This is a genomic window from Streptomyces sp. NPDC052910 (genome assembly GCF_055585605.1).
Genome location: NZ_JBVJJR010000003.1, coordinates 1,131,693 through 1,189,363, shown reverse-complemented (window position 1 = coordinate 1,189,363; position 57,671 = coordinate 1,131,693). Strand labels below are relative to the sequence as shown.

Genomic DNA, 57,671 nt, shown 5'->3' with positions numbered 1-57,671 from the left:
CGCAGCGGTGGACGACCGGAGCGCCACCGGGCGGCCGCGGGCGCAGGGGCGCCTGCGGGGCCAGCTCGACAAGCAGGTCGTAGGCGGCGGGCAGGGTGTGGCCGAGCATCCGGTGCACCGGGCGCTGTCCGCTCAGGGTGAGCAGCAACTGTTCGGCGAACCAGTAGCGCGGGATGCCCGCGCGGAGCCGGCGGACGGCCGGGCCGGCGCCGGGACGCCGGGCATCCGTCCGTCGTGGTGGTGCGGTGCGCCGGGCGGTGTCCCGGCCCGGTCCTGTGGTGCTCTGCAACGCTGGTCGCCCCCTTCGGTCGGGGATCTTCTACCGGCGTTCCGAGGGGCCCGACAAGGGCCTCCGGTCACCGGAGGCGATTCACCTATCCGGGTGGCGGTTCCGCGGTTTCCGCAGGTCGCGGCGGTTCGGCGGGTCCGGCCCGGCCTCCGCTCGGCGGGCTCCCGGCACTTCGAAGGGGGACGCGCCCCCGTATGCTGGCAGCACTCATCCACAGGTACTCCGGAAAGCGGCGGACATGCGCGTCTACGTCCCTCTGACCCTCCCCGGTCTCGCCGAGGCGCACCGGGCGGGCGAGCTCGGCCCGGCCCCGTTCGACGCCTACGCCGTCACCCCCGCGCTGCGCGAGTGGTACGTCTCCGACGACATGGAAGAGCTCGAGTACGCGGCGCTCGGACGTGCCGCGCAGGCCTCGCTGCGGCGCATCGCCACGGACCCCGACGCCCCGCGCCGCCGGGTGGTCGTCGCGGTCGACGTACCGGACCGCGAGGCGGTCGTGGACCCGGACCGGGGGCTCGACGAGTCGGCCATCGGCGAGGTGCGGCTGACCCGGCCGGTGCCGCTGGCGAAGGCCGCCGCCGTGCACGTGGACGCGGACGACGCCGAGGCGGACGTGGCGGCCGCGGCGGCGGCGCTGGGCGCGGCCGACCAGGGCGACGACGACGCCCGGTTCACGGTGGACGGCGCGGAGGACCACGACCTGATGTGGTTCGGGGTGCAGGAGATCCCCAACCTGATCTGAGGGGTCCACGAGGCCCAAGGGCGGACCGGGGCGTTGTCAGTGGGGGCCGGTACGGTCGTCCCATGACACAGCACGGCGCTCACATCGTCTGGGACTGGAACGGCACGCTGCTGCACGACGTCGACGCGGTGATGGCCGCGACGAACGCCTCGTTCGCCGAGGTGGGCCTGGCCCCGATCACCCTGGAGCGGTACAGGGACCTGTACTGCGTGCCCGTGCCGCGGTTCTACGAGCGGCTGATGGGCCGGCTGCCCAGCGACGCCGAGTGGCAGGTGATGGACGCCGCGTTCCACCGGCACTACGCCAAGTACGCCGTGGACGCCGAGCTGGCGGCGGGCGCCCGGCAACTGCTCGCGGACCGGCAGGCGGCGGGCCGCACCCAGTCGCTCTGTTCCCTGGCGGCGCACGAGGAGCTGATACCCCTGGTGCGGACGTACGGCATCGAGCGGCACTTCGTCCGCGTCGACGGCCGGACCGGCCGCAGCGACCGGGGCAAGGCCGAGCAGATGGCCCGGCACGTGGCGGCACTGGAGGGCACGGTGCCCGAGCGGGTGGTCGTCGTGGGGGACGCGGTGGACGACGCCCTCGCTGCCGCCCATGTGGGCGCGAAGGCGGTGCTGTACACCGGGGGCTCGCACAGCAGGGCGAGCCTGTCCGCCGCCGGGGTGCCGGTGGTCGACACCCTGACGGAGGCGGTCGAGCTCGCGGAGCGTCTGGTGGGGTGAGGGGCCGGGGGCCGGGCGCCGCCCGGTTCCGGCCCCGCGGTACGACGAATGCCGAGGTGAACGGGGGGAAGGCGGCGAGGGGAGCGCCGACGAGGGGTGTGGGGACGTGGCCGGGGACGGGTCGCTGTCCAGACCGTCAAAGACAGGGGCCGTCTTTTGTACACAATCGGCTCATGACGCGGTCCCCCGGAAGAGCGATAGCCTTACCGGGTGATCAGCGCGATATCCCGCAGGGGCGACGACGCCTCTGTGCGCCGCCCGGAGCGCCACGGCGCCCGGGCCACCGCTGGTCCCCGGAACCGGGCCCGTCCGACGCTTCTGACGTTTCTGACAGAGTTGTCCGAGAACGGCCCGGTCACCCCTCATCCCGGCATACCGTCGAAGTCGACCGGAGAACCGGCGTCGCGGCGTGATGCCTTCACCACCTATGTCACGCAACGGCGCGCGACAGGAGCCAGAGGACATGCAGACCAAGCTGGACGAAGCCAAGGCCGAGCTGCTCGCGCGGGCGGCCCGCGTCGCCGAGAACACCCCGGCCGGGGCGCAGCACCCGACCGGGCCGAACGGTGAGGGCGGGCTCGACCAGGACACCCTGACCGCGTACCTCCAGCGCTACTACCTGCACACGGCGCCGGAGGACCTGACGGGCCGCGACCCGGTCGACGTCTTCGGCGCGGCGCTGTCGCACTACCGGCTCGCCGAGAACCGGCCGCAGGGCACCGCGAACGTGCGGGTGCACACGCCGACGGTCGAGGAGAACGGCTGGACGTGCAGCCACTCGGTGGTCGAGGTGGTCACCGACGACATGCCGTTCCTGGTCGACTCGGTCACCAACGAGCTCTCCCGGCAGAACCGCGGCATCCACGTCGTCATCCACCCGCAGATGATCGTCCGCCGGGATCTGACCGGCCGTCTGCTGGAGGTCCTCGGCTCCAACTGCGACGCGCACGGCAGCGGCAAGGACGCCGAGCTGCCGCACGACGCGCTCGTCGAGTCCTGGATCCACGTCGAGATCGACCGCGAGACCGACCGTGACGACCTCAAGCAGATCGGCACCGACCTGCTGCGCGTCCTCTCCGACGTCCGCGAGGCCGTGGAGGACTGGGAGAAGATGCGGGACGCCGCGCTGCGGCTGGCCGACGGCATGCAGGACGAGCCGGCCCCCGCCGACCTGCCGGTCACCGAGGTCGACGAGGCCCGCGAGCTGCTGCGGTGGCTCTCCGCGGACCACTTCACGTTCCTCGGCTACCGCGAGTACGAGCTGACCAGGGTGCCCGCCGACGGCGGCGAGGAGGACGCGCTGACCGCCGTCCCCGGCACCGGCCTCGGCATCCTCCGCTCCGACCCCGCGCACACCGTCGACGGGCACCACGAGGGCCCGCACGCGCCGCTGTCCCGGCCCGCCTCCGCGTCGTTCAGCCGGCTGCCGGCCGACGCCCGGGCCAAGGCCCGTGAGCACCGGCTCCTCGTGCTGACCAAGGCCAACAGCCGCGCCACCGTGCACCGCCCCTCGTACCTCGACTACGTGGGCGTCAAGAAGTTCGACGCCGAGGGCAACGTCGTCGGCGAGCGCCGCTTCCTGGGGCTGTTCTCCTCGGCCGCCTACACCGAGTCGGTGCGCCGGGTCCCGGTGATCCGCCGCAAGGTGGCCCAGGTGCTGGCCGACGCCGGCTTCTCGCCCCACAGCCACGACGGGCGCGACCTGCTCCAGATCCTGGAGACCTACCCGCGCGACGAGCTGTTCCAGACCCCGGCCGACCAGTTGCGCTCCATCGCCACCAGCGTGCTCTACCTCCAGGAGCGCCGCCGGCTGCGGCTCTTCCTGCGCCGCGACGAGTACGGGCGCTACTACTCGGCCCTGGTCTACCTGCCGCGCGACCGCTACACCACCGGCGTCCGGCTGCGGCTCATCGACATCCTCAAGGAAGAGCTCAACGGCACCAGCGTCGACTTCACGGCCTGGAACACCGAGTCGGTCCTGTCCCGGCTGCACTTCGTGGTCCGCGTCGAGCCCGGCTCCACGCTGCCGGAGCTGAGCGACGCCGACGAGGAGCGCATCGAGGCGCGTCTGGTGGAGGCCGCCCGCTCCTGGGCCGACGGCTTCGCCGAGACCCTCACCGCCGAGGTCGGCGAGGAGCGCGCCGCCGAGCTGCTGCGCCGCTACGCCCACGCCTTCTCCGAGGGCTACAAGGCCGACCACAGCCCGCGCGCCGCCGTCGCCGACCTCCAGCATCTGGAGAAGGTCATCGCGGGCGACCGCGACTTCGCGTTCAGCCTCTACGAGCCGGTCGGCGCGGCTCCCAACGAGCGCCGCTTCAAGATCTACCGCACCGGTGACCCGGTCTCGCTCTCCGCCGTGCTGCCGGTCCTCAGCCGGCTGGGCGTCGAGGTCGTCGACGAGCGCCCGTACGAGCTGCGCTGCTCGGACCGGACGGCCGCGTGGATCTACGACTTCGGGCTGCGGATGCCCGAGCACGTGGAGGGCGACGACGCCCGCGGCCGTTTCCAGGAGGCGTTCGCCGCGGTCTGGACGGGCAAGGCGGAGAACGACAACTTCAACAAGCTCGTGCTGCGCGCCGGTCTCGACTGGCGGCAGGCGATGGTGCTGCGGGCCTACGCCAAGTACCTCCGGCAGGCCGGTACGCCGTTCAGCCAGTCGTACATGGAGGACACCCTCAGCAACAACGTCCACACCACGCGCCTGCTGATCAACCTGTTCGAGGCCCGGATGTCGCCGGCGCTCCAGCGCGCCGGGCGCGAGCTGATCGACGGGCTGCTGGAGGAGCTGGACGGCGCGCTCGACCAGGTCGCGAGCCTCGACGAGGACCGCATCCTGCGGGCGTTCCTCACGGTCATCAAGGCCACGCTGCGGACCAACCACTTCCAGCGCGTCAGCGCCGGAAGCGAAGGAGGGGGTCGGCGGGACGCCGACGGCGAGCCGCACGACTACCTGTCGATCAAGCTGGACCCGCAGGCCATCCCCGACCTGCCGGCGCCGCGCCCGGCCTTCGAGATCTGGGTCTACTCGCCGCGCGTCGAGGGTGTGCACCTGCGCTTCGGCAAGGTCGCCCGCGGTGGTCTGCGCTGGTCCGACCGGCGGGAGGACTTCCGCACCGAGGTGCTGGGCCTGGTCAAGGCGCAGATGGTGAAGAACACCGTCATCGTGCCGGTGGGCGCCAAGGGCGGCTTCGTCGGCAAGCGGCTGCCGGACCCGTCGGTGGACCGTGACGCGTGGCTGGCCGAGGGCATCGCCTCGTACAAGACGTTCATCTCCGGCCTCCTCGACATCACCGACAACATGGTCGGCGGCGAGGTCGTGCCGCCGAAGGACGTCGTGCGCCACGACGAGGACGACACCTATCTGGTGGTCGCGGCCGACAAGGGCACCGCGACGTTCTCCGACATCGCCAACGAGGTCGCGCAGTCGTACGGCTTCTGGCTCGGCGACGCCTTCGCCTCCGGCGGCTCCGCGGGCTACGACCACAAGGGCATGGGCATCACCGCCCGCGGCGCCTGGGAGTCGGTCAAGCGCCACTTCCGCGAGCTGGGGCACAACACCCAGACCGAGGACTTCACGGTCGTCGGCGTCGGTGACATGTCCGGTGACGTGTTCGGCAACGGCATGCTGCTCTCCGAGCACATCCGCCTGGTGGCCGCCTTTGACCACCGGCACATCTTCCTGGACCCGACCCCGGACGCCGCCACCTCGTACGCCGAGCGCCGGCGCCTGTTCGAGCTGCCGCGCTCCTCGTGGGCCGACTACGACACCTCGCTGCTGTCCAAGGGCGGCGGCGTGCACCCCCGGTCGGCCAAGTCGATCCCGATCAACGCGCACGTCCGCGAGGCCCTCGGCATCGAGCCGGGCGTCACCAAGATGACCCCCGCCGAGCTGATGAAGGCCATCCTGCGGGCCCCGGTCGACCTGCTGTGGAACGGCGGCATCGGCACCTACGTCAAGGCGTCCACCGAGTCCCACACGGACGTCGGGGACAAGGCGAACGACGCGATCCGCGTCGACGGCGGCGACCTGCGGGTCAAGGTCGTCGGCGAGGGCGGCAACCTGGGCCTGACCCAGCTCGGCCGGATCGAGTTCGCGCTCACGGGCGGCCGGGTCAACACCGACGCCATCGACAACAGCGCGGGCGTGGACACCTCGGACCACGAGGTGAACATCAAGATCCTGCTGAACGCGCTGGTCACCGACGGCGACATGACCGTCAAGCAGCGCAACAAGCTGCTGGCGGAGATGACCGACGAGGTCGGCGACCTCGTCCTGCGCAACAACTACGCGCAGAACGTCGCCCTGGCCAACGCCGTGGCCCAGGCGCCCAGCCTGCTCCACGCCCACCAGCGGATCATGCGCCGCCTCAGCCGGGACGGTCACCTGGACCGTGCGCTGGAGTTCCTGCCGACCGACCGGCAGATCCGCGAGCGGCTCTCCGCCGGGCGCGGCCTGTCGCAGCCGGAGCTGGCGGTCCTGCTCGCCTACATCAAGATCACGACGGCCGAGGAGCTGCTGGCCACCGACCTGCCGGACGACCCGTACCTCCAGCGCCTGCTCTACGCCTACTTCCCGGCCGCCCTGCGGCAGTCGTTCGGCGAGCAGATCGACAGCCACGCCCTGCGGCGCGAGATCGTGACGACCGTCCTCGTCAACGACACGGTCAACACCGGCGGTTCGACCTTCCTGCACCGCCTGCGGGAGGAGACCGGGGCCTCGCTGGAGGAGATCGTCCGGGCGCAGACCGCGGCCCGCGAGATCTTCGGTCTGAGCGGGGTGTGGGACGCCGTCGAGGCGCTGGACAACAAGGTCGCGGCGGACGTGCAGACCCGGGTGCGGCTGCACTCGCGGCGGCTGGTCGAGCGCGGCACCCGCTGGCTGCTCAACAACCGTCCGCAGCCGCTGCGGCTCGCCGAGACCATCGAGTTCTTCCGCGACGGCGTGGCGACGGTCTGGGGCGAGCTGCCCAAGCTGCTGCGCGGCGCGGACCTCGACTGGTGGCAGTCCATCCACGACGAGCTGACGGAGGCCGGCATCCCCGGCGAGCTGGCCGTCCGGGTCGCGGGCTTCTCGTCCGTCTTCCCGGCGCTGGACATCGTCGCCATCGCGGAGCGCACGGGCAAGGAGCCGCTGTTCGTGGCGGAGGTCTACTACGACCTCGGCGACCGGCTGCACATCACCCAGCTCATGGACAAGATCATCGAGCTGCCGCGCGCCGACCGCTGGCAGTCCATGGCCCGCGCCTCCATCCGTGAGGACCTGTACGCGTGCCACGCCGCGCTGACCGCCGACATCCTGGCGGTGGGCAACGGCTCCTCCACGCCGGAGCAGCGCTTCACGGCGTGGGAGGAGAAGAACGCGCCGATCCTGAGCCGTGCGCGGACCACGCTGGACGAGATCCGCGGCTCGGACTCGTTCGACCTGGCCAACCTGTCGGTGGCCATGCGGACGATGCGTACGCTGCTGCGGACGCATAGCTGACACGTCGTAGCGGAGGGGCGGCCCCGGGGTTCCACGACCCCGGGGCCGCCCCTTTTCGTCCTTCTTCACCCCCGTGTTCCTGCCGGTTCCGCCGGCGTTGGCGGCCCGGCCGCCCGGTCCTGCTGTCCTGGGGCCCGGTGGTTCCTACGGTGGAGGTGCGGTGGTCTCGGGTCGGTACGCGGCCGGGTCGGGTTCGGCGGGCGCGTCATGAGGGGGCGCGGCATGCGGGCGGCCGTGGCGGGGCAGCGACCGGAAGACCCAGGCCCGGTACGCCCAGAAGCGGAACAGCGTGGCGGTCCCGATGCCGAGGAACTTGAAGAGGTTGCTCTGGAACGGCGAGCCCCAGCCGAAACCGTAGGTGGCGACGTAGAGGACGCCGTTCTCGATGATCAGGCCGATGGCGCTGAAGACCGCGAAGAGCAGCACCTCCCGGCTGCGGTGGCTCTTGTCGCGGTCGCGGTAGGTGAAGTACCGCAGGCCCAGGTAGTTGAAGGCGATGGCGACGACGGTGGCGACCACGCTGCACCGGACGACGGGGAGCCTGGTGATACCCCGGCACAGGTTGAAGACGCCGAAGTTGACGAAGATCCCCAGCACTCCGACGGTGCCGAACTTCGCGAACTCGTGTCCGAGCGCCAGCAGCCTCGCCGCACCGGGCAGGCGTCTCCCTCTTGCCGTCGTCTGTCGCAAGGGCATCTCCCGATACGGTCGCCACGCATAGCGGACATTGCACGCAGACAGCCGATTGTAGTGTAATTTCCGGCGAAACCGGACGCAGTGCGACGATGCGATGACGATGCGCGAGGACATGGCATGACAGAGGCGGTACTGCTCGTCGGTGGCAAGGGCACTCGGCTCCAGCCGCTCACACTGAACACACCCAAGCCGATGGTCCCGGCCGCCGGAGTCCCGTTCCTCGCCCACCAGCTCGCCCGGGCCCGGGCGGCCGGGGTCGAACACGTCGTACTGGCGACGTCGTACCTGGCCGAGGTGTTCGAGCCGTACTTCGGCGACGGCTCCGCCTACGGCCTCCGGCTCACCTACGTCACCGAGGACGAGCCGCTCGGCACGGGCGGGGCGATCCGGGGCGCCGCCGAGGCGCTCACCGCCCGGCCGGGCGAGCCGGTGCTGGTCTTCAACGGCGACATCCTCACCGGCCTCGACATTCCCGCCCTGCTCAGGCGTCACGAGCGGACCCAGGCCGACGTCACCCTGCACCTCACCCGGGTGGCCGACCCCCGGGCGTACGGCCTGGTGCCCACCGACCCCGACGGCCGTGTCCTGGCCTTCACCGAGAAACCCCGGCACCCCGAGGAGATCGTCACCGACCAGATCAACGCCGGCTGCTACGTCTTCCGGCGGGAGGTCATCGACGCCATCCCCGCGGGCCGCCCGGTCTCCGTCGAGCGCGAGACCTTTCCCGGGCTGCTGGACGGCGGCGCGCTGCTGCACGGCGTCGTCGACGCGTCGTACTGGCTGGACCTCGGCCGGCCCGCCTCGTTCATCCAGGCCTCCGCCGACCTGGTGCGCGGCATCGTCCGGTCCCCGGCGGTGCCGGGCGAACCGGGCGAGCACCTGGTGCTGCCCGGCGCCCACGTCGAGCCCGGCGCGCGGCTCGCCGGGGGGACGGTCGTCGGCGCGGGGGCGCGGATCGAGGCGGGTGCCGAGATCACCGGGTCCGTGGTGCTGGACGGAGCCCGGGTCGAGGCGGGCGCGCGGGTCCGGGCGTCCATGATCGGCACCGCCGCGCGGGTGGGGCCGCGCACGGTGCTGGACGGCGCCGTCATCGGAGATCACGCTGAGGTCGGAGCGGACAACGAACTGCGCGAAGGGGCCCGCGTCTGGTGTGGCACCGCCATCCCCGACGCGGCCATCCGCTTCGGTGCCGCCTGACCGGGGACCCGTCGCCCGGACCTCGCCGCCCGGCCCGGGGACCCGTCGCCCGCACTCCCGCCACCGCCCCCTACCGACGAGGACAGCCCATGAGCGTTCCGCACACCCCCGCCGTCCTGACCCCGCTGCCCGCCGAGTGGGCCCGCACGGTGACCACCGTGGTGATGCCCACCTACAACGAGGCGGAGAACCTGCCGATGATGGCGGAGGCGCTGATGGCGCTGCCGCTGGAGGGGCTGCGGCTGCTGGTCGTCGACGACGACAGCCCGGACGGCACCGGGAGGGTCGCCGACCAACTGGCCGAGAAGTACCACGAGCCCGGCCGGCCCCGCGTCTCCGTGCTGCACCGCACCGTCAAGGAGGGCCTCGGGCGGGCGTACGCGGCGGGCATGGCGCGGGCGGTCGAGGACGGCGCGGCGTACGTCCTGCAGATGGACGCCGACGGCAGTCACCCGGCCGGCAAGATCGCCGAAATGCTGGGCGTCGCCCTGTCGACCGGCGCGGACGTCGTCGTCGGCAGCCGGTACGTGCCCGGCGGCACGCTCTCCGCCGCCTGGGGGGCCCACCGCAGACTCCTGTCACGCTGGGCCAACGCCTACGCCGGCACCATCCTCGGCACCCGGCTGCGCGACATCACCGGCGGCTTCAACCTCTGGAGCGCGGCGGCGCTGCGCTCACTCGACCTCGACACCGTGGACAGCGCGGGCTACAGCTTCCAGGTCGAGACCAAGTACCGGGCGCTGCGGGCCGGATTCACGGTGGTGGAGGTGCCGATCCACTTCGAGGACCGGACGGTGGGGGAGTCCAAGATGAGCCTGACCGTGCAGCTCGAATCCGTCGCGATGCCCTGGCGGCTGCGGGCCAAGGAGCTGCGGGCGAGCGGTGGGCGGGACCGCTGAACCGCGCGCCGTGACCACCCGGACGGAGGCCCCGCCGGCCGCCGGCGCCCCGGCGGACCTCCCGTACCGCGCCCTGCTGCTCGCCGCGCTGCTCCCGGCCGCCCTGCTGCTGGCCGCCGCCGTACGGCTGCCGTGGGCCGGTGACCTGGGGATGCACGCGGCGGTGGTCGAACGGCTGCGCGCGGACCTGCCGCATCCGGGCCACCCGCTGGTGGACGCGGACGTGCCCAGTCCCTACTACTCGCCCTGGATGGTCCTGCTGGCCCTGCTCGCCTCGGCGACCGGCGCGTCCGCCCTGGCCGTGCTGCACCTGGCCGCGCTCGCCGGACTCGTCGCGCTCGGGACCGGGGTGCGCGCGTTCGTCCGCACGCTGACCGGCCGGCGCGCGGCCGTGCCGCTGGCGCTGCTGTGCGTCCTCTTCCTGTACGGCACCCGGCTGTTCGCCTGGAGCGGGGTGCCGGGCCTCACCTCGCTGGCCCTGACCGTCGCCTATCCGAGCACGTTGGCGCTGGGGCTGGCGCTGCATCTGTGGGCTTTGTCGCGCCGGGCGGTCATGGAGCGGTGGGGGGTGGTCCGCTTTCTGTGGCTGGGGTTGCTGTTCGCCCTGGTGCTGTTGGTGCACCAATTCACGGGAGCCGTCGCGGCGTTGGGGGTGGTGTCGGTGCTCCTGGGGGCGCGCCCTCTGCCGCCGCGCGCTGTGTGGTTCCGGGTGGCTGCCGGCGCGGTGCTCGCCGGGGCGGTGCTCGCCGGCTGGCCGTACTACCCCTTCACCGCGCTCTTCGGCGCCGACGGCCTGGAGGCCATCCACCGGCCGCTGTACCAGCACCTGACGACGAAGTTCTGCCTGGTGGCGCTGGGGGTCGTGGCCCTCGGCGCACGGTGGCGGCGCGACCGCCGCGACCCGTTGGTCCTGCTGTTCTCGCTGGGCGCGGCCGTCTTCGCGGCGGGCGGGCTGAGCGGCCACTGGTCCTGGGGGCGGATCCTGCCCGCCGTGCTGCTCCCCGCGCAGTTGGCCCTCGCGGTCGAGGCGGCGGGCGCCGGGCGCGACCGGGCGGCCGCGCGGGTGCTCGTCGGGGCGACGGCCGCCGCCCTGGTGGCGGGGGCGTGGACGCAGGTCGGGGCCGTCGCCTACGTCCTGCCGGCCCGGGCCGCCCGCGCCGTGCGGGCCCACGTTCCGTCCATCGCCCCCTGGCCGTCGTTCACCTGGGTGGCCGGGCGGGTGCCGGCCGGGCAGACGGTCATGACCGACGACTACCACGCGCTGCGGATGCTGCCCGCGTACGGGCCGTACACCGTCGCCCCCGCCTACCCGGACGTGTTCCTCAGCGATGAACGGGAGCGCAGGGCGGTGACACGGCGTTATTACGCGCCCTCCGCCACCCGCGCGCAACGGCTGGGCGCCCTCCGGGAGTACGCGGCGCGATGGGTGTTGCAGAAGGACGGCGGGCCCGGCCTGCCGTCCGACGACCCGGCCCTGCGGCGTGTCGCCCGGGGCCCCGGAGGACTGATGTTGCTGGAGGTCGAACGATGAGTGCGCCGGACGACGGGCCTCCGTCCCGGGACGCCTTCGCGCGCTGGATCGCCGGCCGGGCCTCCTGGCCCGTGCTGTCGGCGGCGCTGCTGGTCTATGTGCTGAGCGCCGGCCGGATGCTGGGCGTCCGCCGGGCGGGCATGGACAACGCGGTCGTCGTCCGGGCCGCCCGCGCCCTGCTGGAGGGCGGCTCGCCGTACGCGGACAAACGGTTCCTCTATCTGCCGGGAGCCGTGTTCGCGGCGCTGCCGCAGGCACCGTTCGACAATGCCACGCTGTCCCGCGCGGTGCCGTTCGCCACCGCCGCGCTGGTGCTCGCCGGCGTGGCGCTCGCCCTGCGGATCTTCGACGTCCGGGCGGACAGCCGGCTCGCCGCCGCCCTGACCGCCGGCCTCGGCCTCTTCCTCCCCTTCCAGAGCATCGTCCACCTGGGCAACTGGACGGCGGCCTCGGCCGTGGCCTTCCCGGCCGCGCTGCTGCTGGCCCTGCGCGGCCGCTGGACCGCCGCCGGCGTCACCGTCGGCCTGGCCGTCGCGCTCAAACCGATGCTCGTCCCGCTGCTGCTGCTCTTCGTGCTCGCCCGGCGCCGACGGGCGCTGGCCTGGGCGGTGGCCCTGCCCGCGGCGATCTCCCTGGTGGCGGCGCTCGCCATGCCCCGCCCGGGCCTCTTCCTCACCAAGACGCTGCCGTTCCTGCTGCACGGCCAGGACGACTACGCCGCGCCCTTCGACGCCTCGTGGACCGCCGTCCTGCCCCGCCTGGGCGTTCCGCACCACCTCGCGTTCGCCCTCGCCGTCTGCGCCGCCCTGACGGTGCTCGCCGTGGCCCGGCTGCGCTGGCTGCGCGGGGGCGACGAGGCGCTGCGGCTCGTCGAGTGCGGGTCGCTGCTGATGCTCGCCGCGTTCGTGGTGTCCCGGCCGTCCTTCCTGCACTACGCCCTGGTCATCGTGCCCGCGCTGGTCGCGTCGGTGGTGGTGCGGGGAGCCGCGGCGCGCTCGGTGTGGTTCTGGATGGCCCTGCTGCCGCAGCTCGCCGGGGTGTCCTGGCCCGAGCTGGGGAGCGCGCGACGGCACGCCTTCAAGGACATCGTGATGTTCACCGGGATGGCGGCGGTGCTGGTGGCGGCGGCCTGGCGGAGCCGCCCGCGGGCCGCCCGAACGGTGACTGTCAGTGGTGTCACCTACTCTCTGAGTAGTGATCCGGCTCTCCGGGATCCGTCCGAGATGAGGTGACTTGTGTCCGCCGTGCCCCAGCGTCCCGTCCCCGACGTCAGCGTCGTCGTCATCGTCCACAACGACGAGGGCCGGCTGCCGCGCGCCGTGCGATCCGTCCTCGGCCAGTCACTGCGCAACCTCGAAGTGATCGTCGTGGACGACTGCTCCACCGACGGCACCCCCGAGGAGATCCGCCGGCTGGCCGCCGCCGACCCGCGGGTGCGCGGTCTCCGGCTGCCCGTCAACAGCGGGGGCTGCGGTGCCCCGCGCAACGCGGGTGCCGACGCCGCCCGCGCGCCCTTCCTGATGTTCCTCGACAGCGACGACGAACTGCCGTACCACGCCTGCAAATCCCTGCTCCTGACCGCCGAGCGGACCGGCGTCGACCTGGTGGTCGGCGAGGTCACCCGGCTCTACGAGGCCACCGGCACCACCGGCCTCTGGTACCCCCGGCTGTTCGCCGAACCCCGCGTCGTGGAGGGCATCGGGTCGGCCCCCGAGTTCTTCCTCGACCACCTCTCCACCAACAAGCTCTACCGCGCGGATTTCCTCGCCCGCCACGGGCTGCGCTTCCCCGAGGACATCCACTTCGAGGACCAGTACTTCAGCGCCCGCGCCTACACGCTCGCCGAACGCTTCGCCGTCGTCCCCTGGTCCGTCTACACCTGGCGGCTGGCCGCCGACCCGGCCGCCCTCTCCATCTCCTCCAGCCGCCACCGCATCCAAAACGTCGTGGACCGCCTCACCGCCTCGCGCAGAACCGACGCCTTCCTGAAGGAGGCGGGCCGCACGGAGCTCAAGCCGGCCAAGGACGAGGCGTTCCTCCGCCACGCCCTGCGGCTCTACCTCGGCGACCTCCCGTTCCGGGACCGGCGCTGGACCGAGCGGTTCGCGGAGGTCGTCACGCCCTTCCTGGCGGGCGTCGACCCGCGGGCGGTCGAGGCGTTGCCCCGTGAGCAGCGGATCTGCCAGTACCTGCTGGGCGCCGGGCGCCTCGCCGAGGCCGCCGAGTGCGCGCGCACCCTCGACCGGCCCCGGATCGCCCCGCGCCGCGTCGTCCGGCACGCGGGCCGGACGTACTGGGGCGGCACCGCGCCGGCGGACGCCGAGGGGGCCGCCGCGCTCGACATCACCGACTGGCACCTGGACACCCAGCCCTTCACCACCGGCCCGCTCCGGCACGAGGTGACCCGCGTCCAACCGCACGGCACCCGGCTGCGGATCACCCTGCGCACCTACGACCCGGGCGGGCTCCTCGCCGGCCCCGCCGACGTCACCGCCGAACTCCGCGTCGCCGCCCGGGCGGCACCGCTCGTGGTCCCCTTCGGCTACGGCCCGGTGCCGGAGGACCCCGGCGTCCGCACCGCCGAGCTCGTCCTCGATCTCGCCCGGGTGCCGCTGGGCCCCAAGGGTTTCACCGGCCGGCGTCACCCGGTGGTGACCCTCGGCCGCCTGGGGCTGCGCCGCACCGATCCCGTCCTCGCCCCCACCGGGCGCCCCGGACTGCGGGCCCGCGTCGGCGGGCACGACGTGCGGGTGGGCTGCGAGGACGGGGGGCTGGGGCGGCTGGAGATCCGGTGGGAGCGCACAGGGGTGCGCGCCCGCGCCGAGTCCCTCGCGCCACGCCTGGAGCCGGTCAGGGCCCGCTGCGCGCGGCCGGTCCGCCGCGCCAACGGACCCGGCGCCAAGGCCCTGGTCTCCCACGAGCTCCACCGGCTCCCCGTCGACGAGCAACTCGTCGTCTTCGAGGCCCTGGAGGGCCGCGGTTACGCCGACAGTCCCCGCTACATCCACGAGGAGCTGCTCCGCCGCGACCTCCCGCTGTACGCCGTCTGGTCCTACACCGGCAGCAAGGCCGGTTATCCGAAGGGCCTGCCGCTGGTGCGGCGCGGCAGTTGGGAGTACGTACGGACGGTCGCCCGCGCCCGCTACTGGATCGATTCGCACGGCTTCCCCTCCCACATCCCCAAACACCCCGGCACCCGCTACCTCCAGACCTGGCACGGCCAGGCGCTCAAGCACATGGGGTACGACGCCCCCGAGCTGCGGCTCGCCGGGCCCGCCCGGCGCGCGCGGCACCAGGCCATGGTCGACCGCTGGGACGCCCTCATCGCCCCCAGCGAGGAGTTCGAACGGACCTTCGTCCGGGGGAACGCGTACGGCGGCGAGCTGCTGCGCACCGGCCTCCCGCGCAATGACGTCCTCGTCCGGTGGAACGAGCCCGCCCAGCGTGAGCGCGCCGCCGCCGCCCGAGAACGTCTCGAGATCCCCGACGGCAGGAAGGTGCTGCTCTACGCGCCGACGTTCCGTGACGGCGCCCGGGCCAGCGGCGCGTCGATCCGGGTGGACCTGGAGGAACTGGTGCGCCGGGTGGGCGACGAGTGGACGGTGGTGGTCCGCCCGCACTACTACGAGCGGTTCGCCGTCACCCGGGAAGTGGGCCACGCGGTGCGCGACGGCCGGGAGTTCGCCGACCTGAACGACCTGTTGCTGGCCTCGGACGCGCTGCTCACCGACTACTCCTCCGTGATGTTCGACTACGTCAACCTGGGCCGGCCGGTGCTGCTCTACGCCGACGACTACCCGGCCTACCGGTCCGCCCTGCGCGGCACCTACTACGAGCTGGCGGACATCGCCCCCGGCCCGGTCCTCACCGGCATGGAGGAACTCGCCGCCGCACTGCGGGACCTGCCGGCGGTGCGGGAGGAATGGGCGGGAGCGTACGAGCGGTTCAGGGCACGGTTCAACCCGTACGAGACCGGCCGGGCCGCCAAGGCCGTGGTCGACCTCTTCTTCACCGGGGGCGCACGGTGAACGGGCCGTCGGGCGGCCGGGGTTCCGCCGCCTCCCGGCGCAACCTGTTCCTGGTCGGCGTGGACGTGGACTCGATGGGCGGCTCCCAGCGGGTGCTGCACACCCTCGCCCAGGGGTTCGCGGACCGCGGGCACCGTGTGGAGCTGGTCGGCATCCGGCCCAGCCCCGAGCCGCACACGTACCACGCGCGCCCGGCGTACCGGCGGGCCACGCTGTACCGGTCGCCGGCGGCTCCCGCCCGGACCGCCGTCACCGCGGCCGAGCGGCTGCGGCCGTCGCGGCTGCGGGCCCTGCGCGCCGCGCGGCGGGACGGGGAGCGGGCCAGGGAGCGGCTCGCCCGGCGGTTCGCGGCGGTGCGGCACGGCTACGTCGTCATCGGGTCGCCGTGGGCGGCGGACTGGCTGCGGACGGTGGACCGGCGGCACCTGAAGGCCATCGGCCAGTACCACGAGTCCTTCGCGCAGGCCGCGGCGTCCGCCAACCTCCGGCTGATCCTGCGGCACTATCCGGCTCTGGAGAAGGCCGTGTTCCTGAGCGAGCCGGACGCCGAGGAGTTCCGCCGGCGCCGGCTGCCCAACGCGGCGGTGGTGCCCAACCCGCTCCCCTTCGCCCCGGGCCCGCCGGCGCCGCTGGACACCCGGCGCGTCGGCGCGGTCGGCCGGCTGGAGCCGGTCAAGCGGCTGGACCGCCTCGTCGACGCGTTCGCCGCGGCCTGCGCCGGGCGGCCCGACTGGGAGCTGCACTTCTTCGGCGACGGACCGGAGGAGGCGGCGTTGCGCGAACGGGCCGTGCGGCTCGGGATCGCGGACCGGGTCCGCTTCCGGGGCACCGTCCGGGACATGGCCGCCGCCTACCGGGAGCTGTCCGTGGTGGCCCTCACCAGCGAGTGCGAGGGCCGGCCCATGGCCCTCGCGGAGGCGTCCGCCTGTGGGGTGCCGTGTGTCAGCTTCGATCTCTCCGGTGGCGTCCGGGAGTTGGTGGACCACGGGCGGACAGGGGTGCTGGTGCCGCGCGGGGACGGGGACGCCTTCGCCGCCGCGCTGGGGGAGCTGGTGCGGGACGCGGCGCTGCGGGAGCGGTACGGGCGGGCCGCGCGGGAGCACGTGGCGCCGCTGGAGCTGGGGCGGGTGCTGGACCGGTGGGAGGAGCTGTTCGAGGAGGTCGACCGGTGAGGACGGGCTGCGGGGGCGGTGCCCGGTGGCGTCGGAGGAGTGCAGTGGCGAGGGACCGGAGCGGGGCCTGGCGGTGGCGGAGGACGACGGCCGGGTGCCCGGGTGGCTCCCGGTGGGGTCGGAGGGGGAGGCCTGGGCGTTCGGCGGGTGCCCGGCGGTGGCGGAGGGCGAGCCTGGTGGGGGCGGGGCCCGGGTGGGGTGTGGTGGGGCGTTTCCGGTCGTTCAGGAGGGTGCGGGCGTGGGGGTCAGCGGCGGCGCAGCCGACGGGCGGCGATGAGCAGTGCACAGCGCGGGCCGGCGGCGATCCGCAGGGCGAGGGAGCCGTTCGCCGTCGCGTACGGGCGCACCAGCAGCAGCCCGTGGCGGGCGCTCGGCAGGGCGCGGCGGCCCAGGGTGCCGCCCGCCGCGCGGACGGCGGTGCGGATGACGCCGCCGCGCGCGCAGTGCAGCCGGACGCGCAGGTCCCAGGTGCGCGGCCGGTGGCCGTGCCCTGGGGCCGACGGGGGGAGACCGATCAGCAGCCGGGCGGTCCAGCCGGTGCCGTCCGCGGTCAGGGAGGCCTGGGCTTCGAGGGCCGTGCCGCCGCCGCGCGGCAGGAGTTCGACGTCCACGGTGTGCGGGCGGGCCGCGGCGAGCCGTCCGTAGAGTTCGTGGACGCGGAGCCGGAGTTCGGCCCGGGGCGGGCCGGGGAGCAGGCGGAGTGTGGCGTCGACGGTCACCGGCAGCCGGTGGGCCGGGGTGGCGCCGGGGCCGACGAGGCCGTCGAGGGTGGCCGCGGGCAGATCGTCCGCCCAGACGGGACCGGCGCCGGCCCGGGCGTAGGGCGGCAGCAGCCGGGCGGGGCGGGCGGCGAGCTGGGCGAGGCGGTCCAGGTCGCGGGGGTCCGCGGCGGCCAGTACGACCCGGGCGATCCACCGGGCGGGGGCGCGGGCCGCGGCCAGCTCCGCCTCGGCATAACCGGTCAGGCACTCGCGCGTGGCGCGCCACCAGGCGTGCCGGTAGCCGTCGCTGCGGGCGGGCAGCTCCCGGACGTACATGCGCAGGTCGTGGTCGAGGAACTTCACCCGGGCGGCGTGCGCGAGCGGGTCGCGGCCGGCCGCCCGGTAGATCTCCACTCCGCGCCGGTGGGCGCGCAGCCGGGCGTGCCAGTTGCCGATCCGGTCCCGGTCAAGGGAAATCGACGGCCGGCGGGCGTCGCGCCGCACGTGCCAGACGTAGACGGTGTCGGGGACGGTCGCGATGCGGGGGGCGGCGGCGAGGAGGCGCGCGCTGAAGACGAAGTCCTCGTAGGGATAGGCCCCTTCGGGGAACGTCACGCCGTGTGCGCTGAGGAAGCGGCGGTCGTAGAGCTTGTTGACGCAGAGGGTGTCGTGGAGGAGCGCGGGGTGCTGTTCGGGGGAGTGGTGCAGGGCGGCGGTGCGGTAGAGGCCGGGCTGCCAGCGGGTGTCGAGGCGCTGGGGGAGTTCCCGGCGCACGCACAGTCCCGCGGCGACGGGGGCCTCGTGGCGCAGGGCGGCGGCCAGGAGCGTCGCGACGGCGCCGGCCGGGAGGACGTCGTCGCTGTCGAGGAACATCACGTAGGGCGCCCCCGCGGCCCGGACGCCGTCGTTGCGCGGCGTGCCGCAGCCTCCGCTGTTGACGGTGCGGTGGATGACCCGGAGCCGGGGGTGGCGGGCGGCCAGCCGGTCGAGGATGGCGCCGGTGCCGTCCGTGGAGGCGTCGTCGACGGCGATGACCTCGGCGACGGCGGGGCCCTGCGCGAGGGCCGACCGGACGGCGGTGGCGATGTGGGCGGCGTCGTCGTAACCGATGACGACGACGCTGACGAGGCCGGTGGGCAGGGTGCCGGGAGCGTGTGGCAGGGCAGGGGTTCCGCTCTCGTTCACTGTCACGAAAGACATTTTTATCGGTTAAGAGGGATGAATCCGGTGATTCTGCACTCTGGTGTGCCGGAAGCCGGAGCCGTAGGGGGAGCGCCGGCCGGGGCCCGCGACGGGCCGGCCGACGGGGACGGAAGGGGGCGGAGATGGGGCGGGGGCCACTGCGCGCGGTACTGACCGGGCGGGGCACGTCCGGCGGCACGGCCGACGGGCGATCGGGCGCCGGGGACGGTCCGGTGGTCGGCAGAGGGGCACGTGGCGGAAGGGCGCGGCGTGGTGGAAGGGGGGACGGAGAGGCGGACGGCGGCACGGGCGTGGCGGCCGGGCCGGTGCCCGGGGTGTGGGGTGGCGGGGACGGTTCGCCACCAGGACGGACTCGGGGGCGGCCGGGAGGGAAAGTCCGGGCCGGATGGGTGGAGCGCGCGGCCTTCACGAGTCGCGCGGGTCGCGCGGGGTTCGCGGGCGTGGTGGGCCTTGCGGGCCGTTCACCTGCCGCCACGGCGGCCGTGCTGCTGCCGGCCGGGGTGATGCTCGTCCTCGGCCTGTGGGGGCTGGACCGGGGGTCCGTGTGGCGCGACGAGGGGGCGACCCTCCAGGTCGCCCGCCGGTCGCTGCCGGAGATCCTCCGGCTGCTTCACGACATCGACCTCGTGCACGGCCTGTACTACCTGCTGATGCACGCCGTCGTGGCCGTGCGCGACGACGAGGTGATGCTGCGGCTGCCCTCCGTCGCCGCGGCGGCGGCGACGGCGGCGCTCGTCGCCGCGATCGGGTGCCGCCTGGCCAGGCCACGGGTCGGGCTGTGGGCCGGACTCGCGTACGCGGCCACCCCGTTCGTCGGCCATTACGCCCAGGAGGCGCGTTCGTACGCGCTGGTCGCGGCGGGGGCGGCGTGGGCCACCTGGCTGCTGGTCCGGGCGGCCGAACAGGGGACCGTGGCACGCTGGGCCGGCTACGGCGTGGTCGTCGCCGGCACGGCCTTGCTGCACGAGTTCGCGATCCTGCTGCTCGCGGCGCATGGGCTGACCCTGCTCGCCTCCCGGGTCCCCGGGCGGACCTGGCGCGGCTGGCTGTGCGCGGCCCTCGCCGCCTGCGGGACGCTGGCGCCGCTTGCCCTCCTGTCCCGGCGACAGAGCGGGCAGGTCTCCTGGATCCGTACGCCCGGGTACGCGGAGGTGAAGGGGCTCGTGCTCGCCTTCGCGGGACCCTCCGGTCTCGTCGCCGGGGTGACGCTGGCGCTGGTCGCGCTCGCCCTGGTGGCGCCCCTGCCGCGCACCGGTCCGCCCGGGGCCCGGCGGCTCCCGCTGAACGCCGTGGCGCTCCCGCTGGCGCTCGTCCCGCCCGTCCTTCTCTACGTCGCGTCCCAGAGCACGCCCCTGTTCCTCGACCGGTACCTGCTGTTCAGCCTGGCGGGCGTCCCGCTGCCGGCCGCCGCGGGGCTGGAACGGGCGCTGGGGGCGCTGCCCGGACGGCGGCGGGTGGTGGCGGCGGCCGGGGCGGCCGTGGTGCTGGCGGGGTTCCTGTGGCAACTGCCCCAGCAGCAGCGCGAACGGCTGCCGGGCAGCCGTGGCGACGAACCGGCGGGCGTGGCGCGGGCGTTGGGACGGCTCGCGCGGCCGGGGGACGCGGTGCTGTTCCTGCCGCACCACGAACGGCGGATAGCCCTTTTCTATCCGGAGGAGTTCGCCGGCCTGCGGGACCTCACCCTGAAGCGTTCGCCCGCCGCCTCCGGCACGCTCTACGGGGAGGAGGTCGGCGCGGCGGAGCTGCGTCGCAGGCTGGCCGGGCTGCCGGCGGACCGGCCGGTGTGGGTGGTGTCGGACACGACCACGGTCGGAGGCCGGTGGTTCCGGGCGCAACGGGCGGAAGCCGCCAAGGCGCGGGCGCTGGCGGAACTGTGCCGAGAGCGGCCCGAGTCGACGGTGTTCGTGCGCGGAGGCTCCGTCTCGCGGTACACCTGCGGACCGGGGCCGGGACGGGGGCCGCAGAGGGGGCCGGGGCCGTAGCCACGGCAAGAGCGTGATCCGGGGGAGCGGCCGGTCTCTCCCGGCCGCCCGCCGGCCCTGGCTCCGGCCGGTCCCGACGCACCCCGACGGCTGGCACATCCCGTCTGCCGCCGCACCCCGGCTCCCGTAGGCCCCGGGCCCGGACAGGGCCAGCCGGGCCTGGACGCCGCCCCGGTTCCCGTTGGCCCGCGGACCCGGCCCGTGTCCCGGCTTTCCCTCCCCGTCCGCCTACTTCACCGCGCCCGCCATGACCCCGCTGACGAACTGCCGTTGGAAGGCGAAGAACACCGCCAGCGGCACGATCATGGAGAGGAAGGCGCCCGACGCGAGAATGTCGACGTTGTCCCCGAACTGGCGGACCTGCTGCTGGAGCGCCACGGTGATCGGGGGGTTGCCGCTGTCCGCGAAGATCAGCCCGACCAGCATGTCGTTCCACACCCACAGGAACTGGAAGATCCCCAGGGAGGCGATGGCCGGCCCGCCCAGCGGCAGCACCACCCGGAAGAACAGCCGGAACTCGCCCGCCCCGTCCAGCCGGGCGGCTTCCAGCAGTTCCCGGGGGATCTCGGCGAAGAAGTTGCGCAGCAGGAAGATGGCGAACGGCAGCCCGAACGCCGTGTGGAAGAGCACCACGCCCGTGGTCGTCTCGAAGATGCCGAGGGTGTTGAAGAGTTTCGCCACCGGGATGAGGGCGACCTGGACGGGCACCACGAGGAGGGCCACGACGCCCATGAACCACCAGTCCCGGCCCGGGAAGTCGAGCCAGGCGAAGGCGTATCCGGCGAAGGCGCCGACGAGGATCACCAGGACGGTCGCGGGGACGGTGATGAAGGTGGTGGTGAGCAGCGAGTGCATCACCTTGTCGTTGTGGAACAGCGTGTCGTAGCTCGACGTCGTCAGTTGCCCCGGGTGGCGGAAGACCTGCCACCAGCCGGAGGCCGCGATGTCGGACCGGTCCCGGAGCGAGGAGAGGAGCAGTCCGACCGTCGGCATCAGCCAGAACAGCCCGACGGCGACGAGGAGGAACCGGGTGACGCCGCCGCCGAGGCGGGAGGCCAGCCGGGCGGGCAGGGACCGCCGGGGCCGCACGGAACCGGCGGAGGGCGCGGGTGCGCCGGTGAGGGGGTCCGCAGTGGTCATCGCCGCCGCTCCTTACGCATGCGCCGGATGTTGACGATCACCACCGGTAGCACCAGCAACAGCAGGAGCACGGCGATGGCGCTGCCCAGACCCTGGTTGACCGCCGTGCCGAAGGACGACTGGAAGAGCTGGAGTGCCAGCACGTTGGCGTCCGGCAGGCTGGAGCCCGGGGCGATGATGTACACGAGGTCGAAGATCTTCAGGACGTTGATCACCAGCGTGATGACGACGACCCCGAGCACGGGCGCCAGCAGCGGCACCGTGACCCGGCGGAAGACCTGCCACTCGTTGGCGCCGTCCACCCGGGCCGCCTCCAGGAGTTCCCGGGGCACGCCCGCCAGGCCCGCCGCGATGAGCACCATCGCGAAGCCGGCCCACATCCAGATGTACGCGCCGATGATGGAGGGCGTGACCAGCGTCGGGCCGAGCCATTCGGCGCCGTGGTAGCGCTCGGCGAAGTTGCCGGCGGGGAGCCGCAGGCGGGCGCCGTCGGCCTGTTCCGGAAGCGTGAACGTCCCGTCGGCGGCGGTCGTGGCGGAGGCCACCGTCCGGCCGTCCCGCACGGCCTGCACGGTGATGCCCGACAGGGCCTTCTCGCCCGGGTCGATCCGGCCGGCCGTGCCGCCGCCGCCCCGGACGAAGTCCAGCCAGACGGTGCCCGTCACCTTCCCGGTCTCGGGCCGGGCGGGCGCGGCGTCCCGCGCCCCCTCGGCGTCCTCCGGTTTCACCGCCACCAGCGGCACGGCCGCGGGAGTGCCCGCCTTCAGGACCGACCGGGAGGTGAACGCGCCTCCGGAGGAGGCGGCGAGGTCGCCGTTGGGACGCGGATGCGCGCCCGGGTACGGCGCCGGGTCGGAGAAGGTGTCGTGGATGCCGACCCACACGGCGTTCGCGACGCCGCGGTCCGGGTCCTGCTCGTACACCAGCCGGAAGATGATGCCCGCGGCGAGCATGGAGATCGCCATCGGCATGAAGACGACCATCTTGAACGCCGTTCCCCAGCGCACCCGTTCGGTCAGTACGGCGAAGATCAGGCCGAGGACGGTGGCGACGCTGGGAGCGACGACGACCCAGATGACGTTGTTCTTCAGCGCGGTGCGGATCCGGTCGTCGGAGAAGACCTCGTGGTAGTTGTCCAGCCCCACGAAGCCGTCCCCCGAGGCGTCGAAGAAGCTGCGGTGGACGGACCAGCCGATCGGATAGACGACCAGCGCGCCCAGCAGGGCCAGCGCGGGCAGCAGGAACACCGCGGCCACCCAGGGGCGGGTGCCCAGGACGGTCCGGCGTTCCCGCCGCTTCCGTGCCGGTACGGTCCCGGGGCCCGGTGGGACCCCTGTCGTGACGGAGCTCATGGGACCGGGCCCGTCAGTTCTTGAAGGCCTTGGCCGCGTCGGTCTCCAGCCGTTGCTGGGTGCCCGCCACGTCCGTCGGGTTCCGCAGGAAGTCCTGGAGCGCCTTCCACTCGCCCTGCCCGGGCTTGCCGCCGAAGGCCGCGGGAGCCTGGTCCGACATGTCGAACCGGAACGCGTCACCGGCCTCGACCAGCGCCTTGGCGATCGTCCGCTGGGTGTCGTCCGGATAGGCGGCGAGGTCCAGGTTCTTGTTGCCCGAGATGAAGCCGCCCCGGTGGGCCCAGATCTGCGCCGCGTCCGGCGACGCCAGGAACGTCAGCAGCGCCTGCGCCGCCGGCCCGTCCTTGAGGGCCACGCCCACGTCGCCGCCGGTGACCACCGGGGCCCGGTCGCCCACCTTGGGGAACGGGAAGACCTTGGCGTCCGTGCCGATCTTCGCCTTGGCGGCGGTGATGTTGGCGGCGGCGAAGTCCCCCTCGTAGACCAGGGCGGCCTTCGACTTCTCACCGCCGCTGAAGGTCTGGGTGACGGAGGTGGGGAACTGCGTCTGGAGCGCTCCGTTGTTGCCGCCCGCCAGCAGCTCTTTTTTGCCGAACAGTTGGGCAAGGGTGGTGAGGGCGTCCTTGACGGACGGGTCCGTCCACTTGATCTTGTGGGCGGCCAGTCGGTCGTACTTCTCGGGGCCGGCCTGGGAGAGGTAGACGTTCTCGAACCAGTCGGTGAGCGTCCAGCCGTCCGCACCGCCGACCGAGACAGGGGAGACGCCGTAGTCGGCGATCGCCTGGGCCGTCTTCATCAGCTCCGGCCAGGTTCCCGGCTCCTTGGCGCCCGCGGCGTCGAAGATCTTCGTGTTGTACCAGACCAACGACTTGTTGCTGGCCTTGAAGTAGACGCCGTACGGCTTGCCCTGGTGTGAGCCGAGGTCCACCCAGCCCTTGGTGAAGTTCTTGCGCAGTTCCGCCGCGGCCTCGCCGGAGAGCGGCTTGAGCCAGCCCTTCTCCGCGAACTCGTGCAGCGCACCGGGCTGTTGCAGGAGGGCGACGTCCGGCGGGTCGCCGCCCGCGACCTTCGAGCCGATGAACGCCGACATGTCGTCCCCGCTGGGGACGTACGCCACCGAAGCACCGGTGCGCTTGGCGAACTCGTCCAGAACCTTGGCGAAGTTGGCCTGCTCGGTGCCGGTCCAGACGGCGGTCACCTTGATCTTCTGCCCGTTCAGCTTGGGGAGCCGGACGGTGTTCGGTATGACGTCCGAGGAGCCGGACGCGGTGGCGTTCGGCTTCGTCCCGTCCTTGTCGCCCTTGTCGTCACCGTCACCGCCGCAGGCCGCCGCCGACAGGGCCAGGGCGCCCGAGGCCAGGGCCGCCAGCGCGCCGCGCGCCACGCGGCTCCTCCAGAGCGTTGTACGCATTGCCGTCCCTTCCGTGCCCGGTCGCAGCGGACGGCCGCTCCGTACGTCGTCCCCCGTACGACCGCACTTCCGTGCGACAGTCCTACGCCGCGCCGGAGGTGCCCGCAATAGCGGCTCCGGTGTCAACTCACCGATCGTGACCGGGATGTGATGTCGCGTGGGCGGGGGGTGGAGGTGCCCGGGGTGCCTGGGGCCGGTCACCTCCCCCGTGACCCGCCGTGACCCGTGGGACGGGCGGGCGAGGCCGCGGGCAGCCGGGCGCGGCCGCTCGGCCCGGGACCCGCCCGGCCCGGTGCGGTGCCGCAGGAGCACCGCACCGGGCCTGGACGGGCGACGGGCGGGCACGGACGGGTGCGCCGCGCGGGAACGCGCGGGGTTCAGAGCAGGGGCGGCGCCGACTGGGCGCCCGCCGACTGGGCGGCCCGTTGCAGGGCGCTCGCGAGCAGGGCCAGGTCGGTCGGGCCGTTGCCCAGCTCGCGCACCGGCCGTCGGGTCGGCGGGTCGCCCATGCGCTGCCAGTCCAGGAGGACGACGGTCGGGCGGAGCGTGGCCGTCCGGGGGATGCGGCCGGTGACCCGGCCCGCCTGGAACGGCGTCGTGGCCTCGTCGTCCGGGCGGCAGAGCCGGCCCCGGCCGGGCGCCGGACCACTGTCCCCCTGGGATCCCGCGTCGGCCGGGGCGATCTCCAGCGCCGCGCGCAGGGCCGCGCGCTCGGCGGCCTCCGTGCCGTCGGTGCGGTCCGGGCGGCCGGAGGCGGCGATCAGGTGGATGCCGAGCCGTTCGCCGTCCCGGGCGACCGCTTCCAGGGCCCGGACCACGGAACCGGCGGCCGGCCGGCCGGTGCTGCCGAGGGCCGGGGCGACCAGGGCGTCGTAGTCGTCGACCAGGACGACGAGCCGCGGCAGCGCGGTCTCCGCGGTCCGGGCCGCGGCGTCGCCGCCCCGGGCCGGGCGCAGCCGCACCGTGCCGGTGGGGGGCGAGTCCAGGTCGCCGGACGGCGGGTCGACGGATCGCCGCGGGTTCACCACCTGGGGTGGCGGCGGGGCGTGCCGTTCGTGCCAGGCGGTGAAGTCGAGCGTGCCCAGCAGCTCGGCGCGGCGCTTCAGCTCCGCCCCGAGGGCCTGCGCGAACTCCCGCATCCGGACCGGGTCGGAGGCGGCGAGGTACGTGGAGACGTGCGGCAGCTCCGTGCACACCCGCAGGCCCTCACCGCGCTCGGCCGCCGCGCCGTCCACCAGGACGAGGGAGAGCCGGTCGGGCCGGTCCGCCGCGGCGAGCGAGGCGGCCAGCGAGCGCAGCAACTCCGTCTTGCCGCTGCCCGGGCCGCCTTCGACCAGCAGGTGCGGGCCGTCGGCCGCCAGATCGACGGCGAGCGGACCGTGCGGGCCCGCGCCGAGGACGGCGACGGCATGGCCTCCGGGGCGGCTGCCCGGATCGGTGGCCTCGGCCCAGCGGGCGGTCAGCGAGGCGGGAGTGGCGCGCGCCAGGCCGAGCTCGTCCAGCAGCCGCGCGGTCCTGGGCAGGGCGGCGACGCGCGCCGAACGGCCCGACGGGTCGGCGTCGGCGACCCGCAGGGGCGCGAGGGCGCGGGCGAACCGCTCGGCCCAGGCGCCGGACACGGCGTCCACGGCGGCCACGGCCGAACGCCCGGGTGCCGGGGGCGTGGCGGGGGCGGCACCGCCGGGCGGCGTGTCCCGTTCGATGACCTGGACCACCGTGGCCACATCGCCGCCGAGCAGCGCCACCGCGCCGCAGTGCGGGAACGCGGGGGAGCCGGCGGCGGCCGTCTCCAGGGCGGCGGAGACCGGGAAACTCGCGGTGGTGGCCGGTGCCTCCGCGAGACAGATCAGGTGGATACCGGCGGCGGCGCCGCGCGCGGCCAGCCGGGCGACGGTCTCGCGGAGCGCGGACGTGCCCGGGTCCCCGTCCACGATCACCACCGTGTACGGACCGGGGTGGCGGTCGGCCGCGGCCGCGACCTCCTCCGGAGGCGCGGTCGGCCAGTTGGGGCCGAGGGGGCCGTCGTCCAGCCGGCGGACCAGCTCGGCGGCGCGTGCCGCGGCCTGCTCCCGGTCGTAGGCGACCAGCAGCCGGCAGTCCTGGCCGAGCGCCGGACGGAGGTGCGGGAGCCAGCCCAGCCAGGCCCATTCCGCCTGCCGCCGGTCCGCGGGGCGGGCCGGGTCGGCGGCGATCAGGACGTACTCCAGCACCGACGGCGAGTGCAGGGCCGCGAGATGGGCCAGGGCGGACCTGGCCAGCCCGGCCAGCCGCGCCCGGGGCCCGGCGAGCCCGAGCGAACCCGCCTGCCGCAGGCTCACCGTGACGGGGACGGCGGGCAGGAGGGCGCGGCCGGTGACGGCGGTCGCCGTGCCGGAGCCGGGGTCGGTGACGGCGGTGGGGCCGGCGACGGGGGCGGACGTGTAGCGGTCGGCCGTGCCCAGCCGGACGGTCAGCAGGTCGGGGTGGTCCGGGCCGCGCTCCCACAGGCGTGGCCCCGGGCCGAGCGCCGTGAGCAGCACGGCGGCCGGGTCCGGCCAGCGCTCGCGCAGACTCGCGGCGGTCGCGGCGGTGCTGCGGGCAGCCGTCCGCCCGGTGCCGGCTCCGGTGTCGGCACCGGTGGCCGCCGCCCCGGCCGCTGACGGCCGGGGGGCGTTCGGGCCGGCGTCGGCGGTCTGCGGTTGCCGGTCGCCGCGACCGCCGGTGAGGCGGCGCGCCCAGGCCGCTATGCCGCGGTTGCGGGGGCGCTTGCCGGACGTGGACACGGTTGTTTGGTCGGTGACTTCGGCTTTGTCGGTGACTTCGGTGACTTCGGCGAGTCCGGCGGTCGCCGGTGCCGGTGTCGGCGCGGGTGCGTAGGGGGTGCCAGGTCCGGGGGCCGGGACGTTTCCGTCGGCCTCGGGTGCGGCGGGGATCCGTGCGGTGACCCTGGGCGTCTGGGCCGCGAGGGCGTCGGTCCGGTGCTGCTTGCCCCGCCCGGCCGGGGTGGGGGCGGCGCCGGAGGAGCCCGCCGCCGAGGAGCGGGAGGGCGTGGCCTCTCGCGCTTGGCCGTGGCCGGTGTGAGGGGTGCGGTCGGCGTCTGCTGTCCGGTCGGCGGCGGGGTCCGGGGCGGCCGCCGTCGCGGCGCGCGGGCGGGCGGAGCCGGTGGCCCAGGAGGGACGCCCGGACTCTGACGTTCGGTCGGCTCCCGTGTCGGGCGCGGTGTGGGGTGCGGTGTCCCGGTGCTCGGTGCGGGGCTGTTGGGGAACGTGGGGCGTTGCACGTCCCGGGTGACCGGGCAGGACGGTGGCGCGCGATTCGTCAGCCGCCGAGTCCACCGGGCCGGTCGCGGTGGTCGCGTTGCTGGATGAGACCGAGCCCGACGCCGTGGTGAAGCGGGCGGTGCCGGTACCGGTCGTGCCCGTGCCGCCGCCGTACTGGGCGGGGTTCGGGGACGTGGCGATCCGTGCCGTTCCGGCGTCCGCTGTGGCGTGAGCCCTCCGTGCCGTGTCCGGCACGGAGGGAGCGGGCACGGCACGGACCGGCGCCTCGGCGCCGCTTCCTGCCCTGGCCTGTCCGGGAATGCTCGTGCCCGAGGCGGCGCGTCGAGCGGTGTCGAACGCCTCCGTGCCCTCCGCCCGGGAGCCGCCTTCGCATGCCCCCGTCTCCGCGCGGAATCCGCGCGCGTGCGTGCTCCGCTCGGAGTCGGCACTCGCGGGGGTACGGGACGTGGCGGCACGCGTCGTCCCGGACACGCCGGCGCCGCGGTCGTCGGACATGACCGGTGAGGCTTCGGAAGCTCCCGGGTGGCCGCCCACCATGCCGGAGGGCCGAGCGCTCGGGGCGCCCCGCGTCTCGGCCGGGCTGCCGGTCCCGTCGCCGCCTCGTGCCGGGCCGGTGTGCCGGGACGCGCCGTGGGGCGCACTCCGTTCGCCGGGAGCCCGCCCGGCGAATCCCGGTCCGGTGTCGACCTCGTGACCGTCCCCGGTCGGGGACGAGCTGTCCGTACGTGAACCGGCGCCCTCTTGACGGCCGTCGGAAGGGGCGTGTCCCGTACCGGATGCGTGCGCGGCGGCTTGGCCGTGCCACTGCTTACAGGAGCTGGTCCCGGCCCCTTGAACGCGGGCCGCGTTTTGAGCGGGCATGCCCGTGTCCGCCACCCGGGCGTCACCGACGCCGCGCGGCGGGGCCGGCGCCGACACTTCGCGTCGGAGCCCGGCCGCGTCCCTGCCCGGTGCGTCACCGTTTCCGTCGGACGGGCGGCCCGTGCCGCCCGTCGGTCCGTGACCTGAGGTGCCGGCGGCAGGCCCGTCCACCCGCCTTTCGAGGTGTGCGGCACGGGCCTCGGCGCTCGCGCGGGGAGCGGCGCCGGACGTGTGACGATCCGCGTCGGGGTGGGCCGCCCGGAACTCACGAGGGTCCCGCGCCGACGGAACCTGCCGCCGTCCGACCGCACCGGCCCCTGCCGACCGGGCGGAGGCGTCGGAGCCCTGCGGCGTCGCGTCGGCTCCGGTCGTCGCCGCCGCGCCGCCCCGCGCGTCACGCGTCCTGTCCTGGCCGAGGGCCTCCTGGCGGGGGCCGTTGGCATGCCCGCCCAGCGGCCCCCGCCGCGTTCCGGTCGCGGCTCCGTGGCCGCGCGCTGCGGACCCGTCGTCGTGTGCGGGACAGGTCGTGTCCGAGGGCACGCCTTCCCCGGCCACGGAGCCGTGGCCGTGCGGCGCCTGGCCGCTCCAGGCAGAAGGGACGCGTCCGGCCTCAGCCGTCCCTTCCCTCCCTTCCCCGCCGGCTCCGGCTCGCGAGCCGCCGTCCGGGCGGGCCGCGTCGGTACCGGTGGGCGCCGGGCCGTCACCACGGACGGCCCAGGAGGTACGGCCGGTGCTCGTCGTTTGACCGTCGCGTGCCGGACCCGCCGGTACGGAGTCCGGCGCGCCGGACGCGGCCGGCGGCCCGGCCTGGGCCGGGTGGGCATCCGTCGGGCGCGTGCCCGTGGCGGTGGGGTCCCGGTCGTACGCCCGGGCGGTGTGCGCGGGCCGGCCTGGCGCCGGGACGGCTGTGGCTTCGGAGAGCGGCTCGGTGGGGTGACCGGCGAGGGACGCGTCCGGGGTCAGGCGGGCCGCCTGCCCGGTGGCGGGGGGTGCCCCGGCTTCCGCTGTGCGGCCGGTCGGGGCGGCCTGCGTTCCCGTCGCGTGGGTGCCCGTGGCGGAGCGGTCCCGGCCGGCCGCCGGGGCGGCCTGTGAGGGCAGGCTGGGGATCGTGGTCCCTGAGAGCGACTCGAGGGCGTGACCGGTGCCGGACGCGTCCCGGACGGCGCGGGCCGGCTGCCCGGAGGGGCGGGTCGCACCGGTTTCCGGTGCGTGGTCGTCCGGCGTCGGATGCGTTCCGGTCTCCTGAGGGCCCGTGACGCTGCGGCCCCGGCCGGACGTGGAAGCGGCTTGGGTCGGCCGGCCCTGCGGGTCGGCAGCCGTGGGCTCGGGGACGGGACCGGTGTCCGGCACGTACCGGGCAGGGCGGGCCGCCTGCTCGGTGGAGAAGGTCCCCTCGTCTGCCGCCCGCACGCTCTCACCGGAGTGACCGGCGCGCGGCGCGTCCACCGGGGGGCGGGTGGCGGGCGCGGGATCGGCGGAACGGGTGGTGCGAGGTGCGGCGGCGGTTCCCGACGCCCGCGCCGGGCCGGAGCCGTGGTCGACGTGGGGACCGTGACCGTCAGCAGGGTCGGTTCCGTGGGTCGTCCCGGACGGTGCAGCGATGCCCGGACGGCCGTCCGGCCCGGTCTCGACGGACCGAGCCCGAGGGAACGCCGTACCGGTCGTGCCGGTCGTGGACCTGGTGGCCCCGTGGGCTTCGGTGGTTTCGGCAGCCGTAGCCGGCCGGTCGGCCTCACCGGTCCCGCCGGCCGCGGGAGACCCGGCCGCCTCGACGGGCCGTGCCCTGCCGCCGACCGGCTCCGGGCGCGGTGGCACGCCCCCACGCGCCTCCGCTCCCGGCGTGGCGGAACGCCCGTCGGACCCGACCGGCGTGCTCGACCCGACCGGCGTGCTCGACCCGACCGGCGTGCTCGACCCGCCGTGCGCTCCTGCGGCGTCCCCGCCGCGCGGGCGCGCGGGTGCTTCGGTGGGTGCGCCCGTCGTCTCCGCGCCCCGCGTCCGGTGCGCCACGGTCGTGGCGGCTCCGGGGTGCCCGCCTCCCATGAGGCGGCGGTCGCCCGGGTGTCCGTCCGGGCGCCGTGCGCCGGGGACGTCCGTCCGGGTGACGGGGGTGGGGCGGTGTGCTCGCGGTGTCACTCGAAGGTGTCCCTCGCCGTCGGGCGAGGTGGGGAGGAGAAGGGGAGGAACGGCTTCTTCCGGTGCCTTGGCGGATGCGCGGGCGACGGTGGACGCCGGGGTGGGGGCCGGCTCGCCGGGGCGGGGGTCCGCGCCGTCGGGGCCGTGCAGGACCAGGGTCGATTCGCCCGCGCGGAGCAGCGCCCCGGGGCGGAACGGCACGGGCCGTTCGTCGACCGGGGTCGCGTCGAGGGTGGTGCCGTTGGTCGAGCCGAGGTCGTGGAGGGTGACCCGGCCGTCGTCGCCCAGGGTGACCGCGCAGTGCAGCCGGGAGACGTCGGGGTCGTCGACCGGGATGTCGGCCGTCGAGGAGCGGCCGACGCGGACCTCGCCGCCGTGCAGCAGGTGTACGCCGCCCGCGTCGGGCCCGGAGACGACGTGGAGGCGGGCGGTGGTCTCCGCCAGTTGGGCGAGGGGCGTGGCGGGGTGCCGGTCCGGGTCGGCCGGGGCGCCGAGGGAGAGCACCGCGCCGTCGATCAGCGGGGGCTCGCCCAGCGCGCAGCGCTGCGCGTCCAGCCGCTCGGTGCCCGCGTAGACGGCGACGGTCCCGGTACCCAGGTCGGAACCGGCCGCGGCCAGGACGGCGGCCAGACCGCTCGTCACACCGGCGAGGGCGGTGCCCGCCGGGGCGGTCACCAGGACGTCGCAGGCGTGCGCGGCGTGGCCGCCGAGCGACGGCCCGAGGACGGTCAGCCGGATCTGCATCGGCGTCCACTGTCCCTTCCTGCCCGTGGTGCGCCGACAGGGGCAGGACGTCTCCCCCACCGGCCGCACGGGCGCTTCGGCACGTACAGGTCACCACGGAGCGCGGGGCCTCGGCTCCGCCCCCACCGCACCGTGCTGCGAGCATCCTCGCACCTGCCACTGACAGCGTGCCCGGCGCAGGCCCTTTCGTGATCTTGAAAATTGGTCGGCCCGTACACGGACGGCGAAGAAAACGTCCGATCGTGATCGGGGAGTGATCGGACATCCGGGAACTTCCTTCCGTTTCCCTCCCCTTCTCTCTGCTTCTCTTCGCGTTCCTCCGGCCGGCACCGCCTTCTTTCGGCCTACGGGCCCTGCGGCGTTCACCACTCCCCCCCCCGTGGCTCTCGCCGCCCCGGGCCTTCCTCCCTTCACTCCCTCTTCGCCCCCTTCCCCGCCGCAGCACCTCCCGCCGGAGCGTCTCTCCGCCGGAGCGCCGTGCGGCGCGTCCCGCGCTCCGCCCTCGCGCGCCGCCCCCTCCGCACCCCCGCCGGAACTCCCGCCACCGCCCATGGCAACCAACGGTCCCCGAGGTGCGTCTTTCCCCCGTGCCCCACGGATTCGCCGGGACGGCGGTGCGCGGGACCCCACTACAGTGGGCCGGAGGGCCGGCCCCGGGAGACCGGGAGCCGGGCGGCCGGACCCGACCGGAACGAACCGGGTTCGACCGGGACGGACCGGAACGGCCGGAACGACGCCGGGAACCAGCAGATCGGACGAACCCGGAAGAGCCCGGCAGAACCGGGAACAAACGGAAAGAAGAGAGCGGCCCAGCACCCGGCTCGCGGCACGACCGCGGGCCGCCGGGCCGGAGCACACGACCAGGGAGCGCATGACGTGCGGCCGGTAGGCAGCAAATACCTGCTCGAAGAGCCGCTCGGACGCGGAGCGACGGGCACCGTCTGGCGGGCGAGCCAGCGGGAGGCGGCGGGTGCCGAGGCGGCCGTGGCCGGTCAGCCCGGCGAGACCGTCGCCATCAAGGTCCTCAAGGAGGAGCTGGCCAACGACGCGGACGTCGTCATGCGCTTCCTGCGCGAGCGGTCCGTGCTGCTGCGGCTCACCCACCCGAACATCGTCCGCACCCGCGACCTCGTCGTCGAGGGCGATCTGCTGGCTCTGGTGATGGACCTGGTCGACGGTCCGGACCTGCACCGCTACCTGCGGGAGAACGGCCCGTTCACCCCGGTGGCCGCGGCCCTGCTGACCGCCCAGATCGCCGACGCGCTGGCGGCCAGCCACGCCGACGGCGTCGTGCACCGTGACCTCAAGCCGGCCAACGTCCTCCTGAAGAACGAGGACGGCCGGATGCACCCGATGCTCACGGACTTCGGCATCGCGCGCCTCGCGGACTCGCCCGGTCTCACCCGCACCCACGAGTTCGTCGGCACCCCGGCGTACGTCGCGCCGGAGTCCGCCGAGGGCCGCCCGCAGACCTCCGCCGTCGACATCTACGGCGCCGGCATCCTGCTGTACGAGCTGGTCACCGGCCGCCCGCCGTTCGCCGGGGCGACCGCCCTGGAGGTGCTGCACCAGCACCTGAGCGCGGAACCGCGCCGCCCCACCACCGTCCCCGAACCCCTGTGGACGGTCATAGAACGCTGCCTGCGCAAGCGCCCGGAGGAGCGGCCGAGCGCGGAGAACCTGGCCCGCGCCCTGCGCGTGGTCGCCGCCGGTGTCGGCGTGCACGCCACCCCCGCCCAGGCCGAGGCGGCGCTCGGCGTCGCGGCCCTGCTCGCACCGGACCCGCAGCCGGCTCCGGTGCCCGGTACCGGCCAGGCGGGACAGCAGGGCGGACCCGGCGGCTTCGGCGACGCGGATCCCACCCAGGTGCTGCCCCCGACGGTGAACCCGTCGGCCGGCCAGGGCCCGGGTGCCTACGACCCCAACGCGGCGACCAGCGTCCTGCCCAGCACCCCGCCCGGCGGCCCGTCCGGCCCCGACGCGGGCCCGACGCAGGTCCTGCCCGCCGGTTCCGCGGCCCCCGACGGCACCCGGATCATGCCCACCGGTCCCGGCGGGTACGGCGGGGCGGACCCGACGCGCGCCATGCCGCCCGTCGGCCCCGAGCCGCAGCAGGCAGACGGCCCGCACCCCTGGCAGACGCAGTTGCGCGCGGCCCGCGACCGCAACGACCAGACGCAGGTCCAGTACCTGGATCCCAGTGAGGACCCGCTGCGCCGCCGCCCCACGCGCCGCCAGGCGCCGCAGCAGCCCTACCAGCAGCCGTATCCGCCGCAGGGTGACCCCGGCCGGCAGGGCTACCACCCGCAGCAGGGCTATCCCGATCAGCAGGGCTATCCCGGTCCCCAGGCGTACCCCAACCCCCAGGGTTACCCGCAGCAGCCTCCGCACCCCCAGCAGGGACAGCAGGCGCAGCAGCCGTACCCGCCGCAGCGGCCCCAGCCGCAGCGTCCGGCTCCCCAGCGGCCCGAACGCCGGCGCCCCGAGCCGCGTCGGCAGCAGCCCGCGCCCGCGCCGGAGCCGCAGCGGTACGCGCCCCCCGAGCCGGAGCCCGCGCCCCGGCGCGAGCCCCGTCCGCCCCGGCAGCGCAGTGCCAACCCCATGCGCATCCCCGGGCTCGGATGCCTCAAGGGCTGTCTCTTCCTGATCGTCATCCTGGTCATCGGTTCCTGGGCGGTGTGGGAGTTCACCCCGCTCAAGGACTGGGTCGCCGACGGGAAGAACTTCTGGGACGCCGCCTGGGACTGGGTCACCAAGGCCAAGGACTGGGTGTCCGACCTGGGGTCGAAAACGTAACCGGCCGACGGGCACGCGACCGGAGGACGGCCGGGGCCGGGGGCGGACCACCCCCCATAGGGTGGCTTGTCTCCGGGAAACCCTGGGAAAGCCCGGGGAAAACCCGAAAAGCTCGGTCCGGCACCAGCCGGTGCCCCTAGCATCCCCTCGGCCGCGTAGGTTGTCGGTGACGCGCCTGTCGGATGTCGGAGGAGTCGGGGAAAGTCTTGGCACGGAAGATCGGCAGCCGGTACACCGCCCACCAGGTCCTCGGCCGGGGCAGCGCCGGAACGGTGTGGCTCGGCGAGGGGCCCGAGGGCCCGGTCGCGATCAAGCTCCTGCGTGAGGAACTCTCCTCCGACCAGGAGCTCGTCGGCCGGTTCGTGCAGGAGCGCGCCGCCCTCCTCGGTCTCGACCACCCGCACGTGGTCGGCGTCCGCGACCTCGTCGTGGACGGCGCCGACCTCGCCCTGGTGATGGACCTGGTCCGGGGCACGGACCTGCGCACCCGGCTCGACCACGAACGCCGCCTCGCCCCCGAGGCGGCCGTCGCCATCGTCGCGGACGTCGCCGACGCCCTGGCCGCCGCGCACAAGGCCGGGATCGTCCACCGCGACGTCAAACCGGAGAACGTCCTCCTCGACATGCAGGGCCCGCTCGGCCCCGGCGGCGCCCACCCGGCGCTGCTGACCGACTTCGGCATCGCCCGCCTCGTGGACGCCCCGCGCCCGGCCCGGGAGCGGCAGCCGGGCACCGGCGCGGGCGGGCGCGGCGCCGTGCAGCGCAGCGTCATCGGCACGCCCGACTACCTTGCTCCGGAGATCATCGAGGGGCTGCCGCCGCGCGCCTCCGTCGACGTGTACGCGCTGGCCACCGTCCTCTACGAGCTGCTCGCCGGGTTCACGCCGTTCGGCGGCGGGCACCCCGGGGCCGTCCTGCGGCGGCACGTCACCGAGACGGTGGCGCCGCTGCCGGGCATCCCCGACGAGCTGTGGCAGCTCATCGTCCAGTGCCTGGCCAAGGCGCCCGCCTCCCGGCTGCGCGCCTCCGAACTGGCCTCCCGGCTGCGGGAGCTCCTCCCCGGCCTGGCCGGGCTGCCGCCGCTGGACATCGACGAGCCGGGCGCCGAGGACGAGCACGCCGGCCCCGGGGAAGCGCACGGGAGCGGCGCCGAGGCGCGCGGCACGGCGTACGACGGGCAGGGGGCGCCCGGTGGCACGGCGCCCGCGCCGCGTCGCCGGGGTGCGGTCCCGCTCGTGCCCACCCCCGCCTTCGACTCCACCCGGGACACCCATACGAGCATGCGCGTGCCCGGCCCCGAGGAGCTGGCGGGCGGTGCGCACGGCACGGCCCGCGCCCCCCGCGCCGCGGGCGAGCCCCGGGCCGGCTCCGCCCGGCACCGCACTCCGGCCGAGGCCCGGCGCCGTCGCCGGATCAAGCTGGGCGCCGCCGCGGCGGCCCTGGCCGCGGCGGCCGGCGTAGGCGGCTGGCTGGCCACCGCCGACCACGACTCCGGTGACGCCAAGCCGGGCGTGCACCGCACGGACACACCGCAGGGGCAGCTTCCCTAGCGGGCCTGGGGCGGGCGCCGCCGGCACCGGTTCCGGCGCGCTCGCCCGGCCCCGGCCGGAGCGTCACCGTCCGCCCCCAGCCGTTCCCGTGCCGCCCGCCCGCCCCCGGTTCCCCGCCCGGACACCCCGGTCCCGCACGGCGTCCCCCGCCGCCCCGCGTACCGGTTAGGCTGGTTGCGTGGCAGTCGTTGACGTATCCGAAGAGCTCAAGTCCCTCTCCTCCACCATGGGGTCGATCGAGGCCGTTCTGGACCTCGACAAGATGAGGGCCGACATCGCCGTGCTCGAGGAGCAGGCGGCAGCCCCGTCGCTGTGGGACGACCCGGAGGCGGCGCAGAAGATCACCAGTCAGCTCTCGCACCTCCAGGCCGAGCTGCGCAAGGCCGAGACGCTGCGCGGCCGCATCGACGACCTCGGGGTGCTCTTCGAGCTCGCCGAGGCCGAGGACGACGCCGACACCCTCGCCGAGGCCGAGGCGGAGCTGGGCTCCGTCCGCAAGGCGCTGGACGAGATGGAGGTCCGCACCCTCCTCTCCGGTGAGTACGACGCCCGTGAGGCGCTCGTCAACATCCGTGCCGAGGCCGGCGGCGTGGACGCCTCCGACTTCGCCGAGCGGCTCCAGCGGATGTACCTGCGCTGGGCCGAGCGCCACGGCTACAAGACCGAGATCTACGAGACCTCGTACGCCGAAGAGGCCGGCATCAAGTCGACCACCTTCGCCGTCCAGGTCCCCTACGCCTACGGCACCCTCTCCGTCGAGCAGGGCACCCACCGCCTCGTCCGCATCTCGCCGTTCGACAACCAGGGCCGCCGCCAGACGTCCTTCGCGGGCGTCGAGGTGCTGCCCGTGGTCGAGCAGACCGACCACGTCGAGATCGACGAGTCCGAGCTGCGCGTCGACGTCTACCGCTCCTCCGGCCCCGGCGGCCAGGGCGTCAACACCACCGACTCCGCGGTGCGCCTGACCCACCTTCCGACCGGCATCGTCGTCTCCTGCCAGAACGAGCGCTCGCAGATCCAGAACAAGGCGACCGCGATGAACGTCCTCCAGGCCAAGCTGCTGGAGCGGCGCCGGCAGGAGGAGCAGGCCAAGATGGACGCCCTCAAGGGCGACAGCGGCGGCTCCTGGGGCAACCAGATGCGGTCGTACGTCCTGCACCCCTACCAGATGGTCAAGGATTTGCGGACCGAGTTCGAGGTCGGCAACCCGCAGGCCGTCCTCGACGGGGACATCGACGGCTTCCTCGAGGCCGGCATCCGCTGGCGCAAGCAGCAGGAAAAGTAAGACAAAAGCAGGAACAAACGCCGATGGATCCGGGCATAGCGCCCGGATCCGGCTTGACGCTGCCCTGGAAACTCGGAAGTGTGGCGAGCGGCATGCGTATCACTGGGGTGCGTGTGGCGGGGGGCGTGGAACCCGGCCGTACGGCCGGAGTCGTCGCGCACGGTTCCCCGGAGCCGCCGCCCCGTGGATAGCTGCTCCATCGACGAGACCAGCTACTGGGGGTAGCAGGCATATGACCAACAAGACGCGGTTGCGCATGGCGCGCATCACCGCGGGCGCGGTGATCGCCGCGGGTGCGTCGCTGACGGCCGCGGGTGCGGCCTCGGCCGCCGGCGTGGACGTTCCGCTGGGCGGCCTGAAGAAGTCCAAGTCCGTGTCGGTTCCCGACGGGCCTGATGGTCCGGACGGAAAGCAGACGCCGCCGCCCGGGGACGGGAAGACGACGCCGCCCACCAGCATCCCGCAGCCGACGGATCCGCCCACGGATCCGCCCACGGATCCGCCCACGGATCCGCCCACGGATCCGCCGACGGACCCGAAGACGACGCCTCCCACGGATCCGAAGACCACGCCTCCCACGGATCCGAAGACGACGCCTCCCACGGACCCGGAGACCACGCCTCCCACGGATCCGAAGACGACGCCTCCCACGGACCCGGAGACCACGCCTCCCACGGACCCGGAGACGACGCCTCCTTCGGAGCCGCCGTCCACGGGCGAGCCGACCGACCGACCGGACCCGACGGCTCCCTCGACGGGTGAGCCGACCCCCGGCGCCACCAGTTCCCCCTCCACCGGCACCGGCCCCGGCGCCACCGGCAAGGCCTGCCCGGTCGACACCGGCAGCGGCAACTGCAACACCGGCGCGGACGGCACGGCCGTCCAGCCGGTCCAGCAGGCCAAGCCCAAGGAGGAGCTGGCGCAGACCGGTGCCGGTCAGACCGGCTTCCTGGTCGCCGGTGCCGCGACGATGATCGCGGGCGGCATCGGCTTCCGGCTGCTGCCCCGGGCGATCAACCGCAACACCGTCGCCTGACCGCCGCGCCGAAACGTTCCGGCGCGCAGCTCCGCACAGCGGACGACGCGACGAGGCCCGGGGTGCCACAGCACCCCGGGCCTCGCCGTCCGTCTTGGTCCGTGCCGAAGGGGGAACCCCCGGAACATCGTTACCGTACGCTCACGCCGCGAAGCTGCGCGCGACGACCGCCACCGCGATCAGCGCCACCAGCAGCGCCACCAGCGCGGCCGGGGTCAGGCCCGCGAAGGGGCCCTCCTGCTGCTGCAGCCGCTCCCGGCTCGCCCGGCAGACCGGGCACCGTCCCTCGCTGACCGGGGACGCGCAGTTGGCGCACACCAGTCGGTCGCATGTCATGCGAATTCCTCCTCCGGGTACGTCCAACGCGGGAGAGAGCCGTGCGGTTCCCCCTACCACTGTGCCAGCTTTCCCGCCCTTCGGCGCGACCGGTGTCCCGGAGCCGCCCCGAACGGTACCTCCGGGCGCCACGCTGACGCCCGCCCGGGTCGATTGTCCCGTTTTATTCCCCGGCCCCTGCCTCAATCTGGCCTCAGCCCTGCCCCTGCCTCCGCCCCGGCCCCCACCCCGATCGCCGGCCCGGACGCGTCGACACAGGATGCCGACTGCGCGTACACGGGTCGTTCGCGTATGGTCACGCTCACCGACGGGCGCCACGGCCGTGGCGTTCCCGTGCCGCTCTCCAGGTCGCACGTGGTGCACTCGTGATTCGATTCGACAACGTCTCCAAGTCCTACCCGAAGCAGAGCCGTCCGGCGCTCCGCGACGTCTCGCTCGAGATCGAGAAGGGCGAGTTCGTCTTCCTGGTCGGTTCCTCGGGTTCCGGCAAGTCCACCTTCCTCAGGCTCCTGCTGCGCGAGGAGCGGGCCAGCCACGGCCGGGTGCACGTCCTGGGCAAGGACCTCGCCCGGCTCTCCAACTGGAAAGTGCCGCACATGCGCCGCCAGTTGGGCACGGTGTTCCAGGACTTCCGGCTGCTGCCCAACAAGACGGTCGCCCAGAACGTGGCCTTCGCGCTGGAGGTCATCGGCAAGCCGCGCGGCGAGATCCGCAAGGCCGTCCCGCAGGTGCTGGAGCTGGTCGGGCTCGGCGGCAAGGAGGGCCGGATGCCCGGCGAGCTCTCCGGCGGTGAGCAGCAGCGGGTGGCCATCGCCCGGGCGTTCGTCAACCGGCCGATGCTGCTGATCGCCGACGAGCCGACGGGCAACCTCGACCCGCAGACCTCGGTCGGCATCATGAAGCTGCTCGACCGGATCAACCGGACCGGCACCACCGTCATCATGGCCACCCACGACCAGCAGATCGTGGACCAGATGCGCAAGCGGGTCATCGAGCTCGACCAGGGCCGTCTCGTGCGCGACCAGTCGCGCGGCGTCTACGGCTACCAGCACTGAAAGGCAGTGAAAGGACGCCATGCGCGCCCAGTTCGTTCTGTCGGAGATCGGCGTCGGTCTCCGCCGCAATCTCACGATGACCTTCGCGGTGATCGTGTCGGTCGCCCTCTCGCTCGCCCTGTTCGGCGGTTCGCTGCTGATGAACGAGCAGGTCAACTCGATGAAGGGCTACTGGTACGACAAGGCCAACGTCTCGATCTACCTCTGCAACAAGACCGACAAGGCGAACTTCCCGTCGTGCGCCAAGGGTGCGGTCACCGATGAGCAGAAGAAGCAGATCAAGGCCGATCTGGAGAAGATGCCGATCGTCCAGAGCATCCAGTTCGAGACGACGGACGAGGCGTACAAGCACTACAAGGAGCAGTTCGGCAACCAGCCGCTGGCCACCGTGGTGACCGCCGACCAGATGCAGGAGTCCTTCCGCGTCAAGCTCAAGGACCCCACCAAGTACGAGGTCATCTCCAGTGCCTTCCAGAAGCGCCCGGGCGTGCAGACGGTCGAGGACCAGAAGGACACCCTCAAGAGCCTCTTCAACCTCCTGAGGTACATGAACTGGGGCGCCCTGGGCGTGATGTTCCTGATGCTCGTGGTGGCGCTGTTGCTGATCGTGAACACGGTCCGGGTCTCCGCGTTCAGCCGCCGCCGGGAGACCGGGATCATGCGGCTCGTCGGGGCGTCCAGCTTCTACATCCAGGTGCCGTTCATCGCGGAGGCGGCCGTGGCCGGGCTGCTGGGCGGCATGCTCGCCTGCGTGCTGCTCGTCTCCGGCCAGCAGTTCCTGGTCAACGACCTGCTCGCGACCCACATCGACGTCATCCGGTTCATCGGCTGGGGCGCGGTGCTGACCAAGCTGCCGCTCATCCTGGCGACCGGCCTGCTGATGCCGGCGCTGGCCGCGTTCGCGGCGCTGTGGAAGTACCTCAAGGTGTGACCTGAGGGGCCGGTGAGCCGGGTCCCGTGCGGCCCAGGAGGTGGTCAACTCCCCGTACGGCGCCCGGTGGTGTCCTAGACTCTCGCGCATGTCCGGCCCGACGATGTTCGTACCGCACCGCCGTCACCGGCGTGGCGCGGTCCTGACGCTGGTCTTCGCCGGGGCGCTGGCGACCGGGGCGGCCACCGGCTCCTGGGGCGCGGACGCCCGCGGCGGCCCGCTGCCCGCGGCGGCCCGCGCCCCGCATCCGTCCGCCTCGGCACCGCACGCGAAGGCCGGCCCGCCGCCCGTCCGCGCCCCCCGCGGGCCCGGGAACACCGGGCGCTCCGCGGACCGCTGGGGCGGGGTCTACAGCGCCACCGAGTACGAGGGCTTCCAGCGCGCCCTGCGCGGCGAGTACGTCGGCGTCGGGCTCTCCGTGCGCCGGGCCGCCGACGGCCGGATGGAGGTCGACGGGGTCGAGCGCGGCGGCCCCGCCGCCCGGGCCGGGATCGCCCCCGGCGACCGACTGCGGTCGGTGGACGGCACGGAGGTGACCGGGCGCCCGGTCACCGAGGTCGTCGCCCGGCTGCGCGGCGGCCCGTCCGGCAGCGGGACGCCCGTCACCCTGGGCCTGGCGCGGGACGGCGGCCGGGAGTGGGAACGCACCCTGCGCCGCGAGCGGCTGCGCACCCGGAGCGTCGTCGCGGAGCGCTTCCGGGACGGGCCCGCCGCCGGGACCCGGATCAAGGTGGAGTCGTTCACCCACGGCACCGGCCGGCAGGTACGGGCCGCCGTACGCGGCGCCGCTCCGCGCGAGGGCGTCCTGCTCGACCTGCGCGGCAACTCCGGCGGGCTGGTCACCGAGGCCGTCACCAGTGCCTCCGCCTTCCTCGACGGGGGGCTCGTCGCCACGTACGACGTGCACGGCCGGCAGCGGGCCCTGGAGGCCCGCCGGGGCGGTGACACGAGACGCCCGCTCGTCGTCCTCGTCGACGGGGGCACCATGAGCGCCGGGGAGCTGCTGGCCGGTGCCCTCCAGGACCGGGGGCGGGCGGTCGTCGTCGGCTCCCGGACGTTCGGCAAGGGCTCGGTCCAGATGCCCCGGCCGCTCCCGGACGGCTCGGTCGCCGAGCAGACCGTCGGCCACTGGCGCACCCCGTCGGGGCGGGCCGTCGACGGCCGCGGCATCACCCCGGACCTGGTCGTCCACGGGGACGCGGAGCCCCGGGCCCGCGCGGTATTGGGTGGCCTCGGCCCGGGGGCCTAGTGCGAGAATGACCGCACTATGGGAAAGCAGCAGAAGCAGCCCAAGGAACCCGGGCGCAAGCTCGTCGCGCAGAACAAGAAGGCGCGGCACGACTACCACATCATCACGACGTACGAGTGCGGCCTGGTGCTGACCGGCACCGAGGTCAAGTCGCTGCGGCAGGGCCGGTCCTCGCTGGTGGACGGCTTCGTGCAGATCGACGGCGGCGAGGCGTGGCTGCACAACGTGCACATCCCCGAGTACGCCCAGGGGACGTGGACGAACCACACCGCGCGCCGCAAGCGCAAGCTGCTGCTGCACCGCGAGGAGATCGACAAGCTGTCCTCGAAGGCCGACGAGACCGGTCACACGATCGTGCCCCTGTCGCTGTACTTCACGTCGGGCCGCGCCAAGGTCGAGATCGCGCTGGCCAAGGGCAAGAAGGAGTACGACAAGCGGCAGACGCTGCGGGAGAAGACGGACCGCCGCGAGGCGGACCGCGCCATCTCCGCCGCCCGCCGGCGGCAGCGCGCGCAGGCGCCCCGGTAGCTCCCCGGGGGGACCTCCCGGGAATACGCTGGCACCGCTCCGCGTCGGTCACGTACGATGGGCAGCGCACACCCCACCGCGGGTTGCACGTTGAAAAAACAACATGGGGATGATCGGTTTCGACAGCGGATGTCGAAGCAGGGGAAGCGAGCCGAGGAAGCGGCAATGATCTCGTAAACCATATGTCGCAACCAATAATCGCCAACACCAAGCGCGATTCCTTCGCCCTCGCTGCCTAAGTAGCGACTCGCGAAGTGTCAGCCCGGGGCTGTTCCCGACCCGGATCCTGGCATCAGCTAGGGAACTAAACCACCAGGCCCGGCCACGGGGCCTGGTGGGAAACCAAACAGTGGCTGGGCCCGTCGGAGACTTGTCCGTGTGATCTCCGGGGCCGAGAAAATCGCAGCGGACTGCGCTCGGAGAAGCCCTGTTTCCGCACCGTTGGACGCGGGTTCGATTCCCGCCATCTCCACTCATCCCATGTGAGGCCGAGGCCCCACCGCCCCCGCGCGGTGGGGCCTTTGTCGTGCCCGATGCCGTGCCCGAGTGGTTCCATGGCGGGAAGCAGCGCAACCGGAGGGCCCCGGAGGCCCTCTTCCAGAGACAAAGGGGGGTGGCGCCATGAAGAGGATCGTCCGAGCGGCCGCCACGGTCGCGGCCGGCGCGGGTGCGGTGCTGCTCGTGGGCGGTGCCGGAGCGTCGGCCGCCGACGGGCCCGTCCACGTCGTCGTCAACGGGGCGTTCGAGAACCGGCCCGGGGAGCTGGTCGACATCGACGTGCGGGGCGTCCGGGCGGGCGCCGCCGTCACCGCCCACTCGCCGGCCTTCCGCGGGCCGGTGCGCCTCGCGCCGTACGGCGTACGGGCGCCGGACGCCGGGCGCGGGCACCACGCGCGGCCCGCCGTCGCACCGTCGGCCCGCCCCGGCGCGTACCCGCTGACCGTCCGGGTCGGCGGCCGGACGGTGGCCGAGGAGCTGGTGCGGGTGCGGTCGCCGAAGCCGCCCGTGTTCACCGTGACGGACGGGGGAGGGCCGGTGCGGCCGGGGGAGCGGGTCGGCCTCTGGTACGACGACCTCTACCCGGGGGAGCGGGGCACGTCCTTCACGGTCCGCTCGCCGGTCTTCCCGGCGCCCGTGCCGCTGGTCCACGACCCTGCGGGCAGCCACTGGAACAACCCCCGGATGTTCGGCGCCACGGTGACGCTCCCGCTCGGCGCCAAGGACGGCACGTACAAGGTGACGCTCACCGGCCCGCGGGGGCGTGCGCTGCGCGACGCGCGGCTCGTGGTGCGCGCCGCCCGCCCGGGTGACGGCGACTACCTGGGCCGGACGCGCGGGCCCGCCTTCTTCACCGCCCCCGCCGGCCCCGAACGGGCCCGGGCGGAGGGGCATCGGGTGGACGCCGGAGGCACGGTCAACGTGCTGTGGCGGGACGCGTCGCCCGACCCCGGCGAGGACGGCCTGCTGACGGCGACCTCGCCCGCCTTCGAGAGGCCGGTGCGGCTCCGGCGCGACGACAGCAAGGCGGGCGACGGCGACGACCCGCGCTACTACGGCCCGGCGCGCATCCGCCGGGCGCTGGGCCCGGGCGCGTACCCGGTCACGGTGGTCAGCCACCACGGGCGGGTGCGCAGGACCGGGCACCTGCTGGTCACCGGCGGCGGCCGGGGCGCCGAGGGCGGCCGGCAGGCCGGCGACGCCCGTCCCGGCGGCGGGCGGGACACCGGCACCGCCGGCCGGCCGGACACGGCCGTCCGGACCGCCGCCGGTGCCGGGAACGGCCCGGACGGCGGGAGCGGCGGCGTCGGCCGGGCCGCGGATCCCGGCCGGGCCGGCGGGTCCGGCGTCCCGGTGGCGGCCCTCGCGGGGGCCGGCGGGGGCGTGGCCGGCGCGGCGGTGCTGGGCGCCGTGCTCGTCCGACGGCGCCGGGCCCGGTCGGCCGGCTGACGGGCCCGCGCGTCGTCCCGCGCGCGTGCTCGCGGCGAAGCCCGGCGGCGCGTCGCCGCCGGCGCGCTCCGGCGGATGATCGGTGGCGGTTGCCGCCCGGTGGTGCGGCGGCCGACAATTGATCCGGTGATCCGGTCCGGGAGCCGTACCGTCCGGCCGGAGCCGCCGGACCGAAGCGTGCTCCACCATGTGCTCCACTCGTGCCACGGAGGCCGACAATGGCGGGATTCCTCGACCGGGCCAAGGAACAGGCCCAGCAGGCGTTGCAGCAGGGCAAGCAGAAGGTCGACGAGGTGCAGGCGCAGCGGGCGGGCAACGAGCTGCTGAAGCGGCTCGGCGCCGCCTACCACGCCGAACAGCGCGGCAAGGGCAGCGGGCAGGCCACCCAGGACGCCCTCAACGCCCTGGAGGCCCACATCGCCGTCCACGGCGACGGCTTTCTGCGCGGCTGACGCCGGGGGCGGGAGACGGCGCGCCCCCGGCACGGTGTCCGCCGTCCGTGGGGGTTCCGGCCGGGCGTCCGGCCGGGCACCCTGAGGGGTGGCGCATCTCCGCGCGGTGCGTCTCCGCACAGGGCTCCCCCAGGGAAAAGGTGACACGCAGATGGCGGCGGCCTCCCACGACCTGCGGTTCGACTCCGGGCGGCTCTGCCTGGACCTGGTGGCCACCGGGACGGTGCGCCCCGGCGAGGGGCCGGGGGAGCGGCTCGGCTCCCCGGAGCGGCTGCGCGACTGGCTGGTGGGCGCCCGCGTGGTACCGCCCGGCACACCGCTCGAGGCGGTCGACGCCGACTGGCTCGGGCACTTCCACGCCCTGCGCCACCTGGTGCACCGCGTCGTGCGCGCGGAGGCCGCGGACGGGCCCGGGCGCGCCGCCGAGGCGGACCTCGCGCGGGTCAACGCCCTCGCCGCCGAGCCCCCGCCCGCCCCGCGGGCCGTCCGGGGCGCCGACGGGTGCCTGGTCCGCGCCGTCGCCGGGCCGCCGGACTGCGCGGCGCTGGTGTCGCTGGTGGCCCGGGACGCGGTCGAGCTGCTCACCGACCCGGCCGCCCGCGGGCTGCTGCGCCAGTGCGAGGGCGAGAGCTGCACCCTGCTCTACCTGGACACCTCGCGGGGCCGGCGGCGGCGCTGGTGCTCCAGTGAGGTGTGCGGCAACCGGGAGCGGGTGGCCCGCCACCGCCGCAGGGCGATGAACGGCGGTGGCAAGGAAGAGACGGAAGAGACGGAAGAGAGAGGAAGGGGCGGAGGGGTCCGCAGGACCGGCGGGACAGCCGCAACCGCCCCGGCCGGCGCGGAGGTTCGGCCCCTGCCGCACCCCGCCAAGCCATGACCGACCGTGCCAAACCTCTCATGTCCTGACAGGTGCGCTAGGTACCCCTGTTCGCGTACGGTTGAAGGCTGCCCTACGCACACAGAAGGGGGCCTGGGTGGCCGCGCAGAACGCCACACGCGCGCAGGTGGCGACGGATCCGCAGAACACCGGGAACGGTGGGGGGACCACGCATCCGGACGGGATCCGTGACCGTGAGATCGGTGCCGAGCAGCACCATCTGAACCGGGTGTACCGGCGCCTCGAGGAGAAGATCCACGAGGCCGAGTTCCTCATGGACGACGCCGCCAAGCGCGGCCAGGTGGGGACGCCGGGGGCGCTCGCCGAACGGGACGCCCAGGTGTTCCGCGCGGGGGTCCACCTCAACCGGCTGAACAGCGAGTTCGAGGACTTCCTCTTCGGCCGCATCGACCTGCTGCGCGGCAAGGACGGCAAGAAGGGGCCCGACGGCGCGTACACGTCCGTCGAGCCGGCCGACGACGCCGTCCGCGACGACCTGGCCGAGATCGCCGAGACGCTGCACATCGGCCGCATCGGCGTGCTGGACGCCGACTACTCGCCGCTCGTCATCGACTGGCGGGCGCCCGCCGCCGCGCCCTTCTACCGGTCGACGCCGGTGGCCCCGGGCCGCGTGGTGCGCCGCCGGGTGATCCGCTCCAAGGGCCGCCGGGTGCTCGGCGTCGAGGACGACCTGCTCCGCCCGGAGCTGCGGGCGACCCTGGACGGCGCCGCGCTGCCGGTGGTCGGCGACGGCGCCCTGATGGCCGCGCTCGGCCAGGCCCGCAGCCACACCATGAGGGACATCGTTTCTTCGATCCAGGCCGAGCAGGACCTGGTGATCCGCGCCCCCGCCGCCTCGGTGACCGAGGTCGAGGGCGGCCCGGGCACCGGCAAGACCGCGGTGGCCCTGCACCGTGCCGCCTACCTGCTCTACCAGGACCGCAGACGCTACGCGGGCGGCATCCTGATCGTCTCGCCGACGCCGCTGCTCGTCGCCTACACCGAGGGTGTGCTGCCGTCGCTGGGCGAGGAGGGGCAGGTCGCCATCCGCGCGCTGGGCTCGCTGGTGGACGGCGCCGAGGCGGACACCTACGACGAGCCGGCCGTCGCCCGGATCAAGGGCTCCTCGCGCATGCTCAAGGTGCTCCGCAAGGCCGCGCGCGGCGCCCTGGAGGTGCCCCGGCAGGGCGCCGTCCCGGACCGGCTGCGCGTCGTCGCCTTCGGCGCCCGCGTCGAGCTGGGCGCCGAGGACCTCGACCGCATCCGGCAGTCCGCGCTCGGCGGCACGGCCCCCGTCAACCTGCTGCGGCCCCGCGCGCGCCGGCTGATCCTGGATGCCCTGTGGTCCCGCGCGGGCGGCCCCAAGCGCTACACGGACCCGGAGATGGCCGCGGAGGCCCGTGCGGCGTTCGACGAGGACATCACCACCGAGGACGACTTCCTGGCCTTCCTGGCCGCCTGGTGGCCGGAGCTGGCGCCGCGTCAGGTCCTGGCGCTGCTGGCCGACGAGCGGCGGCTCTCGCGCTGGGCCCGCCGGGTGCTCAACCCGCGCGAGGTGCGGCAGCTCGCCCGCTCGCTGGCGCGGCTGGACGCGGACGGCAAGGGCCCGCTGTCGGTGCACGACGTGGCGCTGCTGGACGAGCTGGAGACGCTGCTCGGCGCTCCGGCCCGGCCCCGCAAGCCCCGCGAGCAGGACCCGCTCGACCAGCTCACCGGCCTGGAGGAGCTGATGCCCGAGCGCATGGAGACCCGCCGGGAGCGGGCCGAGCGGCTGGCGCTGGAACGTCGCGACTACGCGCACGTCATCGTGGACGAGGCGCAGGACCTGACGCCGATGCAGTGGCGCATGGTCGGCCGCCGGGGCCGCCATGCCACCTGGACGGTCGTCGGCGACGCGGCCCAGTCCTCCTGGTCCGACCCGGACGAGGCCGCGGTGGCCCGTGACGAGGCGCTGGGCAGCCGTCCCCGCCGTCGCTTCCGGCTCACCGTGAACTACCGCAACCCGGCCGAGATCGCCGACCTGGCGGCGAAGGTGCTGGCGCTGGCCATGCCGGGGATGGAGTCCCCGTCCGCCGTCCGCTCGACGGGCGTCGAGCCGCGCTTCGCGGTCGCCGGCCCCGACCTCGCCGCGTCCGTCCGCGCGGAGGCGGAGCGGCTGCTGGCCGAGGTCGACGGCACGGTCGGCGTCGTCGTGCCCATGGGCCGGCGGGCCGAGGCCCGGCGGTGGCTGGCCGGGCTGGGCGACCGCGTCGTCGCGCTGGGCAGCCTGGAGGCGAAGGGCCTGGAGTACGACGCGACGGTCGTCGTCACGCCCGCCGAGATCGCCGACGAGTCCCCGGCCGGGCTGCGCGTGCTGTACGTGGCACTGACCCGGGCGACGCAGCGGCTGACGGTGCTGGCGGGGGCGCGCGACGAGCCGGACGCGGACGGGGTGCCGGACCTGCTGCGGGACTGAGCGGACGGGCGCCTTCCGGGCCGGGGGCCCCTGGGCCGTCCGGACGGTTCCGGCGGAACTCCCGGTACCGGGAATGACTTCCGGGAGGCGTTTGTTAGCCTGAATACGGCACCGGCTCGATCCAAGCCCCCGGGCCCAACCTTAGTCGCTTCGAGCGACCACTTGCCGCGAGGCGAGCATGGCGGGTCGGTGCCGCTGAACTTGTCCGGCCCTTGGCGAACGGGCGGTTCCCCCGGAGAACACTCCGGTGGGAACCGCCCGTTCGTCTTCGGTCGTGTTCCGTCGTGTGCGGTCCCGTCCGGGCGGGCTTTGCCCGGGGTTTAACAGGGGCGGCGCATGATGGGGAGGCGGGGTCTGCCCTGGTGGGCGGGCCCGAGCGCTCTCATATGGTGAAACCCACCTTCCGGAAAGCCGGTCCTGGTTACCGTCTACCGGCCGGTAGGTGCGACGATCGGACGTCGCCCGGCGTGGGACGGCCTCCGGCCGGACGGTACGCCCGGGCGCGCGGAACAACGCAATCAGCGAAAGCAGGGGAAAGCGGCCATGGCAACGGCGCCTAGCGTCTCGTACTCGATGACGGTCCGACTGGAGGTGCCCGCCGGCGGTACCGCGGTCAGCCAGCTCACCACGGCCGTGGAGTCCTCCGGCGGATCGGTGACCGGCCTGGACGTCACCGCCTCCGGCCACGAGAAGCTGCGGATCGACGTCACCGTCGCCGCGACGTCCACCGCCCACGCCGACGAGATCGTGCAGAAGCTGCGCGGCATCGAGGGCGTCAGCGTCGGCAAGGTCTCCGACCGGACCTTCCTGATGCACCTCGGCGGCAAGATCGAGATGGCGTCCAAGCACCCCATCCGCAACCGCGACGACCTGTCCATGGTCTACACGCCGGGCGTCGCCCGCGTCTGCATGGCCATCGCCGAGAACCCCGAGGACGCCCGGCGCCTGACCATCAAGCGCAACTCCGTCGCGGTGGTCACCGACGGCTCCGCCGTCCTCGGCCTGGGCAACATCGGCCCCAAGGCCGCGCTGCCCGTCATGGAGGGCAAGGCGGCCCTCTTCAAGCGCTTCGCCGGCATCGACGCCTGGCCGATCTGCCTGGACACCCAGGACTCCGACGCCATCGTCGAGATCGTCAAGGCCATCGCCCCCGGCTTCGCGGGCATCAACCTGGAGGACATCTCCGCGCCGCGCTGCTTCGAGATCGAGGCCCGGCTGCGCGAGGCCCTCGACATCCCGGTCTTCCACGACGACCAGCACGGCACCGCGATCGTCGTGCTCGCCGCGCTGACCAACGCCCTGCGCGTGGTCGAGAAGTCCATCGGCGACGTGCGGGTCGTCATGTCCGGCGCCGGCGCGGCCGGTACGGCCATCCTCAAGCTGCTGATCGCCGCCGGCGTCAAGCACGCCGTCGTCGCCGACATCCACGGCGTCGTCCACGCCGACCGCCACGACCTGGTCTCCGCCGACCCGGGCTCGGCGCTGCGCTGGATCGCCGACAACACCAACCCCGAGGGCATCACCGGGACGCTCAAGGAGGCCGTGCGCGGCGCCGACGTCTTCATCGGCGTCTCGGCCCCCAACGTCCTCGGCGCCGAGGACGTCGCCGCCATGGCCGACGGCGCCATCGTCTTCGCGCTCGCCAACCCCGACCCCGAGGTCGACCCGGCGATCGCCCGCCAGACGGCCGCCGTGGTCGCCACGGGCCGCTCGGACTTCCCCAACCAGATCAACAACGTGCTGGTCTTCCCGGGCGTCTTCCGCGGCCTCCTGGACGCCCAGTCGCGCACCGTGAACACCGAGATGATGCTGGCCGCCGCCGGCGCCCTCGCCGACGTCGTCGCCGAGGACGAGCTGAACGCGAACTACATCATCCCGAGCGTGTTCAACGAGAAGGTCGCGGGCGCGGTAGCCGGAGCCGTCCGCGAGGCCGCCAAGGCCGCCGGAGCGGCTGTGACGGCCGCCACGACGGCCTGACCACGGCGCGTCGCGTGACGCGGCGCTCCTACGGCCCCCATAGGGTGTCGGGCAGTGAACGGGCCGCGGAAACGCGGCCCCCTCCGAGGCTGTGGCGCTTTCCGTGTGACTCTCCAGGGTGCCGGATTGGCTTTCCCACCACTGGTGGGGGCAGGATGCTCCCCCGAGGACTCCGTCCAGGGGGCACCCCCCGGGGCGCGAGGGATCTAGTGGCGGACCCGGGTCCGGGGACTGTCCGAGGGCCCTGGCAGCATCGGCTTCGATCTCACGCCTCATTGGCAAGAAAGACACGGGAGTACAACATGAACCGCAGTGAGCTGGTGGCCGCTCTGGCCGACCGTGCCGAGGTGACCCGCAAGGACGCCGACGCCGTTCTGGCCGCCCTCGCCGAGACCGTCGGTGAGGTCGTCGCCAAGGGCGACGAGAAGGTGACCATCCCCGGCTTCCTGACCTTCGAGCGCACCCACCGTGCCGCTCGCACCGCCCGGAACCCGCAGACGGGCGAGCCGATCCAGATCGCTGCCGGTTACAGCGTGAAGGTCTCCGCGGGCTCCAAGCTCAAGGAAGCCGCGAAGGGCAAGTAAGCCTTCGGACGCCGGAGGGCGGCCGTTCCCCGGGCGGGGGCGGCCGCCCTTTCGCGTCCTCGGCCGCCGCGGGTGCCTGCGGCGGGCTGTGCCCCGGTCCCGCCCCTTCGCCGCTTCCTGGGGCTGCGCCCCAGACCCCCTTTTCGCGGCTCCGCCGCTCGTCCTCAAACGCCGGACGGGCTGAATCAGCCCGTCCGGCGTTTGAGGACAACCGCGCGAAGCGCGGTTTCGGGGGAGCGGGGGCTTGCCCCCGCAAGAAACGGCGAAGGGGCGGGACCGGGGCATCCACCCCCGTCCCACCCCCACGGCGGACGACCCGTCAGGCTCCCTGCGGACGCTCCACGTTCGCACCGAGATCCTGCAGCTTCTGCATGAAGTTCTCGTATCCGCGGTTGATCAGTTCGATCCCGTGCACCCGGGACGTCCCGTCCGCGGCGAGCGCGGCGATCAGGTAGGAGAAGCCGCCCCGCAGGTCGGGGATGACCAGGTCCGCGCCCTGCAGCTTCGTCGGGCCGGAGACGACCGCCGAGTGCAGGAAGTTCCGCTGGCCGAAGCGGCAGGCGGAGCCGCCGAGGCACTCGCGGTAGAGCTGGATGTGGGCGCCCATCTGGTTGAGGGCGGAGGTGAAGCCCAGCCGGGACTCGTAGACCGTCTCGTGGACGATGGAGAGGCCGGACGCCTGGGTCAGGGCGACGACCAGCGGCTGCTGCCAGTCGGTCTGGAAGCCGGGGTGGACGTCGGTCTCCAGCGCTATGGCGTTGAGCTCGCCGCCGGGGTGCCAGAAGCGGATGCCCTGGTCGTCGATCTCGAAGGCGCCGCCGACCTTGCGGTAGGTGTTGAGGAAGGTCATCATCTCGCGCTGGCTGGCGCCGCGGACGTAGATGTTGCCCTTGGTGGCGAGCGCCGCGCTCGCCCAGGAGGCGGACTCCAGGCGGTCGGGGAGCGCGCGGTGGTTGTAGCCGCCGAGCGAGTCCACACCGGTGATGCGGATCGTCCGGTCGGTGTCCATGGAGATGATCGCGCCCATCTTCTGCAGTACGCAGATGAGGTCCTCGATCTCCGGCTCCACGGCCGCGTTGGACAGGACGGTGACGCCCTCCGCGAGCACGGCGGTCAGCAGTACCTGCTCGGTCGCGCCGACCGACGGGTACGGGAGCTGGATCTTGGTGCCGCGCAGTCGCTGCGGGGCCTCCAGGTACTGGCCGCCCTCCCGCTTCTCGATGGTGGCGCCGAACTGGCGCAGCACCTCGAAGTGGAAGTCGATGGGTCGGCCGCCGATGTCACAGCCGCCGAGGCCCGGGATGAAGGCGTGGCCGAGGCGGTGCAGCAGGGGGCCGCAGAAGAGGATCGGGATGCGCGAGGAGCCGGCGTGCGCGTCGATGTCGGCGACGTTCGCGCTCTCCACGTGCGAGGGGTCGAGGACCAGCTCGCCCGGCTCGTCGCCGGGGCGCACGGTCACCCCGTGCAACTGCAGCAGCCCGCGGACGACCCGCACGTCACGGATGTCGGGGACGTTGCGCAGGCGGCTGGGGCCGCTGCCGAGCAGGGCGGCGACCATGGCCTTCGGCACGAGGTTCTTCGCACCGCGGACACGGATCTCGCCCTCGAGCGGGGTACCGCCGTGGACAAGCAGGACATCGTCAGGGCCGGTCATGGATCTCGCGTTCCTGGAGTTGGGCAGGGGGCAAGAAGAAAGGGTAATGCGACCGGAGGGGCCCGATGCCGCCCCGAGGGGGGCCTTGGCACGTCATGGGTTTGTCACAACACGCTGCGTTAACGGAGTGGTCGCTACCGGTTAGCGCCGGGCACCCTTTCCGGCGCGCTTCCCGCCCCCGTGCTCCGGAACGCTTCGTACCGGCCGGTTTTTCGTCCCTTCCGGGGGCTCCCGGACGCCCGGAATGCGGGATCATGTGGCCATGACGGAGGTGTCCTCGCTCACAGGACGGCTGCTGGTCGCCACCCCGGCGCTGGCGGACCCCAACTTCGACCGCGCGGTCGTGCTGCTCCTCGACCACGACGAGGAGGGCTCGCTTGGCGTGGTCCTCAACCGGCCGACGCCGGTCGGCGTCGGCGACATCCTCGCGTCGTGGGCCGCGCTGGCCGGTGAGCCGGGCGTGGTGTTCCAGGGCGGGCCCGTCTCGCTGGACTCGGCCCTCGGCGTGGCCGTCGTCCCCGGGGACGAGCCCGGCAAGGACACCCCCGCCGGCGGCCCGCCCGGCGCCGGCGCCCGGTCCCGTGCGGGCCGCGCGGGGCCCGTCGGCTGGCGCCGGGTGCACGGCGCCATCGGCCTCGTCGACCTGGAGGCCCCGCCCGAGCTGCTGGGGCCCTCCGTCGGCTCGCTGCGCATCTTCGCCGGGTACTCCGGCTGGGGGCCCGGCCAACTGGAGGAGGAGCTGGTGGAGGGCGCCTGGTACGTGGTGGAGTCCGAGCCGGGCGACATCTCGTCCCCGGACCCGTCCCGGCTCTGGCGGTCGGTGCTCCGGCGGCAGCGCAACGAGCTGGCCATGGTCGCGACCTATCCGGACGATCCCAGTCTGAACTGAGCCGCGGGCCCGGCGCGGGGCGGCGGCCGGGCGCGGCGCCCCCGAGCCTCGGCCGACCGTGCCGCTCCCCAGTACCCTTGGGGACCATGAGCACTCTCGAGCCCGAGCGCGGGGCAGGTACCGGCACCCTCGTAGAGCCGACGCCGCAGGTGTCGCACGGCGACGGCGACCACGAGCGCTACGCCCATTACGTCCAGAAGGACAAGATCATGGAGAGCGCGCTCTCCGGCTCCCCGGTCGTCGCCCTCTGCGGCAAGGTCTGGGTGCCCGGGCGCGACCCCAAGAAGTACCCGGTCTGCCCGATGTGCAAGGAGATCTTCGACGGCATGGGCGCCGGCGGGGACGACAAGGGCGGCAAGGGCGGCGACAAGAAGTAGCCCTCACACGCGGTCCCCGGCGACGGGGGGCGCGGATGGCGCGCAGGGGCCGCGCCCGTACCGCCCCGCACGCTTCCCGTTCCGGTCCTCTCTTCCCACCCCGCCTCGCTCCACGGCTCCTCTGACGCGTCTCCGCACGCGGCCGGGGAGCCGTCGCGCGTTCGCACCCGCGAAAGCGCGACCGCCGGGTGCGTGCGGAGTGACCCCTGTCCCGCATGGGGTGCCCCTGCCCCGCATGGGGTGACCCCTGCCCCGCATGGGGTGGTCCATGCCCGGCGCGAAGTGATCCATGCCCGCCGAGGGCTGGTCCGGACCAGTCGCCCCGGGAGAGGATCCGTCCCGGAGAACCGGACAGGACCCCCGTCGAAGGGCTGCCATGAGCGACACCGAGACCGGCCTCGTCCCCGCGCCGCGCCGCTTCACCTGGATCCCGCCCGTCCGGGGCCTGGAGGTGCTGGACGAGGAGACGGCGATCAACGCCGGCCCCGGCACCGAGGGCACCGCCCGCTGGCTGCGCGCCACCGTCGGCGCCGCCACCGGCCTCCCGCTGCCCGACGGCGACGGCCACGCCAACCACCTCGTCCTGCGCGTCGACCCCCGGCTGGCCGGCGAGCTCGGCCCGGAGGGCTACCGGATCGCCGTCGACGGGTACGGCACGTTCCTCGACGGCGCGGACCCGGCCGGGCTCTTCTGGGCCGCCCAGACCTTCCGTCAGATGCTGGACCCCGCCGCCTTCCGGCGGGCACCCGTCACGGCGCGGCGGGAGTGGCACGTCCCCCTCGTCAGCGTTGAGGACGCCCCCCGCTTCGCCTGGCGCGGCGTCCTCCTCGACGTCGCCCGCCACTTCGTCCCCAAGGACGGCGTCCTGCGCTTCCTCGACCTGCTCGCCGCGCACAAACTCAACGTCCTGCACCTGCACCTGACCGACGACCAGGGCTGGCGGGTCGAGATCGAGCGCTATCCGCGGCTGACCGAGGTCGGCGCCTGGCGGTCCCGGACGAAGCTCGGGCACCGGGCCTCGCCGCTCTGGGACGAGCGCCCGCACGGCGGTTACTACACCAAGGACGACCTCCGGGAGATCGTCGCGTACGCCGCCGAGCGGCACATCACCGTCGTCCCCGAGATCGACCTGCCCGGCCACTCGCAGGCCGCCATCGCCGCGTACCCGGAACTCGGCAACAGCGACGTCGTCGACACCGCCGCGCTCGGCGTCTGGGACACCTGGGGCGTCAGCCCGAACGTGCTCGCCCCCACCGACGCCACCCTCGCCTTCTACGAGAACGTGCTGACGGAAATCCTCGACGTCTTCCCCTCCCGCTTCGTCCACCTCGGCGGCGACGAGTGTCCGAAGGACCAGTGGAAGGCGTCCCCGGCGGCCCGGGCCCGGAGGGCGGCCGAGGGGCTGGCCGACGAGAAGGAGCTCCAGAGCTGGTTCATCCGGCACTTCGACCGCTGGCTCACCGCGCGCGGGCGGCGGCTGATCGGCTGGGACGAGATCCTGGAGGGCGGCCTGGCCGAGGGCGCCGCCGTCGCGTCCTGGCGCGGCCACGCGGGCGGGATCGCCGCGGCCCGGGCGGGACACGACGTCGTCATGTGCCCCCAGCAACAGGTCTACCTCGACCACCGGCAGGCCCCGGGCCCGGACGAGCCCGTGCCCATCGGCTACGTCCGCACCCTGGAGGACGTCTACCGCTTCGAGCCGGTGCCGCCGGAACTCACCGCGGAGGAGGCCGGACGCGTCCTCGGCGCCCAGGCCAACCTCTGGACGGAGGTGACGGAGGACCAGGGACGCCTGGACTACCAGGCGTTCCCCCGGCTCGCCGCGTTCGCCGAGGCCGTCTGGTCGGCCCTCCCGCCACCCGCCGAACGGGACTTCGCCCACTTCGAACAGCGCATGGCCGTCCACTACCGCCGACTGGACGCGCTGGGCGTGGCGTACCGGCCGCCCGGCGGTCCCCGCCCCTGGCAGCGCCGCCCCGGCCTGCTCGGACGCCCGATCGAGGGGGCGCCCCCGATCGTGTGACGTGGAGCGGAAGGTATCGGTCCGCCCGGCGTGGCCCTGGCACGGTGGGCCTCCGCGCACCGCCGTAAGTCGTACAAGGGGCGGGCAAAGGCGGTCATATGCCGCCATGGAGGGCGGATCGGGGCGACCCGCCCGTGGCGTGACGGTCCGGGGGACGGAAGCGGAGCAGGGCCCCTGAGCGGGGCGGGCGGGACGGGTAGGACGAGCGGGGCAGCGTGGCGAGCGTGGGACGAGGGCCGGAGCGGCAGCCGAGACGATGACGAGACGATGACCGGGCCGACCGGAACCGCCGGGACCGCCCGGGACCGCGCGCTCCGCGAGGTGCCCGCGTGCCGTTGGGACACCTCCGGCCCTTGGCGTCGTCCGGCCGTCCTCCGGTCCGTCCGCCCGGCTGCCCTTCGGGCCGTTCCTCCGGCCGCCCTTCGGGCCGCTCCCTCGGCCTTCAGCGGTCGCCGGCGTCGGAATCTCTTCGCTCGGCACCGGAACGCCTTCGTCCGTCGGTGGCGGGGTGCCGCCGGCCCGTGGCCTCTTGCCGTCACTGCCACTGCCACTGCCACTGCCACTGCCACCGCCACCGTCACTGCCACCGCCTCCGTCCCCGCCTCCGTCCCCGCCGCCCGTCCCCGGGGGCTCGTCGTGGGGTGCCCGGCCGCGAGCCGCGGTGCCGGAGGCCGCGACGCGCCCGGGCGTTCGGCCGGGCGGCCGTGCCGCACCCGCGGACCGGGGGCGTCCGGCCGGCGTGTGCGGAGGGCGGCCGCCGGGCGGCCCCCGGTCCGGGGCGGGCGGGGCGTCCCGGGGCGGCCGGCGGTTCGCGGACCCTCGCGACGGCGGGCTGGGAAGATGTGCCAGAGTTGCCACGTCCGGACCGTGAGCACGTACCGTACGGCGGAATGCCGGCGCGACGGCCGGAACAGCCGGGACCACCGGGGAAGGGGCAGTGGGTTGACCACGCACGCACCGCAGGCGGCGCACACGGTGACGTTGCCGGGCTCGCTCGACGAGGCCGTGGCGGCGCTGGCCGCCATGCCCGCCGCCGTGCCCGTCGCGGGCGGCACCGATCTCATGGCAGCGGTCAACTCGGGCCTGCTGCGCCCCGCCGCGCTCGTCGGCCTCGGGCGCATCAGCGAGATCCGCGGCTGGCAGTACCAGGACGGCCACGCCCTGCTGGGCGCCGGGCTGACCCACGCCCGCATGGGCCGGCCGGACTTCGCCGCCCTCATCCCGGCGCTCGCCGCCGCCGCCCGCGCCGCCGGGCCCCCGCAGATCCGCAACGCGGGCACCCTCGGCGGCAACATCGCCTCCGCCGCGCCGACCGGGGACGCGCTCCCCGTCCTCGCGGCCCTGGAGGCGTCCCTCGTCATCGCGGGCCCCGGCGGACGGCGCGAGATCCCGGTCGGCAGGCTGCTCGCCGGGATCGAACTGCTGCACCCGGGCGAGCTCATCGGCTACGTCCGCGTCCCGCTGCTGCACGCCCCGCAGACCTTCCTCAAGGCCACCGGCCGGACCGGCCCCGGCCGTGCCACCGCCTCCGTCGCGGTGGTCCTGGACCCGGCCCGGCGGATGGTCCGGTGCGCGGTCGGCGCGGTCGCGCCGATGCCGCTGCGCCCGTACGACGCCGAGCACTGGGTGGCCTCGCTCATCGACTGGGACGGCGAACGGACCCTGGCCCCCGAGGCCCTGACGGCCTTCGGCGACTACGTGGCCGCCGCCTGCATCCCCGACCCGCCGCCCGCCCCCCAGGGCGCCGACGACGGCACCGGTCACGCCCTCCAGGCGCCGGGAGAAGGTACCCTGCCGCCGGCCGTGCTGCATTTGCGGCGTACCGTGGCGACTCTGGCCCGCCGAGCACTGGGGAGGGCACTCGCGTGAGTGACGATCAGCAGCGACACGCCCGGACGCCCGCCGAGGGCGGCTGGCAGCCCATGCCGCGCGGCGTGGACATCGACGCGGAGGGCACGGCGTTCGTCCGGCTCCCGCCTGAACTGCTGGCGCACCCGGGCCCCGACGCGTCCACCGGCTGGGCGCCGCTGGCCGCGCCCGGGACGGGGTACGCCCCGCCGGTGGCGTCCTCCTGGGACGCGGTGCCGCAGTACCCGGCGGCCGGTCAGGAGCACACCGG

At 74.4% G+C, this 57,671-nt stretch carries 38 protein-coding genes and 1 other RNA gene (2 of these 39 cut by a window edge); 30 read left to right on the top strand and 9 right to left on the bottom strand.

The features are described from left to right. Positions 1-289, bottom strand: the 5' portion of a protein-coding gene (locus tag ACZ6X9_RS16255) for an Rv3235 family protein (protein WP_469778614.1). 149 nt of this gene lie to the left of the window's left edge; 289 of the gene's 438 nt are visible here — the first part of the coding sequence; its start codon is at positions 287-289; its stop codon lies beyond the left edge, outside the window. Between the two features lie 238 nt (positions 290-527). Between ACZ6X9_RS16255 and ACZ6X9_RS16250 the strand changes: the two genes are divergently transcribed. The 3 genes from ACZ6X9_RS16250 (at position 528) to ACZ6X9_RS16240 (ending at position 7,238) form a co-directional block, all read left to right on the top strand. Beyond that, entirely contained in the window at positions 528-1,031 is a 504-nt protein-coding gene (locus tag ACZ6X9_RS16250; protein WP_469778613.1) for a DUF6912 family protein, read from the top strand. A 62-nt stretch (positions 1,032-1,093) separates the two neighbouring features. Continuing rightward, positions 1,094-1,756, top strand: coding sequence for an HAD family hydrolase (locus ACZ6X9_RS16245; RefSeq protein ID WP_469778612.1), 663 nt, complete (start codon positions 1,094-1,096; stop codon positions 1,754-1,756). A gap of 463 nt (positions 1,757-2,219) precedes the next feature. Beyond that, complete coding sequence (locus ACZ6X9_RS16240; RefSeq protein ID WP_469778611.1) at positions 2,220-7,238, top strand: NAD-glutamate dehydrogenase; 5,019 nt, start codon at positions 2,220-2,222, stop codon at positions 7,236-7,238. A gap of 144 nt (positions 7,239-7,382) precedes the next feature. On the opposite strand, the gene ACZ6X9_RS16235 is transcribed toward ACZ6X9_RS16240, so the two are convergent. After that, a complete protein-coding gene (locus tag ACZ6X9_RS16235; RefSeq protein WP_469778610.1) occupies positions 7,383-7,934 on the bottom strand; it encodes a GtrA family protein in 552 nt (183 codons plus the stop codon). 117 nt (positions 7,935-8,051) lie between these two features. Here ACZ6X9_RS16235 and manB point away from each other — a divergent pair, with 117 nt between their 5' ends. The 6 genes from manB (at position 8,052) to ACZ6X9_RS16205 (ending at position 16,761) form a co-directional block, all read left to right on the top strand. Continuing rightward, positions 8,052-9,131 carry a mannose-1-phosphate guanylyltransferase gene (manB, locus tag ACZ6X9_RS16230; RefSeq protein ID WP_469778609.1) on the top strand — a complete coding sequence of 360 codons (1,080 nt, stop codon included), beginning with the start codon at positions 8,052-8,054 and terminating at the stop codon, positions 9,129-9,131. An 89-nt stretch (positions 9,132-9,220) separates the two neighbouring features. Continuing rightward, the gene (locus ACZ6X9_RS16225; protein WP_469778608.1) at positions 9,221-10,030 is read left to right on the top strand and encodes a polyprenol monophosphomannose synthase; all 810 of its coding nucleotides are present in this window, start codon (positions 9,221-9,223) and stop codon (positions 10,028-10,030) included. Positions 10,031-10,040: 10 nt separating this feature from the next. Beyond that, complete coding sequence (locus ACZ6X9_RS16220) at positions 10,041-11,561, top strand: hypothetical protein (RefSeq protein ID WP_469778607.1); 1,521 nt, start codon at positions 10,041-10,043, stop codon at positions 11,559-11,561. Continuing rightward, positions 11,558-12,793 carry a glycosyltransferase 87 family protein gene (locus ACZ6X9_RS16215; RefSeq protein WP_469778606.1) on the top strand — a complete coding sequence of 412 codons (1,236 nt, stop codon included), beginning with the start codon at positions 11,558-11,560 and terminating at the stop codon, positions 12,791-12,793. Before ACZ6X9_RS16220 ends, ACZ6X9_RS16215 begins: the two co-directional genes overlap by 4 nt. A 12-nt stretch (positions 12,794-12,805) precedes the next feature. Next, positions 12,806-15,589: a bifunctional glycosyltransferase/CDP-glycerol:glycerophosphate glycerophosphotransferase gene (locus ACZ6X9_RS16210; RefSeq protein WP_469778605.1), complete on the top strand. Its 2,784-nt coding sequence runs from the start codon at positions 12,806-12,808 to the stop codon at positions 15,587-15,589. After that, complete coding sequence (locus tag ACZ6X9_RS16205; RefSeq protein WP_469778604.1) at positions 15,586-16,761, top strand: glycosyltransferase; 1,176 nt, start codon at positions 15,586-15,588, stop codon at positions 16,759-16,761. The genes ACZ6X9_RS16210 and ACZ6X9_RS16205 overlap by 4 nt, the downstream gene beginning before the upstream one ends. Positions 16,762-17,006: 245 nt before the next feature. On the opposite strand, the gene ACZ6X9_RS16200 is transcribed toward ACZ6X9_RS16205, so the two are convergent. Further along, complete coding sequence (locus tag ACZ6X9_RS16200; protein WP_469778671.1) at positions 17,007-18,647, bottom strand: glycosyltransferase family 2 protein; 1,641 nt, start codon at positions 18,645-18,647, stop codon at positions 17,007-17,009. A 458-nt stretch (positions 18,648-19,105) separates the two neighbouring features. Here ACZ6X9_RS16200 and ACZ6X9_RS16195 point away from each other — a divergent pair, with 458 nt between their 5' ends. Beyond that, complete coding sequence (locus tag ACZ6X9_RS16195; protein ID WP_469778603.1) at positions 19,106-20,647, top strand: glycosyltransferase family 39 protein; 1,542 nt, start codon at positions 19,106-19,108, stop codon at positions 20,645-20,647. 228 nt (positions 20,648-20,875) lie between these two features. Here ACZ6X9_RS16195 and ACZ6X9_RS16190 read toward each other — a convergent pair whose 3' ends face one another. The 4 genes from ACZ6X9_RS16190 to ACZ6X9_RS16175 form a co-directional block, all read right to left on the bottom strand. Next, complete coding sequence (locus ACZ6X9_RS16190) at positions 20,876-21,787, bottom strand: carbohydrate ABC transporter permease (RefSeq protein WP_469778602.1); 912 nt, start codon at positions 21,785-21,787, stop codon at positions 20,876-20,878. Next, positions 21,784-23,139: a carbohydrate ABC transporter permease gene (locus ACZ6X9_RS16185; protein ID WP_469778601.1), complete on the bottom strand. Its 1,356-nt coding sequence runs from the start codon at positions 23,137-23,139 to the stop codon at positions 21,784-21,786. The genes ACZ6X9_RS16190 and ACZ6X9_RS16185 overlap by 4 nt, the downstream gene beginning before the upstream one ends. 13 nt (positions 23,140-23,152) lie before the next feature. After that, positions 23,153-24,550, bottom strand: a complete 1,398-nt coding sequence (locus tag ACZ6X9_RS16180) for an ABC transporter substrate-binding protein (RefSeq protein WP_469778600.1) — start codon at positions 24,548-24,550, stop codon at positions 23,153-23,155. A 377-nt stretch (positions 24,551-24,927) separates the two neighbouring features. Then, positions 24,928-31,551 (bottom strand): FtsK/SpoIIIE domain-containing protein, encoded by a 6,624-nt coding sequence (locus ACZ6X9_RS16175; RefSeq protein WP_469778599.1) that lies wholly within the window; start codon positions 31,549-31,551, stop codon positions 24,928-24,930. A gap of 876 nt (positions 31,552-32,427) precedes the next feature. Between ACZ6X9_RS16175 and ACZ6X9_RS16170 the strand changes: the two genes are divergently transcribed. The 4 genes from ACZ6X9_RS16170 to ACZ6X9_RS16155 all read left to right on the top strand — a co-directional run bounded on the left by ACZ6X9_RS16170 (position 32,428) and on the right by ACZ6X9_RS16155 (position 38,218). Then, a complete protein-coding gene (locus tag ACZ6X9_RS16170) occupies positions 32,428-34,347 on the top strand; it encodes a serine/threonine-protein kinase (protein WP_469778598.1) in 1,920 nt (639 codons plus the stop codon). Positions 34,348-34,553: 206 nt separating this feature from the next. Further along, positions 34,554-35,897, top strand: a complete 1,344-nt coding sequence (locus ACZ6X9_RS16165; RefSeq protein WP_469778597.1) for a serine/threonine-protein kinase — start codon at positions 34,554-34,556, stop codon at positions 35,895-35,897. Between the two features lie 178 nt (positions 35,898-36,075). Continuing rightward, entirely contained in the window at positions 36,076-37,182 is a 1,107-nt protein-coding gene (gene prfB / locus ACZ6X9_RS16160; protein WP_469778596.1) for a peptide chain release factor 2, read from the top strand. Between the two features lie 232 nt (positions 37,183-37,414). Next, on the top strand, positions 37,415-38,218 hold the full coding sequence (locus ACZ6X9_RS16155; RefSeq protein WP_469778595.1) for a hypothetical protein: 804 nt from the start codon (positions 37,415-37,417) through the stop codon (positions 38,216-38,218). A gap of 141 nt (positions 38,219-38,359) precedes the next feature. Here ACZ6X9_RS16155 and ACZ6X9_RS16150 read toward each other — a convergent pair whose 3' ends face one another. Continuing rightward, on the bottom strand, positions 38,360-38,554 hold the full coding sequence (locus tag ACZ6X9_RS16150; RefSeq protein WP_469778594.1) for a hypothetical protein: 195 nt from the start codon (positions 38,552-38,554) through the stop codon (positions 38,360-38,362). A gap of 365 nt (positions 38,555-38,919) precedes the next feature. Between ACZ6X9_RS16150 and ftsE the strand changes: the two genes are divergently transcribed. From ftsE to ACZ6X9_RS16095, 11 genes are all read left to right on the top strand, one after another. After that, entirely contained in the window at positions 38,920-39,609 is a 690-nt protein-coding gene (gene ftsE, locus ACZ6X9_RS16145) for a cell division ATP-binding protein FtsE (RefSeq protein ID WP_004951920.1), read from the top strand. 19 nt (positions 39,610-39,628) lie between these two features. After that, positions 39,629-40,540 (top strand): permease-like cell division protein FtsX, encoded by a 912-nt coding sequence (gene ftsX / locus ACZ6X9_RS16140; protein ID WP_469778593.1) that lies wholly within the window; start codon positions 39,629-39,631, stop codon positions 40,538-40,540. A gap of 88 nt (positions 40,541-40,628) precedes the next feature. After that, positions 40,629-41,789 (top strand): S41 family peptidase, encoded by a 1,161-nt coding sequence (locus tag ACZ6X9_RS16135; RefSeq protein WP_469778592.1) that lies wholly within the window; start codon positions 40,629-40,631, stop codon positions 41,787-41,789. 18 nt (positions 41,790-41,807) lie between these two features. Continuing rightward, the gene (smpB, locus tag ACZ6X9_RS16130; RefSeq protein WP_469778591.1) at positions 41,808-42,317 is read left to right on the top strand and encodes an SsrA-binding protein SmpB; all 510 of its coding nucleotides are present in this window, start codon (positions 41,808-41,810) and stop codon (positions 42,315-42,317) included. Positions 42,318-42,422: 105 nt separating this feature from the next. Further along, positions 42,423-42,792: a transfer-messenger RNA gene (gene ssrA, locus ACZ6X9_RS16125) on the top strand. Between the two features lie 146 nt (positions 42,793-42,938). Beyond that, complete coding sequence (locus ACZ6X9_RS16120; protein ID WP_469778590.1) at positions 42,939-44,264, top strand: hypothetical protein; 1,326 nt, start codon at positions 42,939-42,941, stop codon at positions 44,262-44,264. 218 nt (positions 44,265-44,482) lie between these two features. Further along, the gene (locus ACZ6X9_RS16115; protein ID WP_469778589.1) at positions 44,483-44,716 is read left to right on the top strand and encodes a hypothetical protein; all 234 of its coding nucleotides are present in this window, start codon (positions 44,483-44,485) and stop codon (positions 44,714-44,716) included. A 151-nt stretch (positions 44,717-44,867) separates the two neighbouring features. Continuing rightward, the gene (locus ACZ6X9_RS16110) at positions 44,868-45,593 is read left to right on the top strand and encodes a CGNR zinc finger domain-containing protein (protein WP_469778588.1); all 726 of its coding nucleotides are present in this window, start codon (positions 44,868-44,870) and stop codon (positions 45,591-45,593) included. Between the two features lie 127 nt (positions 45,594-45,720). Beyond that, positions 45,721-48,048, top strand: a complete 2,328-nt coding sequence (locus tag ACZ6X9_RS16105; RefSeq protein ID WP_469778670.1) for a HelD family protein — start codon at positions 45,721-45,723, stop codon at positions 48,046-48,048. A gap of 543 nt (positions 48,049-48,591) precedes the next feature. After that, positions 48,592-50,025: an NAD-dependent malic enzyme gene (locus tag ACZ6X9_RS16100; RefSeq protein ID WP_469778587.1), complete on the top strand. Its 1,434-nt coding sequence runs from the start codon at positions 48,592-48,594 to the stop codon at positions 50,023-50,025. Positions 50,026-50,327: 302 nt separating this feature from the next. Beyond that, positions 50,328-50,609: an HU family DNA-binding protein gene (locus ACZ6X9_RS16095; protein ID WP_004951951.1), complete on the top strand. Its 282-nt coding sequence runs from the start codon at positions 50,328-50,330 to the stop codon at positions 50,607-50,609. 319 nt (positions 50,610-50,928) lie between these two features. On the opposite strand, the gene murA is transcribed toward ACZ6X9_RS16095, so the two are convergent. Further along, positions 50,929-52,263, bottom strand: a complete 1,335-nt coding sequence (gene murA, locus ACZ6X9_RS16090) for a UDP-N-acetylglucosamine 1-carboxyvinyltransferase (protein ID WP_469778586.1) — start codon at positions 52,261-52,263, stop codon at positions 50,929-50,931. A gap of 262 nt (positions 52,264-52,525) precedes the next feature. Between murA and ACZ6X9_RS16085 the strand changes: the two genes are divergently transcribed. The 5 genes from ACZ6X9_RS16085 to ACZ6X9_RS16065 all read left to right on the top strand — a co-directional run. After that, positions 52,526-53,152: a YqgE/AlgH family protein gene (locus ACZ6X9_RS16085; protein WP_469778585.1), complete on the top strand. Its 627-nt coding sequence runs from the start codon at positions 52,526-52,528 to the stop codon at positions 53,150-53,152. 86 nt (positions 53,153-53,238) lie between these two features. Continuing rightward, positions 53,239-53,529 carry a DUF3039 domain-containing protein gene (locus ACZ6X9_RS16080; protein WP_109281359.1) on the top strand — a complete coding sequence of 97 codons (291 nt, stop codon included), beginning with the start codon at positions 53,239-53,241 and terminating at the stop codon, positions 53,527-53,529. Between the two features lie 376 nt (positions 53,530-53,905). Next, positions 53,906-55,552, top strand: a complete 1,647-nt coding sequence (locus ACZ6X9_RS16075) for a beta-N-acetylhexosaminidase (protein WP_469778584.1) — start codon at positions 53,906-53,908, stop codon at positions 55,550-55,552. A 942-nt stretch (positions 55,553-56,494) separates the two neighbouring features. After that, a complete protein-coding gene (locus ACZ6X9_RS16070) occupies positions 56,495-57,421 on the top strand; it encodes an FAD binding domain-containing protein (RefSeq protein WP_469778583.1) in 927 nt (308 codons plus the stop codon). After that, positions 57,418-57,671, top strand: partial view of a 2Fe-2S iron-sulfur cluster-binding protein gene (locus ACZ6X9_RS16065; protein ID WP_469778582.1) — the start only. The gene runs 2,812 nt beyond the window's last position; only the first 254 of its 3,066 coding nucleotides appear in the window; its start codon is at positions 57,418-57,420; the stop codon falls past the right edge of the window. The genes ACZ6X9_RS16070 and ACZ6X9_RS16065 overlap by 4 nt, the downstream gene beginning before the upstream one ends.

Bases quoted from the DNA above. Each gene is read 5' to 3' on its own strand.
- ACZ6X9_RS16250 (WP_469778613.1), top strand. From the start codon at position 528: ATGCGCGTCTACGTCCCTCTGACCCTCCCCGGTCTCGCCGAGGCGCAC.
- ACZ6X9_RS16245 (WP_469778612.1), top strand. From the start codon at position 1,094: ATGACACAGCACGGCGCTCACATCGTCTGGGACTGGAACGGCACGCTG.
- ACZ6X9_RS16240 (WP_469778611.1), top strand. From the start codon at position 2,220: ATGCAGACCAAGCTGGACGAAGCCAAGGCCGAGCTGCTCGCGCGGGCG.
- ACZ6X9_RS16235 (WP_469778610.1), bottom strand. From the start codon at position 7,934: ATGCCCTTGCGACAGACGACGGCAAGAGGGAGACGCCTGCCCGGTGCG.
- manB (WP_469778609.1), top strand. From the start codon at position 8,052: ATGACAGAGGCGGTACTGCTCGTCGGTGGCAAGGGCACTCGGCTCCAG.
- ACZ6X9_RS16225 (WP_469778608.1), top strand. From the start codon at position 9,221: ATGAGCGTTCCGCACACCCCCGCCGTCCTGACCCCGCTGCCCGCCGAG.
- ACZ6X9_RS16215 (WP_469778606.1), top strand. From the start codon at position 11,558: ATGAGTGCGCCGGACGACGGGCCTCCGTCCCGGGACGCCTTCGCGCGC.
- ACZ6X9_RS16190 (WP_469778602.1), bottom strand. From the start codon at position 21,787: ATGACCACTGCGGACCCCCTCACCGGCGCACCCGCGCCCTCCGCCGGT.
- ACZ6X9_RS16185 (WP_469778601.1), bottom strand. From the start codon at position 23,139: ATGAGCTCCGTCACGACAGGGGTCCCACCGGGCCCCGGGACCGTACCG.
- ACZ6X9_RS16180 (WP_469778600.1), bottom strand. From the start codon at position 24,550: ATGCGTACAACGCTCTGGAGGAGCCGCGTGGCGCGCGGCGCGCTGGCG.
- ACZ6X9_RS16175 (WP_469778599.1), bottom strand. From the start codon at position 31,551: ATGCAGATCCGGCTGACCGTCCTCGGGCCGTCGCTCGGCGGCCACGCC.
- ACZ6X9_RS16155 (WP_469778595.1), top strand. From the start codon at position 37,415: ATGACCAACAAGACGCGGTTGCGCATGGCGCGCATCACCGCGGGCGCG.
- ACZ6X9_RS16150 (WP_469778594.1), bottom strand. From the start codon at position 38,554: ATGACATGCGACCGACTGGTGTGCGCCAACTGCGCGTCCCCGGTCAGC.
- ftsX (WP_469778593.1), top strand. From the start codon at position 39,629: ATGCGCGCCCAGTTCGTTCTGTCGGAGATCGGCGTCGGTCTCCGCCGC.
- ACZ6X9_RS16135 (WP_469778592.1), top strand. From the start codon at position 40,629: ATGTCCGGCCCGACGATGTTCGTACCGCACCGCCGTCACCGGCGTGGC.
- smpB (WP_469778591.1), top strand. From the start codon at position 41,808: ATGGGAAAGCAGCAGAAGCAGCCCAAGGAACCCGGGCGCAAGCTCGTC.
- ACZ6X9_RS16120 (WP_469778590.1), top strand. From the start codon at position 42,939: ATGAAGAGGATCGTCCGAGCGGCCGCCACGGTCGCGGCCGGCGCGGGT.
- ACZ6X9_RS16115 (WP_469778589.1), top strand. From the start codon at position 44,483: ATGGCGGGATTCCTCGACCGGGCCAAGGAACAGGCCCAGCAGGCGTTG.
- ACZ6X9_RS16110 (WP_469778588.1), top strand. From the start codon at position 44,868: ATGGCGGCGGCCTCCCACGACCTGCGGTTCGACTCCGGGCGGCTCTGC.
- ACZ6X9_RS16100 (WP_469778587.1), top strand. From the start codon at position 48,592: ATGGCAACGGCGCCTAGCGTCTCGTACTCGATGACGGTCCGACTGGAG.
- ACZ6X9_RS16095 (WP_004951951.1), top strand. From the start codon at position 50,328: ATGAACCGCAGTGAGCTGGTGGCCGCTCTGGCCGACCGTGCCGAGGTG.
- murA (WP_469778586.1), bottom strand. From the start codon at position 52,263: ATGACCGGCCCTGACGATGTCCTGCTTGTCCACGGCGGTACCCCGCTC.
- ACZ6X9_RS16085 (WP_469778585.1), top strand. From the start codon at position 52,526: ATGACGGAGGTGTCCTCGCTCACAGGACGGCTGCTGGTCGCCACCCCG.
- ACZ6X9_RS16080 (WP_109281359.1), top strand. From the start codon at position 53,239: ATGAGCACTCTCGAGCCCGAGCGCGGGGCAGGTACCGGCACCCTCGTA.
- ACZ6X9_RS16075 (WP_469778584.1), top strand. From the start codon at position 53,906: ATGAGCGACACCGAGACCGGCCTCGTCCCCGCGCCGCGCCGCTTCACC.